Origin of the sequence: Rhodococcus sp. DK176, assembly GCF_038447315.2 — a bacterium.
Taxonomy (GTDB): domain Bacteria; phylum Actinomycetota; class Actinomycetes; order Mycobacteriales; family Mycobacteriaceae; genus Rhodococcus_F; species Rhodococcus_F jostii_A.
In genome coordinates this window covers 7152948-7210618 of record NZ_CP118321.2, presented here as the reverse complement: position 1 = coordinate 7210618, position 57671 = coordinate 7152948, and the positions used below count along the sequence as shown (strand labels likewise).

Genomic DNA, 57671 nt, shown 5'->3' with positions numbered 1-57671 from the left:
CAGGCACCGCGTCCCCCACCTCGAGCTCGGTGAGGATCGACTCGAGTTCGGTGCGGACCCGGTAGTACTTGGGGACGTTCGGCGTTGCCGTCATCGCGTGACGGTGCCGATCAGCACGGACTCTCCGGACGCGCTGCCGTCGTCGTTCATGCGGCCGAGCGTACCCGAAAAATGGTCTATACCAATTGTTCACCTGCCGTTCCCTTCGCAGTGGGCCACTGGTCTAGACCAAACGGCAAGCTCCGTTTCACAGTCTCCCTCATCGTTAGGAACCCGTCATGCGTCTTCGCCCCCGGATCGCCGCGGCCGCCCTGGCCGCGACCGTCCTCACCCTCGGAACCGCCTGCGGCGGAACCGGTACCGCCGCCGATTCAGGCACCGACACCGTCACCGTCTACAGCGCCGACGGGCTCTCCGGTTGGTACCAATCGCGTTTCGACGCCTTCACCGCACGGACCGGGATCGCGGTGAACCTCGTCGAGGCCGGATCCGGCGAAGTCGTCTCTCGTCTCGAGAAGGAACAGTCGAACCCGCAGGCCGACGTCGTCGTCACGCTGCCGCCGTTCATCCAGAAGGCCGACTCCCAGGGGCTGCTCGTTCCGAGCGGTGTCGACACCTCCGCGGTTCCCGCGGCGGAGAAGGACGCGGCCGGTCACCACGTTCCCGTCGTCGAGAACTACCTGTCCTTCATCGCCAACCCGGCGGCCTCGCCTGCTCCCCGCACCTGGGACGACCTGCTGTCCGACCAGTTCAAGGGCAAGATCCAGTACTCGACCCCCGGCCAGGCCGGCGACGGCACCGCGGTGCTGTTGCTCCTGCAGCACCTGATGGGCAAGGACGGCGCACTCGACTATCTCACCAAGCTGCAGGTCAACAACGTGGGACCGTCGTCCTCGACCGGCAAGCTACAGCCGAAGGTCAGCAACGGCGAACTGCTCGCGGCCAACGGTGACGTCCAGATGAACCTCACGTCCATCGCCGAGGACGGCTCGACATTCGACCTCTTCTTTCCCGCTGCCGCCGACGGCACCCGAACCACCGTTGCCCTGCCGTACGTGATGGGTCTGGCCAAGGGGGCGCCGCGCAGCGAGCAGGGCAAGCAATTGATGGAGTTCCTGCTCTCCGAGGAGTCGCAGAAGACCGTCGCCGACGATGCGCTCGGCATGTCGGTCCGCGAGGACGTGCGCGCCGCCGCGGGCGAGAGCGCCCCGGCGCGGGCACTGCAGGGGGTGCAGGTGTGGTCGCCGAACTGGAACGACGTACTCACCGAACTCGATTCGGACGTCGCCGCGTACCAGAAGGCCACCGGGAGCTGATCGTGTCGGGACTCCAGCCAGGCGGGCAGACCCGTCGTACACCACCGCGGTTCGCGGAGCCACCGATTTCTCCGCGCCGGCCATCACGTTCGACCGCGTCACCGTCGGCTACGGCCGCGGCAAGGGCGTCACCCACGCCCTGATCGACTTCAACCTGCGCGTCGGCCGCGGTGAGACGGTGGCCCTCCTCGGCCCCAGCGGGTCCGGGAAGTCGACCGCGCTCAAGGCGCTCGCGGGATTCGTCCGCCCCACTTCGGGTTCCGTGCGGCTCGGATCCCGCGACGTCACCGACCTACCGCCCGCGAAACGGGGAATCGGCGTCGTGGTGCAGTCGTACGCGCTGTTCCCGCACATGCGGGTGGCCGACAACGTCGCGTTCGGCCTCCGCTCCCATCGGGTGCCGCGCGCGGAGATCGGCGCGCGGGTGGCCGAGGCCCTCGACATGGTCGGCATGGCCGCCTATGGCAACCGCCTGCCCCGCGAGTTGTCGGGCGGACAGCAGCAGCGGATCGCGATCGCGCGAGCCCTGGCGATCCGGCCTTCGGTTCTGCTGCTCGACGAACCACTCGCCGCACTCGACGCGCAACTGCGCGAGAGCATGCTCGGTGAGCTCTCGCGGCTGCGGGCGGCGCTGCCCGACACCGCGATGCTCTACGTCACGCACGATCAGAGCGAAGCGCTGGCGCTGGCCGACCGGATCGCCGTCATGCGGAACTCCCGGCTCGCCGACATCGACACCGCCGAGAACCTCTGGAAGCGGCCGCCGAGCAGTTTCACCGCGGAATTCCTCGGCGGCGCGAACCTGCTGCCGTGCACCGTCACCCGGGTGATCGGGACGTCGGCGCTCGTGTCGATGGGCGGCGTGCCCGTCACCGCCACCGCCCCGCAACCCGACATCGGACACGTGGAGTGGGAGTCGGACCTGCCCGCGTTCCTGTGTGTCCGCCCGCACGCGGTGACACTGACGGCGCCCGGCACGCGGGGTTCGTTCTCGGCGCGGATCGTCTCGACGGTGTGGCGGGGATCGACCACGCGGATCACGCTCGCCGTCGACGACTTCGAGGGAGTGCAGGTGCACGCGGACGTGTCCGGTCACGACCAGCGTGGTCCGGGCACCGTCGTCGGCGTGCAGTTCCCGTCCGACGGCAGCGTCCTGGTGCCGGCGACGTGACCGCGACTCTCGAGCGTCCGCCCGCCGCGACGGCACCGCTCTCCCGCGAACGGTTCCGGTGGCGAGGCATCGCGTGGACGCTCCCACCCCTGCTGCTCGTACTCGGATTCGCCGTCTACCCGATGGCCCGGGTACTCACCGAATCCCTCGCCTCCGAGACCGGGTCCGGTCTGGACAACTGGTCCGCGGTGCTCGGCTCGGAACTGTTCCGCACAGCCCTGTGGCGGACGGTGCAGATCGCCGCCCTCTCCACCCTCGGCTGCCTGATCCTCGGCACGTTCCTCGCGCTCGTCCTGGCGTTCGTCCCGTTCACGGGATCGAAGGTCGTGGGACGGCTGATCGACGCGGTGCTGTCGCTTCCGTCGTTCCTGATCACGCTGGCGTTCACGTTCCTTTACGGCACCGCCGGGGCAGTGAACGCGCTGATCGCACGGATCACCGGCGCCGCCGACGGACCGCTGAACTTCCTCGGCACCCCACTCGGGGTGATCGCCGCGGAGGTCACGTTCTTCACCCCGTTCGTCGTCCGCCCCCTGCTCGCCGCGTTCACCCAGATCCCCCGCGAACAACTCGACGTCGCCGCCAGTCTCGGGGCGTCGCCGCTGCGGGTGCTCCGGACCGTGGTGATGCCCGAGGCGTGGCCCGCACTGCTGGCGGGTGGATCGCTGGTGCTGCTGCTCACCCTCAACGAGTTCGGCATCGCCCTGTTCACGGGCGCCAAGGACGTGGTGACGTTGCCCGTCCTGATCTACACGCGCGGCATCGTCACCTTCGACCTGCCGGGCGCCGCCGTGATCGCCACCGTCCAGGTGGCGCTGTCGCTGACCCTGTACTGCACATACCGATTCGTGTTCGCCACGCTGACGGGAGGCAGCCGTGCTGCTGTGGACGAGAAGGTCTAGAGCCCTGATCGTGGGCGTGTTCGCGGTCGTCGTGACCGTCGTGTTCGTGGCACCGATCGCCACCGTGGTCGCGGCCGCGCTGGCCGGGTCCTGGACGGGCCCGCTGCCGTCGGACCTCGGCGGCCGGAACTTCACGACGGCACTGTCCGACGAGAATTTCGCCAGTCTCACTGTCAGCCTGCAGACGGCGTTCGTCGCGGGTGCACTGGCACTGGTGGTCGGGACGTGGGCGGCACTGGCAGCGCGTGAGGCGCCGGCGTGGTTGCGCCGCATCACCGACGCGGCCTTTCACCTGCCGATCGCGATCCCGTCCGTGGCGATCGGTCTGGGTCTGCTGATCGCGTTCAACTCGCGGCCGCTCCTACTCGGCGGAACCAAGTGGATCGTCCTCCTGGCGCACACGATCCTCGTCCTGGCGTTCACGTTCAGTGCCGTCTCGGCGGCACTGGACCGGCTCGATCCGGCCTACCGGCAGGCCGCCGAATCCCTCGGCGCCGGTCCCACCCGGGTCCTGCTTCGGATCACGCTGCCGCTCCTGCTGCCTGCACTCGGCGCCGCCGCGGGCCTGTCGATCGCGCTGTCGATGGGCGAACTGGGCGCCACCGTGATGGTGTATCCAGCAACCTGGAAGACGTTGCCGGTGAGCATCTTCGGGCTCACCGACCGCGGTCGGGTCTTCCTCGCCGCGGCCGACACCACCCTCCTGCTGGCGGTCACCCTCCTCGCCCTGCTGGTCGTCGGCCGCATCCGCAGGCGCTGACGCACCCGTGCGTGGTTGACGAGTCCTGACACTCCTCAACCACGCACGGGCGGCGGAGCCGCCTACTTCTGGCGGAGCAGGTACCGCTGCACCTTGCCGCTGGGGGTCTTCGGCAGGTTGGGGACGAAGTGCACGGTGCGCGGGTAGGCGTGCGCCGCGAACTTCTTCTTCACCAGCGTCTGCAGTTCGACCTCCAGTTCGTCGGTCCCGTCGACGCCGTCGCGCAGGACGACGAACGCCTCGAGCACCTCACCGCGCAACTCGTCGGGCATCCCGACGACCGCAGCCTCGACGACCTCGTCGTGCATGACGAGCACACTCTCGACGTCGAAGGGCCCGATCCGGTAGCCGGCCATGATGATCACGTCGTCGTCGCGGGCGGAGAAGAAGAAGAAACCGTCCTCGTCGGTCTGCCCCGCGTCGCCGGTGAGGTACCAGCGACCGTCGGCGGTGAACCGCTGCGCGGTCTTCTCCGGAGCGTCGACGTAGCCGGTGAACCACATCAGCGGGCTGCTGTGCGTGTCGATCGCGACGCGACCCGGGGTGCGCGGCGGCGCGATCGCGTCGGAGTCGTCCTCGAGAACGGCGCACGCCCACCCCGGCAGCGGTTTGCCCATGGACCCGTCGCGCACCTCGTTCCGCAGTCCGTCGGCCCAGGAGTTGGCGATGAACATGCCGTGCTCGGTCTGGCCGTAGTGGTCGCGGACGAACACGTCCAGGTTGGCCTCGGCCCACGAGATCACGTCGGGGGTGAGCGGTTCACCCGCAGACGACGCGCGCCGCAGTTTCACCGTCTCGGGGATCGGCGTGGGGTCGGCCCGTAGGCTGCGGTAGACCGTGGGCGCGGCGGCGAAGTTGGTGACGCCGAAACGCTCCATCACCTGCCAGGTGAGGGGCGCGGAGAACCCGGCGTGCAGCAGGATGCTGCGAGTGCCCGCGGCGAGGGGCCCGAGCAGCGCGTAGTACAGGCCGTACGCCCAGCCGGGGTCGGCGGCGTTCCAGAACACGTCGTCCTTGCGGACGTCGAGGCCGAACTCCTGGTAGGCGTGGAACGACGCGAGCGCCCGCAGCGGCACCGGCACCCCCTTCGGTGTTCCGGTCGTGCCGCTGGTGAACAACTGGACGAGGGGGCCGTCGCCGCCGACCGTGACGGCCGCGCCCTTCACATCCGCGGCGTCGTGCGACTCCACGAGCGCCCCGAAGTCGAGAGCACCGGAGTCGGCCCCGCCCACGACGACGACCTGCCAGGACGCGTCCGCGGGGAGGTCCTCGCCGGGGGTCAGCTTGTCGAGCTGGCTGGCGTCGGAGACGACGACCTTGGCTCCGCTGGCACCCAGCCGGAACGCGATCGCCGGCGGCGCGAACGCGGTGAACAGGGGAACGTGGACGGCGCCCCGGCGCCAGATGCCGAGCAGCGCGACGACCAGTTCGGCCGACTTGCCCATCAGCGTCGCGACGTGATCGCCCGGCTCGACGCCGAGGTCGGCGAGTGCGGCGGCGAATCGGGTCGACTGCTCGCGCAGGTAGCCGTAGGTCAGGTCGGTCGACGACAGGTCCGATTCGACGACGGTGAACGCCACGTCGTCTGCGGGGTGTCGATCACACAGCAGTTCCGCGGCGGACGCCGTCGGCGTGTCGTACTGGTCCAGCAGCTCACGCACGCGTGCGGTGGGATCGGTGGTCATGCGGTACTCCTTGTGCTCTCATGGCCCGTGACAGATAGTCGGGCCGTCGCCCGAACTCACTACGGTTATGATCTAGCTCACAGACCGCTGTGACTACCCCCGGAAAGGGGTGACCGACTTGGTTGCTCGTGCACCGTCGCTGCTGCGCCCTCGGGACGGGGACGCGCTTCGCGGTGAGCTGCGCTCCATCGCAGCTCACGGCGTTGCGCCGGTCCTGTTCGGCGGCGAGGTCCAGGACGGCACACTGCACCTGAGCGAGTTCGTCGGCACCCGAACCAACAACCTCAAGGGCCTCGCGATCCCGCCGCGTTCCGGTCTCGGCGGCCGCGTCGTCGCCCAGCGCACGCCCGTGGCGGTCAACGACTACGGCCGCTCCTCGACCATCACGCACCACTACGACCGGCCCGTCCTCAGTGAGGGGCTCCGGTCCATCCTCGCGGTGCCGGTCATGGTGCGCGGCAGCTCGCGCGCCGTGCTCTACGCCGCCATCCGCGACTGCGCACCGATCGGCGACCGCACCGCCGACATCGTCGTCGCAGCGTCCCGGCGCCTCGGCACCGAGATCGCCATCCGGGACGAGGTCGATCGCCGCCTCGAGATGATGAAGACGCTCGACGTGAGCGGTGCCGGCGGCGCGACCACCGAGGAACTCCGCGACATCCACGCGGAGCTGCGGAGTGTCGCGCAGACCGTCACCGACACGTCGTTGCAGGCCCGCCTCCGCGGGCTGTCGCAGCGACTGGCGGGCATTCTGCGGCCGGACGCCGACAGTGCCGACGAGGACCCCGGCGTCCACCTCACCCCACGCGAGATCGACGTCCTGTCCCACGTGGCCCTGGGATGCACCAACAGTGAAGCAGCACAGCGCCTCTCGGTGGGACCCGAGACGGTGAAGAGTTACCTGCGCAGTGCCATGAGCAAGCTCGACGCACGGTCGCGGCACGAGGCGGTGGTCACCGCGCGCAGGCTCGGGCTGCTCCCCTAGCGAACACAGTCCTCTCGAACGAGGGACGCAGGCGGTAGCGAAAGGCGGTGGATCATGGGATCGACAGCGGACGCCACGAGTTCGAACGCACCGGATTCGAATTCGCCCGAACAGCCGAGCCTCAAGCGGGTGATGGGCCCGGGGCTGCTCCTGCTGTTCATCGTCGGAGACATCCTCGGCACCGGCATCTACGCGCTCACCGGAAAGGTGGCCAATCAGGTCGGGGGCGCGGTGTGGCTGCCGTTCCTGGTGGCGTTCGTCGTCGCGATCATCACCGCATTCAGTTATCTGGAGCTGGTCACCAAGTTCCCGAAGGCCGCAGGCGCCGCGCTGTACACGCACAAGGCGTTCGGGGTGCACTTCCTCACCTACATGGTCGCGTTCGCGGTGATGTGCTCGGGAATCACGTCCGCATCGACGGCGTCGCGGGCGTTCGCCGCCAATTTCGTCGAGGCGTTCGACCTCGACTTCTCCACCGGGATCGGCATCACCCTGCTCGGTCTCGGCTTCATGACGCTGGTGGGTCTCGTCAATTTCCGCGGCGTCAGCGAGAGCGTCAAGACCAACGTCGTGCTCACCTGCGTCGAGCTGTCCGGTCTCCTGATCATCATCATGATCGGGCTGTGGGCCCTCGGCGTCGGAGACGGCGACTTCTCCCGGGTGGCCACGTTCGACACCGGCGACCGATCCGCTCTCGGCGCGGTCGTCGCGGGCACCGCCCTCGCCTTCTTCGCGATGGTCGGGTTCGAGGACTCGGTCAACATGGCCGAGGAATGCAAGGAACCGAGCCGCATCTTCCCCAAGGTCCTGCTGACCGGACTGATCATCACCGGCTGCATCTACGTGTTCGTGTCGATCACCGCGATCGCTCTCGTGCCCGTGAGCGAACTCGGCGAGGGTGACACCCCGCTGCTGAAGGTCGTTGAGGCCGGGGCGCCCGGATTCCCGATCGGGATCTTCGCATTCATCACCATGTTCGCTGTCGCCAACACGGCGCTGATCAACATGCTGATGGCGAGCCGGTTGCTGTACGGCATGAGCCGCGAGGGCGTCCTGCCTCCCCCGCTCGGCAAGGTTCACGCCACGCGGCGCACACCGTACGTTGCCATCGTCTTCACCACGATCCTCGCCTTCGGCCTCATCACGTTCGTCGGCGAAGTCCCCGAACTCGGCGGTACCACCGCGCTGCTCCTGCTGGGCGTGTTCACCATCGTCAACATCACCGTGCTCGTCCTGCGCAAGCAACCGGTGGAGCACAAGCATTTCCGGGTACCGACCATCCTGCCGATCATCGGCGCACTCACGTGCGGCTTCCTCGTCACTCCTTTCGCCGACCGCCCCGCGGTGCAATACCAGATCGCGGGCGTACTCCTCGGAATCGGTGTCGTGCTGTGGGCCGGGACCGTCCTCGTGAACAAGAGGCTCGGCAAGGGCGGGCCCCAGATCGACCCCGAGAAACTCGCCGAGCACGAGTGACCCGCCCGGTCGCCGCTCAGCACAGCGAGAGGAACAGTTCGACGGACCCGTCCGGATGATGCACCTCGAGGTCTTCCGCGAAGGCGCGTTCGATCCGGCCGCGCGCCGCCGCGTAGTCGGCGACGCTCCACGTCTCGGCGAGCGCGTCCGGTTCCGATTCGTCCTCGCAACAGAATCGGGCGAAATAGCCGGAACGCACGCCGACCAGGACGTCGCCGGGCTCCATCTTGTCGGTCGAATCGCACGGGTATCCGACGACGACCGTGAACGTGCGCGGCGGCGGGGACGCCGCGTAGACGACGAAGATCTCGGAGCTCCCCCGATCCCTGATCCGCTCCAGCGTGTAGTCGACGAGTTCCCGGCCCGGCCCGGGACGTCCGGGTTTGCCTTCGGGAATGGTCAGGCCCACAAATGATTCGGCCTGCCTCTTGACGATCTCGATCATCGCTTCTCACCCATCGCACTCGACCCCATTACGCTCGACGGCGCCCCGGACTCGTACACGTGGATCGGAATGTACAGATCCACGGCATAGGCGTGGGGATACGCTTCGAGGTCGCCGGTGTACGTCCGCTCGATGTCGCCGTTCGTCTCCGCCTCGCTGACCTGCGCCCACAGCCGCAGCATCACGTCGGGAAACATTCCCCGCGAAGAGAACTTGGCGTACGTGCCGGGCGGTATCCGCGAAATGACGTGACCCCGTGTGGCGTCGTCCACCGTCGCGCACTCGTAGCCGACGATCTGGGTGTAATAGGACTCGACGTCGGGAGCGAAGTCGATGTAGGTGGACGCGAGCGGTCCCCGGATCTCGTGGTGGAGCACCCGCGTCCATGCGCGGTCCAGGCGAGGGTCGCTCAATTTCCCCAACGCCCGCTGGGGGCTTCGCACGGGCAGACCGGCCACCAGGGTCTCGCCGCGTTCGATGATCTCGAACCCCATGTCAGATCGCATCCTCGAGAACGTGTGCGTCGCGAACGCCGACGCAGGGCACCCCTCGAGCCCGCGCCAGCTGCATCGCCATCGCATCGGATGGCGAACAGAGTCCGTCCAGGACGTCCTCGGTCGCGATCGCGCAGACGACGTCGCCCTCACATTCGCTGATCGATTCCATTCCGCGGTCGGAAGCCCACTGCCGCAATGCAACCCACCGCGTCAGCTCGGTGCCGGCGCCCGGGCGCCCGACGAACAACACCCTCCGGGCGCCGTTCGCTGTCTCCACGCGGTTCATTTCCGCACTGATGGTCATGGTCCGACTTCCTGTCCACGTTGGCTTTTCGATCCCGGCTGTGCGGGTTCTTTCGTCTGCAACCAACTATGGACCGCCCCGGCGGCAGCGTCTGTCCACCGATCAGCCCCTGAACAGGATGAATTCCGCGTCCCCCGATCGGTGGACAGCGTCGGTGTCAGTACCCCTCGGGCAGCGCGGCGAACATGTCGCGGGTGACGGCGACGGCGTTGTCGGAACTGCCACCGCGCACCACCAGCGTCGCGAACGCGAGGTCGCCGCGGTAACCGACGAACCAGGCGTGCGAACCGCCCTCGACCTCCGCCTCACCCGTCTTGCCGTACACCTCGCCCTGGTCTTCGATCCGCTCCGCCGTACCGCTCGTCACCACGAGACGCATCATGCCGCGCAGCCCGTCGACCATCTCCGGGCTGATCTGGGGATGCTCGCCGTCGATCGTGGTTTCCCGTCCGGCGATCAACCGCGGCACGGGCGTCGAACCGTGTGCGATGGTCGCGGCGGCCAACGCCATCCCGAACGGGCTGACCACCACCTTGCCCTGCCCGAACCCGTCCTCGGTTCGCTGCACCAGGTCCTCCGCCGGCGGCACCGAACCCGAGTCGGTCGGCAGGCCCACCACTTCGTAGTCGGGCCCGATTCCGTACTGCGACGCCGCGACCGTCAGTGCGTCGGGCCGCATCTCGCTGGCGAGTTTCGCGAACGACGTGTTGCACGATCGGGCGAACGCCGTCGCCATCGGCACGGTGCCGAGCGCGAATTCGTTGTAGTTCGGGACGCTGCGCTCACCGATCTCGATGCGTCCCGGACACGGCACCATCGTGTCGGGGGTCGCGATGCCCGAGGAGATCGCGGCGCCTGCGGTGATGATCTTGAACGTCGAACCGGGCGGATACAGGCCGGTGAGCGCGACCGGTCCGTCCCTGTCCGCGGCCTTGTTCTGCGCTACGGCCAGGACGTCGCCGGTCGACGGCTGGATGACGACCATCATCGTCTGATCGGTGCGAGCATTGACGGCGTTCTGCGCCGCGATCTGAATGGGACGGTCGAGGCTGATCGAGAACGACGGGGAGGTCTGCGGCGCCGTCTCGGTGAGCACGTCCGTGTCCACCCCGTTCTGGTTGACCGTCACCACACTCCAGCCGGCCTTGCCGTCGACCTCGTCGATCACGGTCTTCTTCACCTGACCGACCAGATCGGGTGCGAAGTTCCGGTCGGTGGCCACGAGATCCGCCTCGTCGGACACGCTCACCCCGGGAATGGCGCCGAGCACGCCGGCGACCTGTTCGTAGTCGTCCGACCGCAGCCTCGTGACGAGGTAGTCGCCCTTCACCGCCGTCGCCGATTCGGCGATCGACTGCGCAGTGAGCGTGTTGTCGAACGTGGCGAGCGCCGACGCCAGGGACTGGGCACTGCCGATCACGTTGCCCGACTGCGCCGCATCGAGCTTCACGCGGTACACCACTCCGGGCACCAGGACGTCCGACCCGGAATGCTCGTTGACCCGCGCCCGCGGCGCGGCAGTGGACCGCAGCGACATCGTCTGCCGATCACCCAGCCGGGGATGGACGTTGGTGGAACTCCACCGCACGGCCCAGTCGCCGCCGCGCCGCCCCATCTGGAGTTCACCCGAATACGTCCATACCCGGTCCTTCGGCAGATGCCATTCGTACGTGTACCCGACGGTGGCCGTGTCACCGCTGACGTGGACGTCCGTCGTCCGGGCGTCGAGAGACTCGGCCTGCAGCGACGTCCACGCGGACTCGAGGGCCTGGCGGGCGACGTCGGGGCGGTCCGACAGATCGGCGGCCTGCTCCGAGTCCTGCTCGGCGAAGGCCGTCAGAAACGCCTGCGCGGCCGGTTCCGGACCGTCCGGTCTCGGCGTACACGCCGTGAGACCCACCGTCAGCACCGCGGCGCCGCACAGGGCGATCGACTGGACGACGCGTAAGCGAGAATATGGCCGCAGGTTCATCGCCGCCCATGGTATGTCGGCGGACACCGCCGACACGGTAGGCGGACAGCGAGTCAGTCCAGGAGAATTGTGGCGAACGTCGCGACCTGGCTGAAGCCGATGCGCGCGTACGCGCTGCGGGCCACCGTGTTGAAGCTGTTGACGTAGAGGCTGGCGATGCGGCCCTCGGCGATGACGGCCTCCGCGACCGTCGCGGTACCCGCCGCCCCGAACCCGTGCCCGCGATACATCGGATGCACCCAGACGCCCTGGATCTGCCCCACCCGCGAGGACACCGATCCGACCTCGGCCTTGAACACCACCTGACCGTCGTCGAATCTGGCCCACGCCCGGCCGGCGGCGATGAGATTGGCGACGCGGCGCCGGTACCCTCGTCCGCCGTCGTTGGCGCGGGGGTCGATGCCGACCTCTTCGATGAACATCGCGACCGCGGCAGGCAGGTACTGCTCGAGTTCGTGCATCCGCACCTGCCGGACCAACGGATCCGGGCGGCACTGCGGGGTACTCGCCAGCGCCAGCAGCGGCTGGTCGGGCCGGACCTCGCGGGCAGGCCCCCAATCCATCTCGAGCATCTCCCACAGCGGCAACGTCAGTTCGGCCCGGCCGACCAGCGACGAACACATGCGCGGGGTGCGACAGGCTCGGTCGGCGAACGCCCGCATGTCGTCGATGCTGCCGCGCAGCGGCACGAAATTCGCGCCCGAGAAGCACAACGATTCGAGCGGCCCGCCCCGACTCCACAACTCTCCGTGGATCATCCGGGGATCGACGCCGCCCTCTTCTACGCGAGCGGCAACCATGCAGGCGGCGACAGGATCGGCGTCGAGAACGCGGAGCACGTGTGCTGCGTCCCGACTGCTCAACTGTTTGGCACCGAGGAGCTTGAGCATCTACCCAACCTTGTCAGCTAGTGGACCTGCCCACCAGATTGCCATGAACTCGCCGGAAACGGGAGACGTTTCGTTGCCCGCTGCCTGCGCCGACTCAGCTGACCGTCACGACGGGTGATCCGGACGTCGCATCACCCTCCATCTCCTCGGCGATCCGCATCGCTTCCTCGATGAGGGTTTCGACGATCTGCGCCTCCGGCACGGTCTTGATGACCTTGCCCTTGACGAAGATCTGCCCCTTGCCGTTGCCGGACGCGACACCCAGGTCGGCCTCGCGGGCCTCACCGGGACCGTTGACGACGCACCCCATGACGGCCACGCGCAGCGGGATCTCCATGCCCTCGAGACCGGCGGTGACCTCGTCGGCGAGCGTGTACACGTCGACCTGCGCGCGCCCGCACGACGGGCAGGACACGATCTCGAGCTTCCGGGGCCGCAGGTTCAGCGACTGCAGGATCTGCGTGCCGACCTTGATCTCCTCGGCGGGCGGGGCGGACAGCGACACCCGGATGGTGTCGCCGATGCCGTCGGCCAGCAGCGCGCCGAATGCCACCGCCGACTTGATCGTGCCCTGGAACGCCGGACCGGCCTCGGTCACCCCGAGGTGCAGCGGGTAGTTGCACTGCGCCGCCAGCTGCCGATAGGCCTCGACCATGATCACCGGGTCGTTGTGCTTCACCGAAATCTTGATGTCGCCGAACCCGTGTTCCTCGAACAGTCCCGCCTCCCACAGGGCGGACTCGACGAGCGCCTCCGGCGTGGCCTTGCCGTACTTCTGCATCAGCCGCGGGTCGAGGGAACCGGCGTTGACGCCGATGCGGATCGGGATACCGGCGTCGCCCGCGGCCTTCGCGACCTCCTTGACGCGTCCGTCGAACTCCTTGATGTTGCCGGGGTTCACGCGCACGGCGGCGCAACCCGCCTCGATGGCGGCGAAGATGTACCGGGGCTGGAAGTGGATGTCGGCGATGACCGGGATCTGGCTCTTCTTCGCGATGGTCGCGAGCGCGTCGGCGTCCTCCTGCCGCGGGCAGGCGACGCGGACGATGTCGCAACCGGACGCCGTGAGTTCGGCGATCTGCTGCAGGGTGGCGTTGACGTCGTGGGTCTTGGTGGTGCACATCGACTGCACGGATACCGGGAAGTCGCTGCCGACACCGACAGTTCCGACCTGGAGCTGGCGAGTCTTGCGGCGGGGTGCGAGAACGGCGGCCGGGCCTTCGGGCATACCCAATCCGACAGGGCTGGTCACGTGGGTGCCTTCTTTCGTAGCTTCAAGTCCGAGTTTAGCGATCACTGGAAGAGCTTGATCGGGTTGACGATGTCGGCGGTCAGGGTGAGGAGCATGTATGCGCCGCCTATGACGATCACCACATAGGTGACGGGCAGAAGTTTCATGTAGTCGACGGGTCCCCCGCTGGGCAGTCCGCGCCTGCTGCGGAACCAGTCCCGGACCCGCTCGTACACGGTGACCGCCATGTGCCCGCCGTCGAGCGGCAGCAGGGGCAGGAGGTTGAACATCCCGAGGAAGAAGTTCAGGCTCGCGAGCAGCAGCACGAACGCTTCCCAGATGCCTTGTTCGGCGATCTGGCCGCCGATGACGCTGGCGCCGTACACGGAGATCGGGGTCTCCGGGTCGCGTTCTCCGCCCGTCACCGCGTGCCACAGGTCGACGGCCTTGCTCGGCATCTGCACCAGCCGCTCGGCGGTCATCACGAACATGTCACCGGTGAACTCGAGCGAAGCGGGCACCGCCGAGAGGGCCGAGTGCTCGACGACGCTCGGTGTCGCGCCGACGCCGATCGCGCCGACGGTCGCCTCGTGAGGTTCGGTCTCCCCCTCCTCCTGGACCCAGCGCTGCACCTGCTGGACCGGGACGACGATCGTCTGCTCTTCGCCGTCCCGCTCGATCGTGAAGTCCACCGGACCGGACAGCGAGCGCGTGGCGGCGGCCACGTCGGCGAACGTGGGCGTGTCCTTGCCGTCGACCGCGGTGATGACGTCGCCGGTCCGGATGCCCGCCTGCTCGGCGGGGCCCGGACCGGTGCACTCGGACAGGGCGTAGTCGGGGCCGGGCCCCTGGGTGGGCGCCGCGCACCCGACCGAGCCGACGACCGCATCGGTGGACCGGTTGAGGTCGGGCAGCCCCCACCCGACGGCGAGGACGTAGACCAGCACGAGCCCGAGGACGAAGTTCATGCCGATGCCGCCGGACATCACCGCGAGGCGCTTCCACGTCGGCTTCTTGTACATGGCCCGGTCTTCTTCGTCCGGTTCGAGTTCGTCCAGCGCCGTCATCCCGGCGATGTCGCAGAACCCGCCGAGCGGGAGCGCCTTGAGCCCGTACTCGGTCTCACCGCGCCGGAAGGAGAAGACCTTGGGTCCGAAACCGATGAAGTATCGGCGGACCTTCATGCCGGTGGCCTGCGCCACCCACATGTGCCCCGCTTCGTGAAGTGCGATCGACAGCGCGATCCCGAGGGCGAAGAGAACAACGCCCACTGCGAACACCATGCAGTTCTAGCCTTCCTGCTTCACGAGCTGACGTGCTCGCTCACGTGCCCAGCCGTCGGCGGCCAGTACGTCTTCCACGGTAGCCGGTGGCGCCGACCACTCGTCCGCCTCGGACAGCACGGAGGCGACGGTGCGGACGATGCGCGGGAACCGGATGATCCCGTCCAAGAATGCCTGAGCCGCGACTTCGTTCGCAGCGTTGTAGACCGCGGTGAGGCATCCCCCACCCTTGCCTGCCTCGCGGGCGAGGTCGACGGCGGGGAAAACCTGCGAGTCGAGAGGCTCGAAGTCCCAGGTGGACGCCGTGCTGAAGTCGCAGGCCGCGGCGGCGCCTGCGATGCGGTGCGGCCAGCCCAGCGCCAGGGCGATCGGAAGTTTCATGTCGGGTGGGCTGGCCTGCGCCAGCGTCGACCCGTCGGTGAACGTGACCATCGAGTGCACGATGGACTGCGGGTGAACGGTGACGTCGATCCGGTCGTAGTCGACGCCGAACAGCAGGTGGGTCTCGATCAGTTCGAGCCCCTTGTTGACGAGTGTCGCGGAGTTCAGCGTGTTCATCGGCCCCATCGACCACGTCGGGTGGGCACCGGCCTGCTCGGGTGTCACCGATTCGAGCCGATCGGCCGTCCAGCCGCGGAACGGTCCACCCGAGGCGGTGAGAACCAGCCGGTCCACCTCGTCCGCGCTGCCGCCCCGCAGACACTGGGCCAGCGCGGAGTGCTCGGAGTCCACCGGCACGATCTGCCCCGGAGCCGCCGCTGCTGTCACGAGGGGCCCGCCGGCGACGAGCGACTCCTTGTTGGCGAGGGCGAGCCGCGCACCGGACTCGAGCGCGGCCAGGGTCGGCTCCAGTCCCAGCGAACCGACGAGAGCGTTGAGCACGACGTCCGCTTCGGTGGTCCGCACCAGTTCGGTGACGGCGTCCGGTCCGCTCAGCACGCCGGGCCGAGCCAGCGATGCGGCCGCCGACGGATCCGCGACTGCGACGGAGGACACACCCGTCTCACGAATCTGCCGGTCCAGCAGTTCGACGTTTGCGCCACCGGCCGCGAGTCCCACCACCGTGAACTTGTCCGGGTTGGCGGCCACCACCTCCAACGCCTGGGTACCGATCGAACCTGTGCTGCCGAGCAGCAGGACGCGAGTGGGCCTGTTTTCATCCACCCACCCATTCTTCCTGATGAAATGCGGACCGCCCGCCATGGATGGCCCCGCTACATACGACGGGCGGTCGTATGTCACGATATGTCGAGTAGCGCAACCGAATCTGCAGGAGGATCGATCGTGGCCGGTACCCAGTTGGAGCCCTCGTCCAGCGACCCCATCGTGGCCGCACACGTCGACACCGCGGAGGTCCCGTCGGCAGCATGGGGCTGGAGCGGTGAGGCGCCGAAGACGTTCCGGTTCTTCGGATGGTTCTTCGCCGTGTTCCTGCTGCTCATGATCATCGGCAACCACACCGGCCTGGTCGAAGACCTGTGGCTGATCGGCTGCGCGGCCCTGATGGTCGCGATCCTCGTTCGCGACATCGTCCTGCGGCGTAAGCCCCGGTAACACCGAACCACGAACGAACCCCTCGCCCCGATCACTCGGGAACGAGGGGTTTCGTCGTTTCGGCCTGTTCGGTGGGAGCTCAGTTCTCGGCGGCGAGCTGCCCGCAGGCGGCGGCGATCTCCTGGCCGCGGGTGTCCCGGACGGTGCAGGACACACCCTGCGCCAGCACGCGCCGGACGAATTCCTTCTCCACCGGCTTCGGGCTCGCATCCCATTCACTGCCCGGCGTGGGGTTCAGCGGGATCAGATTCACGTGCACCAGCGGCCCGAGCGCCTTGCGCAGCTTCTTGCCCAGCAGGTCGGCGCGCCACGGCTGATCGTTCACGTCCCGGATCAGCGCGTACTCGATCGAGACGCGGCGGCCGGACTTGTCCGCGTAGTAGCGGGCGGCGTCGAGGACCTCCGCGACCGACCAGCGGTTGTTCACGGGGACCAGGGTGTCGCGCAGTTCGTCGTCGGGGGTGTGCAGAGACACGGCCAGCGTGACGCTGAGGTCCTCGTCGGCGAGCTTGCGGATCGCGGGCGCCAGACCCACCGTCGACACCGTCACGGAGCGCTGCGACAACCCGAGGCCGTCGGGGGCGGGTGAGGTGATGCGACGGACGGCGGCGACCACTCGCTTGTAGTTGGCGAGCGGCTCCCCCATCCCCATGAAGACGACGTTCGACAACCTGCCCGGACCGCCGTGGACGTCGCCGTCGCGCAGAGCGGCCGCGGCGGCACGCACCTGGTCGACGATCTCGGCAGTCGACAGGTTGCGTTGCAAACCGCCCTGACCGGTCGCGCAGAACGGGCACGCCATTCCGCACCCCGCCTGGCTGGAGATGCATAGCGTCGCGCGGTCGGGGTAGCGCATGAGGACGCTTTCGAGCAGCGTCCCGTCGTTCGCCTTCCAGAGCGTCTTGCGGGTGTCGCCGCCGTCGCAAGCCAGGTGCTTGACCGGGGTCAGCAGCGTCGGGAACAGGGCCGCGCCCACCTGCTCGCGCACGGCGGCGGGAAGATCGGTCATCTTCTCCGGATCCGCCTCGAGCCGCGCGTAGTACTGCCGGGCCAGCTGGTCGGCCCGGAACCCGGGCAGACCCAGCTCCTTGACGGCCTCCCGCCGCTCGGCGGAGTCGAGGTCCGCGAGATGCTTGGGCGGCATCCCACGCCGGGGCGCGGTGAAAACGAGGGGAAGCGAGACAGCCATAGTTTCTCCATTGTCCCATTGATTCGAGGGTCGTTGTCGTGCGGATGCCTGATCGACGTCGTTTCGCCGCCCGATGCGCATGCAGATCCCGCCCAGGTGGGTGAAGATCAACTTATGTCGACAACACCGGACGACCCCACGAACTTCCCTCCGGACGTCCCCGTCGGCCGCGGCCCCGGCACCGGTCCGGCGCCCACCGACCCGCCGCACCCCGACACCGCACCGGAGGGCACCGAGCATCCCGACGTCGCACGCCGCAAGGGCATCAAGCACACGCGGGTGGGCGCCACGTGGACCGGTCTGGTGATCGGAATCGTCGTTCTGGTACTGCTTCTCGTGTTCATCCTGCAGAACCTCGACAGCGTGACCCTCGAAATGTTCGTCTGGGAATTCACCCTCCCACTGGGGGTCACACTGTTGTTCGCGGCGATCGCCGGCGCGGTGATCATGGCCCTCGCGGGCGGTGTCCGCATCATCCAGATCCGCCGGGCCGCGAACCGGCAGCGGCGCCTGAACAGTAATTTCTAACTGAACAATAGTTACGCAAGTGGATTGCGCAGACGCTGAGCGAGCAGAATTACTGTCGTGGATATCACCGGAACGGCACGACTGTGAAGGCCGACATGGAGACGACTGTGGCACCGCGTATCACGGCTGAACAAGCACGATCCTGGCTGCTGGTTCCCGCCGGCAAACCCGAGGGTTTCGAGGCGGCCCGTGCCAGCGCCGCCGACGCCGTGATTCTCGACCTCGAGGACGCCGTCACCCCCGACCTCAAACCCCGGGCCCGCGCTGACGTCGTCGCCTGGCTCGGCGAGCACCGGCGCGCGTGGGTGCGGATCAACGACGCGACCACCCCCTACTGGGCGGACGACCTGGCAGCCCTGAACGGTGTTCCCGGGCTCGAGGGCGTCATGCTCGCCAAGACCGAGAGTGGAATGCAGGTCGACGCCACCGCCGAGCGGCTCCCCGAGGGCACGAAGGTGCTCGCCCTCGTCGAATCCGCGATGGGACTCGAGGCCGCGCCCGAGATCGCCCGGACGGAGGCCACGTTCCGGCTCGCGTTCGGCAGCGGCGACTTCCGCCGCGACACCGGGATGGACGACTCGCCGCTGGCGATGGCCTACCCCCGCTCCCGGCTGACGGTCGCCAGCCGGGCGGCCCGGATCGCACCGCCGATCGACGGCCCCACCCTCGGCACCGACGTCGACGCCCTGGTCCGGGCGTCGGCGCTGACCTTGTCGATGGGCATGACCGGGAAGCTGTGCATGACCATCGCGCAGACGGCGCCGGTCAACGACGCACTGAGCCCGTCCCCGGCCGACGCCGAATGGGCGCTCGACGTGATCGCGGACCTCGGCGAGGACGGCTCCCGTGTCCGGGACGGCAGCGACCTCCCCAAGCTGGCGAAAGCCAAGAAGATCAACGCGCTCGCGAAGCTGTTCCACATCGCGCCGCGGTAGACAACGCCGGTCAGAGAATCTGCAGCCCGGCGGGCTTTCGGCGGACGTGCACGCGGTAACGCACGTCGAGAGCCACGCCGGGTGTCTGCGCGAACGCCTTCGACGCCGTCTTCTCGGTGAACTCGATACCGAGGACTCCGCGCAGCGATTCCCGATCCGGGAATCGCCATTGCGTCTCCACGCGCACCATGTCGAACCCCTGCGCCGCGAAGAAGGCCTCGACGGTCGCCGGGTTGTACTGCGGCAGGTCTGCCCGCATCCATTCGCCGTAGGGATGGGCCGTGGCGTCGAGATCGACCACCACGAGCGCGCCGCCCGGGCGCAGCACCCGCATCGCCTCACAGATTCCGCGGCCGCAGCCGGGACCGAAGAAATAGGCGGTCCGCGCGTGCACGACGTCCACGCTCGCGTCGCCCAGGGGTATGCCCTCGGCCGAGCCCTCGATCACGCGGACGTTCGGCAGGTGCCCCACGCGGGTGCGGGCACGCTCCAGCAGCGGCGGATGCGGTTCGATTCCGTAGACCGCGGACGCGGATTCGGCGAAGACCGGGAGATGGAAGCCGGACCCGCAGCCCACGTCGGCGACGGTGCCGCCCGCCCAGTCCACGGCCCCACGCAGGTGACGGAAGATCGCACCGTCCACGTCCTGGGCGCGATTCTCGACCTCGTACCACTCCGGCCAGTGCCAGATGTTCGGGCTGGGGATGGTCACGGCAGGGCGGTCAGACGAGGACCGTGAGCACCAGCCACGTCACGAACGCCGACGGCAGCAGGGAATCGAGACGGTCCATGATCCCACCGTGCCCGGGGAGCAGGGTGCCCATGTCCTTGATGCGAAGCTCTCGCTTGACCTGGGATTCGATCAGATCGCCGAGCGTGGCGGTGACCACAAGGACCACACCGAGGAGCACGCCGATCATCGAGTTCTCGTCGAGGATCAGGGTGACCGTGAGCAGGCTGCCGATGACGCAGAACAGCAGCGAACCGAAGAACCCTTCCCACGACTTCTTGGGGCTGATCGCCGGCACCATCGGATGCTTGCCGAACAGCACACCCGCCGCGTAGCCGCCCACATCGGAGCAGACCACACCGATCATCAGGCACAACACGCGCCCGGCGCCGTCGTCCTGCAACACCATCAGCACGGCGAACGACGCCAGCAGCGGAATCCAGGAGGCGACGAACACGGTGATCGCGGTGTCCCGGAGGAAATTCTGGGGTGTCGCCTTCAGCCCGTGGTCGAACAGGCGCCAGACCATGCAGACCAGCACCGTCCCCGCGAAGGCGCTGAGCACCCCGACCGGGCCGAACGGCCACCCCAGCCACAGGATCGCCTGGCCGCCGGCGAGCAGCGGGATCCGGGGGGCGCTGATCCCGGTCTCACGCAGGCGCTTGGTGACCTCCCACGTGGCGACTGCCATCGCGACGGCCACCACGCCGATCCATACCAGCGGCACGTAGACGAGGATCAGGATCAGCGCGACGCCGAGACCGACGCCCACGCCGATCGCGGCAGGAAGGTTACGCCCGGCCTTCGACTTCGCGGCCGGGGCCGCCTCCGGCGCACCCTCGGAGACCGGTTCCGAGGGGTCGCCCTCGGAGATGGGTCCCCCTGGGGTCCCGTGTTCTGCTGGCACGGTCACTGTCCCCGATCCACTCCTCGTCTCGTGACTAAACTTCCAGTAACTCGGCTTCCTTGTGCTTCACCAGTTCGTCGACCTGCGCGACGTACCGGGCGGTCGTCTTGTCGAGTTCCTTCTCGGCCCGACCGACCTCGTCCTCGCCGGCCTCGCCGTCCTTCTGGATCCGGGACAGCTCGTCCATCGCCTTGCGCCGCACGTTGCGCACGGACACCTTCGCGTCCTCGCCCTTGGACTTGGCCTGCTTGACCAGTTCGCGGCGGCGTTCCTCGGTGAGCTGGGGAACGGAGATGCGGATCAGGTTTCCGTCGTTGGACGGGTTCACGCCCAGGTCGGAGTTCCGGATCGCCGTCTCGATGGCGCCGAGCTGCGAGGCCTCGTACGGCTTGACGACGACCAGTCGCGCTTCCGGCACGTTGATGCTGGCGAGCTGCGTGATCGGGGTGAACGCGCCGTAGTAGTCGATTCCGATGCGATTGAACATGCCAGGATTCGCGCGACCCGTGCGGATCGATTGGAGATCGTCCTTGGCCACCGTGACAGCCTTCTCCATCTTCTCCTCGGCTTCGAAGAGAGCTTCATCAATCACGGCTGTTCCTCCATGTCGTTCTGCATCGATTCGTCACTGCCTCTATTTCGAGAAAACCCGGTGTCGAGCGTGTCACTCGCGTCATGACTTGACGAGCGTTCCGATCTTCTCACCGGACACTGCCCGAGCGATATTCCCCTCGGTCAGCAGATTGAACACCATGATCGGCATCTCGTTGTCCATACAGAGACTGAACGCCGTCGCGTCGGCGACCTTGAGTCCCTGTTCGATGACCTCACGGTGCGTGATCTGCGCGTACATCGTCGCGGTCGGGTCGAGGTTCGGGTCCGCGGTGAACACGCCGTCGACGGCCTTGGCCATCAAGACGACCTCGGCGCCGATCTCGAGTGCGCGCTGCGCGGCGGTCGTGTCGGTCGAGAAGTAGGGCATGCCCATGCCGGCGCCGAAGATCACGACGCGGCCCTTCTCGAGGTGCCGCTGGGCGCGCAGCGGAATGTAGGGCTCCGCCACCTGCCCCATCGTGATCGCCGTCTGCACGCGGCTGTCGATGCCCTCTTTCTCCAGGAAGTCCTGCAGAGCAAGGCAATTCATCACGGTGCCGAGCATGCCCATGTAGTCGGACCGCGCGCGGTCCAAACCTCGCTGCTGCAGTTCCGCACCACGGAAGAAGTTGCCGCCGCCGATGACGACCGCCACCTGCACCCCGGACCGTACGACCTCGGCGATCTGTTCCGCGACCTTGGTCACGACGTCGGGGTCGAGGCCGACCTTGCCACCACCGAACATTTCTCCGCCGAGTTTGAGAAGGACTCGATGGAATCCCGTACGTTCGTTGGCTGGTTCGGACATTGCTCTCCTCAGTTCCACAGCACTCGTCGATTTCGACAGCGGCCGAGCGCACCCACGCGCCTACTCGACCCATTCAGACGGCCATCTTCATCCTGCCTCATCAGGACGGTGGCGGTATACGTAGGCCCCGCCGGGCGAGCGCACTCGTCCGACGGGGCCATACGACTCACACGACTAGCTCGAAGCACCGACCTCGAAGCGAACGAAGCGCTTGATGGTGACGCCGGCCTCGTCGAGGATCGCCTTGACGGACTTCTTGGAGTCCTGCACCGAGGACTGCTCGGTCAGCACGACGTCCTTGAAGTAGCCGTTGACGCGGCCTTCGATGATCTTCGGCAGAGCCTGTTCCGGCTTGCCCTCGGCGCGAGCGGTCTCCTCGGCGATGTGACGCTCGTTGGCGACGATGTCCTCGGGGACCTCTTCGCGCGTGACGTACTTGGCCTTGAGCGCCGCGACCTGCATGGCGGCACCGCGAGCGGCCTCCGCAGCAGCGTCACCCTCACCGGTGTACTCGACGAGGACGCCGACGGCGGGCGGCAGGTCGGCGCTGCGCTTGTGCAGGTAGACCGCGACCGGTCCGTCGAACGAGGCGATCTTGCTCAGGACGAGCTTCTCGCCGATCTTCGCGGACTGCTCCTGGATGACGGTATCGACCGTCTTGCCGTCGAGGTCGAGCGCCTTGAGCGCGTCGACGTCGGCGGGCTTCGCTGCCGCGGCGACCGTGACGATCGACTCGGCGAGCTTCAGGAAGTCCTCGTTCTTCGCGACGAAGTCCGTCTCGCAGTCGAGCTCGAGCAGGACGCCGTCCTTGGAAACGACCAGGCCCTCGGCCGTGGTGCGCTCGGCACGCTTGCCCACGTCCTTGGCGCCCTTGATGCGCAGCTGCTCCACAGCCTTGTCGAAGTCACCCTCGGCCTCAGCGAGAGCGTTCTTGCAGGCCATCATTCCGGAGCCGGTGAGCTCGCGGAGCCGCTTGACGTCAGCGGCGGTGTAGTTCGCCATGGTGAGCGAGCCTCCTCATATGTCTGTCGGGACGTAAGTCAGGGTAGTACTCGGACCAGACCGTGAAACGGCCCTGACCAAAAGATCTCTGGTCAGGGCCGTGTGCATCGGATCAGGCCTCGGTGGAGGGTGCCTCTGCTGCGGGGGCCTCGGCAGCCGGAGCCGCCTGTGCCTCAGCTGCGGGAGCGGCCTCTGCGGCGGGCGCTGCCTCAGCGGCGGGCGCGGCCTCAGCGGCGGGCGCGGCCTGCGAGAGCAGTTCCTGCTCCCACTCGGCGAGGGGTTCGCCGGCGCCGGCCTCGGGCTTCGCGTCCTTGTCGGCGCTCAGTCCGGCACGGGCCTGCACGCCCTCGGCCACTGCGGATGCGACGACCTTGGTGAGCAGGGCGGCGCTGCGGATGGCGTCGTCGTTGCCCGGGATCGGGTAGTCGACGAGGTCGGGGTCGCAGTTGGTGTCCAGGATCGCGATGACCGGGATGTTCAGCTTGCGAGCCTCGGCAACGGCCAGGTGCTCCTTGTTGGTGTCGACGACCCACACCGCGGAGGGGACCTTGGCCATGTCGCGGATACCACCGAGAGTGCGGTCCAGCTTGGTCATCTCACGCGTGAGCATGAGGATCTCCTTCTTGGTGCGACCCTCGAAGCCACCGGTCTGCTCCATTGCCTCGAGCTCCTTGAGGCGGAGAAGACGCTTGTGGACGGTGGTGAAGTTGGTGAGCATGCCGCCGAGCCAACGCTGGTTGACGTAGGGCATCCCGACGCGAGTGGCCTCGGCCGCGATGGATTCCTGGGCCTGCTTCTTGGTGCCGACGAAGAGGACGGTGCCGCCGTGGGCAACGGTCTCCTTGACGAACTCGTACGCCTTGTCGATGTACGTCAGCGTCTGCTGCAAGTCGATGATGTAGATGCCGTTGCGGTCGGTGAAGATGAAACGCTTCATCTTCGGGTTCCAACGACGGGTCTGGTGACCGAAGTGCGTGCCGCTGTCGAGCAGCTGCTTCATTGTTACGACAGCCATGGCTGTGTATCTCTCTTTCATTGCCGGTTGATGCAGAGCATCTCGAGACGCTCCACCCTGGCGCCCGCAGACCATCGGACTCACACCGAGGTGCGAGACCAGCCGATGGCCGATAACCTGCGCGGGCGCGCGAAGTCGGACTGTGGGAGCACAGACCGCTCGATCAGTGTACGGCCTCCACGCCGAACGCCCTAACCGCCCTGCCACACCGCGGCCGCGCGTGCAAGGGTTTCGCAGGATCTGTGGACAAAACGTAGTCGATCCACATTCTCGTCCGCTGCCCGTTCACCGGCCCGGACGTACGGGATCGTCCATCCATGACGACATTCGGGGCGATCGTGCGGGCACTCACGGCGTCCACGCTGCTGACCGCCGCTGCGCTCTTCGCCCCGCCCGCCGACGCCGCGCCGACCGGTGAATTCGACTGGCCGCTGCACCCACGACCCCGGGTGGTCCGGGCGTTCGACAACCCCGAGCGCGACTGGCTTCCCGGCCATCGCGGCGTGGATCTGGGCGGCGTGCCCGACGAGGCCGTCCTGTCCGCAGGTACGGGTGTGGTGGTGTTCGCCGGCACGGTGGCGGGCAAACCCGTCGTCTCCGTCGACCACCCGGGTGGGCTCCGCACAACGTACGAGCCGGTGACCGCCCGGGTCACCCCCGGGCAGCGCGTGGGCCGTGGCACCGTCCTCGGCACGCTCGAACCCGGGCACCCGCGCTGCATCACCTTGGTCGCCGCGTGCCTGCACTGGGGTCTTCGCCGCGACCGTGAGTACCTCGACCCGCTCGGGCTCGTCCGCGTGGCGCCGGTGCGGCGCTACCCGTCGGGGCCCCCGACCGCGGTGGCTCGCGCCACTCCGCGACGGCGTGCCTGCCTGCCGACTCCGGGAAGTCGTCCGCGACCATCGCCGCGAGTTCGACGAATGCCTTCCGCGTCGCCGGACGCAGCAGGTCCAGATCCACCACCGACCCCTCGGCGAGGTGCCCGTCGAACGGCACCACCTTCACGGCGCGGCACCGGAGCAGGAAGTGATTGGTCAGTTCCGTCATGTCGATCGTGCCCGAGCCGGGCCGGGCGGCGCTGATCTTGACGACCGTCCGCGAGACCAGGTGCCCGTAACCGTGGTGCTGCAACCAGTCCAGCGGAGCGGCGGCACTGCGGGCTCCGTCGACGGCCGGCGAGCTCACCAGCACCATAGGGAATTGGCGAGTTGCAGAACGCCGTTCATCGCCGAATGCATGATGCCGGTGCCGCAGTCGGTGAGGATGATGTTGTAGTGCACCTGCAGTGTCGATCACCCGCCGGTAGTCGTCGTCGGAGATCGCCGGGTCCTGTTCGCTCGCGAGCACCTCGAGACGGCTCGGCGCCTACGACGTGTGGGCCCCGCACATCTGAGTAACGCCGGATGGTCGACTGCGCCGCGATGGGATCACGGACGGTCGAATGCGTCTGCAGGAGCACACATTGCGAGAGCGTCCCGAAGTCGGGGTTGGCGTCGACGGCGATCACGCAGTCGCCGCGCAATGACGCGAACGTCGATCCCAGCCCGATCGTGGTCGTCATCTTGCCGATGCCGCCCTTCAAGGACAGGAAGGCAATTCGATAGTCCCCCTGGATCGGCTGCCGGATGCGGTCGAGCAGTACCGCTTCGCCCGTCTCACCTGCCGACGCTCCCGGATTCACCGATCCCCTGGTGAGCCGGTGCAGTCCGCGCCGCCACCCTCGGCTCGGCGCCTTGCGTGCCCGTTCGAGGAGCGCATCCGCCACCAGATCCTGACTGGTCACCTGATGCCGGTTGGCTCCAGGGCGGGACCGTCCCAGGATTGCTGCCCCACTGATCGGCCGCGGTGTCGCTCGCGGCCACGGCCCAGACATTCTCTAAGCAGGAGTCCACGCCTACCGGCCGGCTCCCAGTTCCCGAACAAGGACACCACTCGACCAGACACCGAGCCCGCAGACGACCACTCAAAAAGCCAGGGATCACCAGGTGTCCCGGTCGGACGTTCAGCCCGCCTGCGGACTCCCCCCGAGGCTAAATGTCGGAGGCCGGCGTTACTGTCGAGGTCTTACGCACCCGGTTGCCACATGTACTGGTGGGAGGGTTGATGGATGACGTAACGGCGGTGCCGGCATCGTTGTCCGGCGTGGTTTCTGGGCGCTCTGGTCGCCACGGAATCAACGACGGGGTCTCCACGACGCCGCGGCAGTTCTCGTTCACCACCCGCGCCCACGTGGCGGTCGACGACGCGACCGGTGAGCGGATCGGCCTCGATGACGTCGACACCCGGGTGGGGTGGCTGCTCGATCTGATTGCAGGTGCTGGCGCCGAGTTGGTGTCGCGGCTGTGGCGGCCGGCGACGTTCGACGTGCTCGCCGCCGGCCGTGACCGCCAGGACCGCAGGCTGCCCGCACAGGGTCATGTCGCCGCGGCGCGGCTCGGCTGGGATCCGACCTTTCCGGACGGGGTCTATGTGCCGTCGCGGGTGAGCCGGGTGGTGACCGCGCAGGTGCTGGCAACCCTGCGGACCCTGGCCTACCGGGACACCGCGATCGCGGCACTGTCGACCCGATTCGACCCGGCCACCGGTCGTCTGACCGCACCCACCGAGCCGGGCGACTCTGTGCCCTCGGGTTTCGCTCGGGGTGTGCGGCGCCAGCTCGCCGCACGCGCCCGCTCCAGTGGCGGGGCACCGGCCGGCCGGTTGCGGATCACCGACCTGCAGGGACCACCGCAGATCGCGGCCATGGCCCGACTGTCGGCCGCCGATCGGCAGCTCGCGCAGCTTGCCGTCACCGTCGCAGAGCATGAGCTGGTGTTGACGGTGAAGCTGCCGACCTGTCCCGCGCCGGTGGGGCGGGCGCAGTGGCGGCGGGTGCGGCTGACCGCGGCCATCCCCGCGCACCTGTGCGGCCGGCCTGTCATCGATTGGCATCTGCCGATCCTGGTCCTCGACCACCGGGGTCTGTTGTGGCGGTGCGCCGCCACCGAACTCGTCCCGGCAGATGACCTGGACTCGGCCGCCGTGGCGGTGGGCGTGGATTGGTCCCCGTCCACGCTCGGTGCCGCCGCCATCACCACCGACAGCCCGGAGGGGCTGGTGTCGGATTACCGGGGCTTCACCTACGACGACCGCGGCCTCGGAATCAAACTGGCGCGCCTGCAGGCCGAGGGGCAGCTGCTGCACGCCAAGGCCGCCCGGCTGACCCGGCTGGCCGCCACCGCCCCACCGGAGGTCCGCGCCCAGCTGGAGGCGAAGATCGCCGTCCTCGACGAACACCGCACCGCGGTGGGTGCCAAGCGGGGGAAGATCAACCGGGAACTCGCCTTCCACTTCGCCCGCCAGGTCACCGACTACGCCACCACCGCGGGAGCGCAGGTGATCGCGGTGGAAGATCTCAGCACCCTCGAGACCCGCGGACACGGGCGGGTCAACAACAACCGGGCCGCGCAGTCCGCCCGCCGCCAAGCGGTCGCCGCCCTCGCGCACACCGCCACCGGTGCCGGCATCACGGTGGTCTCGGTGCCCGCCCGAGGATCGTCCGCATGGTGTCCGGGCTGCGACGAACCACTTGCCCGTCCCGGCGGGTACCACACCGCGTGGTGCCCGGGCTGCCGGGTCGGCGGCAACCGCGACCACCTCGCCGGGGTGAACCTGGCCAAACGCGCACTGCTCGGCAAAGGCAAGGTCACCCGTCGACGCGGGCAGCTGCCCGCGGTCCGGGTCGCCGAGCACGCGCCGATACGCAGGTGCCGCGACAAAACCGGTCCGACCCCGAGCAGGCCCCGGCATCGCCGGGTCCGCCGCAGCCTGCCCACCGCACCACGGCGGTTGGGGGTGAATCCGAAACAGCATGTTCCTGCACCACAAGCGTCGGTGTGGGACACGGTCCAACCCACACCACCGCACGGTGACGCGGGTAGCCGTGACACACGTCCATCTCAGGCGCCCGCCACACCAGTGGCAGACAGTCCGAGATCTACGTAGACGCTGTGAAGTTGCGCACCTCCGGGGCGATGCTGGCCGCAGCCTGCCCGCGAGCCACGACCGCAGCACCTGGATGTCGAGCTCGCCGAGGTGTGCCTCCGGTGACGTCGACAACCAGTACCGCAGTAGCGACTCGCGTCCGCGACGTACGCCTTCACGGTGTGCTGCGATCGGCCGCGTTCGAGCCCGAGATGCGCGCGTACTCCTCGAGTACCAGCTCCAACGGTGCCGGTAGGTCGCTGCTCATGGTGGCAACAGTCGACTCGGGCGGGAGATAAATCAAGCAGCCGCGCCGCTAGAGTTCTTTTGTGCAGCGAACGATCTCCATTCCCATGTTGTGTGTCCTGGCGTTACTGTCCGCGATCGCGCCGCTGGCTACCGACATGTATCTCCCCGGTCTCCCCCTGATGACTGAGAGCCTGAACACGTCGGCGCCGAGCGTGCAGTTGACATTGACCACGTTCATGGCAGGGCTCGGAATCGGGCAGCTCGTCGTCGGACCGCTGTCGGACGGCCTCGGACGCCGTCGTCTGCTGATCGGCGCCACCGTCGTGACGACCCTCGCCGCGATGGCGTGCGCTCTCGCGCCCACCGTGGAAACCCTCATCGCTGCAAGACTTTTCCAGGGGCTGAGTGGTGGCGCGGCGATCGTGCTCGCACGCGCCTGCATCGCCGACCGGGCCCGTGGAGACAACGCCGCCCGGCTCTTCAGCATCATGATGATCATCGGCGGGGTTGCGCCGGTCGTCGCACCGTTGATGGGCGGCGCACTGCTCGGACCGGTCGGCTGGCGAGGGATCTTCTGGGTGCTCACCGTCGCCGGTGTGGTGATGTTCGCGGGAGTGCTGATCCTCGTCCCGGAGACGCTTCCCGAGGAGAACCGGCACGGCGGCGGGCTCACTGCACTGGTCCGGAATCTGCGTTACGTCGTCGGCAACCGTGTCTACCTGGGTTACGCGTTCACGTTCATGTTCGGGTTCGTCGCGCTCTTCTCGTACATCTCCGCATCCCCTTTCGTTGTGCAGAACGTCCTCGGGCTCAGCCCGGTGCAGTTCTCCATGGTGTTCGCGGTGAACGCGGCGGGCATGGTGAGCGCCGCGATCGTGAACACGCGGCTCGTGGGCACATTCCATGCCCGGCAACTGCTGGGGTTCGGGGTCACGCTGCTCCTGGCAGCGGGCGTCGTGCTGCTTCTCGCCGCGGTGCTGATCGATTCGCCGCCGTGGTGGGCGATCCTGATTCCGTTGTTCGTCTCGGTGTCGAGCATCGGGTTCGTGATGGGCAATGCGACGGCGCTGGCCCAGGGCGAGGTGACCAAGGCGTCCGGCACCGGGTCAGCGCTCCTCGGCGCCGGCCAGTTCGGCCTCGCCGCGGTGGTCTCGCCGCTCGTCGGCATCGCCGGCCCCGACACCGCAGTGCCGATGGCCGTCGCGATCCCGACCGCGGGCGCCGTGGCGATGCTGTCGCTGGTGGTGCTGACGCGGCGGACGCACCTCTCGTAGCGCGTCCACCGCACCGGGTCAGCGGGAGGCACCCTCGCTCGCGGCGAGCTCGGACTTCCACACGCGGAAGCCCTCCTCGGTGCGACCGCGACGCCAGTAGCCGGAGATGGACGCGGCCGACGCGGGGACGCCTCGTTCCTTACGCACGTAGGAGCGCAGGTTGTGCATGACGGCCTGCGCCTCACCGTGAATGAAGACCTGCGCCGTTCCGGGCAGCCATGCGGTATCGCGCACTGCCGCGACGAGGGGTGCGTTGTCCCCGGACGCCTCTTCACCGATCCGGTCCGACGTGTCGCCGCGGTGAATCCAGGTGACGTCGACGCCGGCGGGCGAGTCGAAGACGATTTCGTCCTCCGGGCCGGCGACCTCGATGATGACCCGTCCGACAGCCGACGCGTCCAGCTTCTCGACGGACGCCGAGATGGCGGGAATTGCGGTCTCGTCGCCGGCGAGCAGGTACCAGTCGGCTGCCGGGTCCGGCGCGAACGCGCCGCTGGGGCCGCGCAACCGGAGGACGTCACCGGCCGCCGCGGATGCCGCCCACGGTCCAGCGACGCCGGCGTCGCCGTGCACCACGAAATCGATGGCGATCTCTCGCTTCACCGAATCCACCGACCGGATCGTGTACGTGCGCAGGACGGGCTCGTCGGGGCTCCCGAATTCGAGTTTCGCGTACGCATCGGTGTAGGAATTTGGAACGAAGCTGTCGAATCCCGGGTCGCCGAGGAATACCCGCACCATGTGCGGGGTCAGCCATTCGGTCCGGAGCACGGTCAGTGTCGCAGTCGGCTTTGCCACAGGCATCTCTCCAATGAACTCAAGTTGGTTAGTGTTACCTAACTACGGTACAGGAGTGACTGGCGACGGCGGTCAGAGCGGAATCAGGTGGTGCTTCTGCTCGCCGCGGGCGGAGCGCTTGTCGCGGAGCAACGTCAACGCCCGCCGGATCTCGAGCCGGGTGGCGGACGGTTCGATCACCGCGTCGATGTAGCCGCGCTCGGCGGCCGAATACGGTGTCGCGACGTTCTCGTTGTAGGCGTCGACGAGTTGCTGCCGCATCGCCTCCTGTTCCTCGCCGGCAGCTTCGAGTTCGCGGTGGTAGAGGAGACTGATCGCGGCCTCGGCGCCCATGACCGCGATGCGTGCGGTCGGCCAGGCGAAGTTCACGTCGGCACCGAGTTGCTTGCACCCCATCACCGCGTATCCGCCGCCGTAGGACTTACGGACCACAACAGTCACTTTCGGCACCGTGGCCGCCGCGAACGCCTGCAGGAAGCGGCCGCCGCTGCGGAGCACGCCGTTCCGCTCCTGTTCCAGCCCGGGTAGGAAGCCCGGCGTGTCGACGACGAACACGAGCGGAATCTCGTAGGCGTCGCAGATCCGCACGAAGCGGGCTGCCTTGTCGGCACCGACCTGATCCAGTGCTCCACTGAGGAATTGCGGCTGGTTGGCCACCACTCCGACGGATCGTCCGTCCACCCGGGAGAATCCGGTGATCACGTTCGGTGCCGTTTGCGCGGCGAGTTCGTGGAAGTCTCCGTCGTCGAAGATGTTCAGCAGCAGGTCGTGCATGTCGTAGGCGGCATTGTCGGCGTCCGGCATGAACTCGTTCAACGCCAGATCGTTGTCGGTGATCTCGGGTTCGAGTCCCGGGTTCACGATGGGCGCCTCTTCGTGCCTGCTGGACGGGAGGAAGCCGAGATAATCACGCACCCAGGCGAACGCCGCTTCCTCGCTTGGCGCGACGTGGTGGACGTTCCCGTTCTCGGCCTGGGCGCGGGCGCCGCCGAGTTCGTCGAGGGTGACGTCCTCGCCGGTGACGGATTTGATGACTCCGGGACCGGTGACGAACATGTACGCCTGCTCGTCCACGGCGACAACGAGGTCTGTGTTGATCGGCGCGTACGCCGCGCCGCCCGCGCATTTGCCGAGGAGGATCGAGACCTGCGGGCACACTCCCGACAGCGGGATCTGGCGGCGGCCCATTTCGGCGTACCAGGCGAGCGACGTGACGGCGTCCTGTACGCGTGCGCCGCCGGAGTCGTTGATGCCCACGCAGGGGCAGCCGATCCGTCCGGCGAATTCGATGATCGATGCGACCTTGCGACCGAACATCTCCCCCACGCTGCCACCGAACACGGTGTGGTCGTGCGAGAACACCGCCACCGGACGTCCGTCGACGGTTCCGTGGCCGGTGACGACGCCGTCACCGTAGGGGTTGTCGGGGGCTCCCGGGTTCTTCGCCATCTGTCCGACCTCGATGAAGCTGCCGGAATCGAGCAGCATCCGGATCCGTTCGCGGGGTCCGGGCAGACCTTTCTGCTTGCGCCGCGCGATCGCCCTCGGGCTCCCCGCATTCAGCGACTGCTCGAGCCGATCCTCGAGATCGGCGAGCAGTTCCGCCGTGGTCCTGGTCATGTGAGATTCCTCCTCGAGACGCACCCGCGAGCGGACTGCACTCCCGGACCGCCGGTAGTTGCCTCATCGGACACCGTATGTGCACCGACCGGACGCTGTGGGTGAGCCGACTGGACTCCAAGTACCCACGACGGGCGCAACTACCCCTCCGGCACAACGCTGGGTGGAGTGGAAACCGTCGACCGGAGCGCTGCGAGGACTTCACAGACTCGATCGCCCCGGGGCGCGATGTCGGCCCGGGGCGTGCCCTCAGGCAACCGGCAGCTAGCTCCGCTACGAGCCGGAGGCGATCAACAGGCTCAACACCTGCGCGACGAAGTTCCGCCACAAGTCCTCGGCTGACCCCATATCTCACTCCTTCGTGCGGTTGTGAGGTGCGATATGAAAGTTTCTACCCCAACGTGACGTCGATCAGTCGCTTCGACTCGCATTAGGGGCAACCGAGCACGATGAAGTGCGCGCCGAGCGGACTCCCGACTGGCTCGTCACCCCTCACCTCTGCCGCGACCACCCCGTGTCGTCGGAGCCGACGAAGCCCTCCATCTCCAGAAGCGGCAGCACAGCCCGAACCTGCTCCACCGCGACCCCGGACAGTTCGGACAACTCCCGGACCCCACGCGGCCCGACCGCGGGCAACGACTCGTACACCAGCAGGGCGTCCCCCGACAGCGCATCCAGATCGCGGACCACGTCGGGGCCGTCCCGCAGCCCGATCGGCCCGGCCTCCTCCACCACGTCACCGGCATTCGCGACCAACCGCGCCTCCCCCTCCCGAATCATCCGATTGCACCCCGTCGACGACGCCGACGTCACCGGACCCGGCACGGCCATCACGGGACGCCCCAGCTTGCGCGCCCAACTCGCCGTGTTCCGCGCACCGCTGCGCCACCCTGCCTCCACCACGACCACCCCGTCGGACAGGCTCGCCACCAACCGATTCCGCGCCAGGAACCGATGCTTCGCCGGTGTCGTGCCCGGTGCGTACTCACTGATCACCGCACCGTTCTGCGCGATCTGCCGCAACATGCGCGCATGCCCCGCCGGATACGCACGATCCACACCACACGCGAGCACCGCCACCGTCAGGCCCCCGACACCCAGCGCTGCCCGATGCGCGGCACCATCGACCCCGAACGCCGCACCCGACACGATCGTCCACCCGTCGACGGCGAGATCACCGGAAATCTCGGCAGTCACGTGCTCGCCGTAGGCACTCGCCGCCCGCGTCCCCACGATCGAGATCGCCCGATCGGTCAGTTCGGCCACCGGCCGCGAACCGAGCACCCACAGCGCCAACGGCGGGCCCTCGTCCCGCGATCGGGACAGATTCCCGAAGCCGAGGAGCCGCCACTGCGGCCACTCGTCGTCGTCCGGCGTCACGAGCCGGCCACCCATCCCCGCCACCAGTGCGAGATCGTGCGCGGCGGTATCCACATGCGCCCGGGCAACGGTCCGCTCCCCCAGAATCTCCGACAGGTCCCGCTCCCGCACGGCCCGCGCCGCCTCCTCCGGACCCACCTCCTCCACGAGCCGCGACAGCGCCGGGCTCGGCCCCTGCACCACCTTCGACAGATACGCCCACGCCAACCGCCGCGGATCCTGGACCACATTCAGACCGCTTGCACCACTTCGACTTTCCACTGTCACTGAAAGCTCCGATCACGAAACCCCAACGCGGTGACCACCTGCTCCGGGCCCGGCATGTCGAGTCCCGCCAGATCGCTCACGGTCCAGGCCACTCGCAACGCCCGATCGGCGCCCCGGGCCGTGATCAGTCCCTTCCGTAGCGCACGCTCCACCGGCGCCAGCGCGGGCCGTGCCAACCGGAACTTCTGCCGCAGGGCCGGTCCGGGCACCTCCGCGTTGGTGCGCCAGCCGTAGTCGCTCCACCGCTCGCCGGCGGCCGCCCGCGCCTCCGCCACCCGCTGGCGGACGTCCTCGGTGCTCTCCCCGACCTCGTCGATGAACGCTCCGGTCGCGACGGCCTGCATCCGCACCCGCAGATCCACCCGATCCATCAGCGGTCCCGACAGCTTCCCGAGGTAACGTCGCCGGGCAGTCGGTGCGCACACGCAGTCGGCTTCCCGCGCGGGCGCGCACGGGCACGGATTGGCCGCGAGGATCAGCTGGAAGCGCGCCGGATAGCGGGCGACCCCGTCCCGGCGCGCGATTCGCACCTCCCCGTCCTCGAGCGGGGTCCGCAGAGCTTCGAGTACCTTGGTTCCGATCTCGGCGCACTCGTCGAGAAACAGCACCCCTCGGTGGGCGCGACTGACCGCGCCGGGCTTCGCGACCCCGCTTCCCCCGCCGACGAGTGCGCTCACGGACGCGGTGTGGTGGGGTGCGATGAACGGCGGCACGTCGATGAGGGGACGCTCGGGCGGCAGGAGCCCGGCCACGGAGTGGATTGCTGTCACCTCGAGCGATTCACTCTCGGTGAGCGGGGGCAGAACCCCGGGAAGTCGTTGCGCCAGCATCGTCTTCCCCACGCCGGGTGGGCCGGTGAGCATCAGGTGGTGCGCTCCCGCCGCCGCCACCTCGATGGCCCAGCGCGCCTCTGCCTGACCCACCACCTCGCTCAGATCGGCGCGCACCGGTTGCGCAACCCACTGCGCCGGCTCCGGATACTCGAGATCCCGCTCCTCCCGCAGCCACGCGATCGCCGCCCGCAGGTCGTGCGCGCCGAGCACCTCGACACCACCGACCAGCCCTGCCTCGGGCAGCGACTGCACCGGGACGACCACCGTCGCCCACCCCGCATTCTTCGCCGCGAGCACCGCAGGCAGAATCCCGCGCACCGACCGGAGCCGCCCGTCCAGCGCGAGTTCTCCGAGCAGAACGGTCTCGCGCAGCCGCTGCCGCTTCACCTGCTTGGCCGCGTCCAGCACGGCAGCGACGAGGGCGAGATCGTAGACCGAGCCGACCTTCGGCAGCGTCGCCGGCGACAGCGCGAGGATCACCTTCGAATCCGGCCACTCCTCGCCCGAGTTCGCCACCGCGGCCCTGATCCGGTCCCGAGCCTCCTGCAGCGCGGTGTCCGGCAGCCCGACCAGATGCACCGCGGGGAGTCCGCGGCCGATATCGGCCTCGATCTCGACCAGTTGACCGTCGACCCCGGTCACGGCCACCGAGTGTGCTCGCCCCAGTGCCATCAGAACGCATCCCGGACGTGTTCGATCTGGGGCTGCGGACCGTGCCCGATCATGATCGCGACCACGTCGAACCGCACCCGCGACCAGTGCCGGCCCGAGTCCCGCAGCCACTCCACGGCCAACAGGCGGATCCTGCGCTGTTTCGAGAACGTCACCGCCTCGGCCGGACTGCCGTATCCCAGGCCGCGCCGTGTCTTCACCTCCACGAACACGAGCCAGTCTCCCTCTGCCGCAATGAGATCGACTTCCCCGTATCGGGATCGCCAGTTCCGGTCGACGATCTCCATGCCCGCCTCGGTGAGATACCGGGCGGCCAGATCCTCCCCATGTGCACCAAGCGCGAGATTGTGCGCCACAGCAGCCTCCACCCCGTCCCCCGGCGGCCCACCGATGCAAACCGCGTCTCTCGCACCACCGTGCCCGACCCGCATTCCGGGAAGAGGTGCCCGAACTGGGCGAACGAATTGGGCTGTGTATGAAGTGCACGTTGTGGACAACTCGGCACTGCGCGGCAAGTGTTCACCCCAAAGGCCCAGGCCAGGGCTGTCAAGCCGGTAATCGAACGGTCAGCCGAGCGCGGGCATCCATCGGCGCGCGAGCGATGCCACCCAGTCGGCGGCCGCGCCGGGATCCCCGGGTGGCGACTCGACGAGGACGAGTTCGTCGACTCCCGCCTCGGCCAGCGCATCGACGTCGGAGGGGTCCACTTCCCGCAAGGCTACGGCCAGGCGCAACTCCTCGGCGTCGCGCCCTGCGTCCCGGCACAGTGCGTGGATCGTCCGGATTCGTTCGGTGACGGCGTCGACGCCGTCCAGGCTGAACCCGTACCAGCCGTCACCCCACGCCGCGACCCGGCGGAGTGCCGCGTCACTGTTGCCGCCGAGCACGACCGGAATCCGGCGATCACGCACGGGTTTCGGATTGACCCGCACCGAATCGACGCGGACGAACGCACCCTCGAACGTCGCGACGTCGTCACGCCACAGCGTGCGCATCGCCGCAACGTATTCGGCGGCGCGCTCGCCACGTCCCTCGAACGGAATGCCGAGCGCAGCGAATTCTTCCCGGGACCATCCGATGCCCACGCCGAGCGTCAGCCGGCCCCCACTCATCAGATCCAACGTCGCGGCCTGCTTGGCCATGAGGACGGGATTGTGTTCGGGCAGTAGCAACACTCCGGTGGCAACGCCGATCGTGTGGGTGGCAGCGGCGGCGAAGCTCAGCCCGATCATCGGGTCGAGCCAATCCGCGACGGCGGGGACCGCGATCCGGCCGTCGTCCGCGTACGGATACCGCGACTCCGACCGGTCCACCATCACGACGTGCTCGCCTGCCCACAGCGTGGCGAATCCGCTGTTCTCGGCGGCAACCGCGACCGAGTCGATCACCGCGCGACGAGCGCCGGTGCCGATCCCGAGTGCGTGCAACCCGAGGCGCATCGGCCGATCGTCTCACAGTTACCCGGCCGAAGTGACTCGCTTCCGGGACGCTTCTATCCGCGGACGTCGAGGCTACGGGCGTAGTGCTCCTTGAACACCTCGAGATGCGTCCAGGTCTCCAGGGCCATCACACCGTCGATCGTCCGGATGTGTTCGGCAAGGGCGTAGAGGTCACCCGACGAGTCGGCGGCGACCGTGCCGATCAGGTCGAATCTGCCGAGTGTCCGCGCCAGGAACTCGATACCCGGCAGGTCCTCGATCTGCGCGCACGCCTCCCGGTCCCGCGATCCGAGGCTGACACCGATGCCCATGGCGAGGGTTCTGCCGCCACCGCGGCGCCTCACGACGGCTCCGACGCGCAACGCGGTGCTGTCGATCAGATGGTTCACGCGATTCCGCGCCGCACTCGGTGAGAGCCCGGTGCGTTCGGCCAGTTCCAGAAACGGCATACGCCCGTTCCGTTCCAGTAACTCGATGAGCGCGACGTCTTTTGCGTCCAGTCGGACGTCGGCCCGTAATGCGCTCTTGGGCATGAAGATTCCCTTGATGACATCGGCGTAGAACAGCGTGTTGACGGTGCGGACACCGGGTTCCGCACGGATCGCGGCGATGGCGTCGTAGAGGTCCCGCTGGTTGGGGACGCGCAGTTCGGCGATGATGTTGTACTGCCCGCTCACAGCGGAAATGTAGACGGCCGCCTCCGACGCGCAGAGTGCCTCGGCGACGGGACCCACCGGCCCCGACACGGCGACGGACACGTGTGCCATCGCCTTGAGGCCCAGCAACTCGGGGTGTGCGACGGCAACGACACTCACCGTGCCCGTATCGAGCAGCGTCTGGACGCGCGTGGACACCGCGGCGCGGGGTGCGCCCACGGTCGCGGCGAGCTCCCGATAGGTTGCGCGACCGTTCGACTGCAACGCCGCGATGAGCTTGGAATCCAGTTCGACAGTCATGATGCCCCGAGATTTCTCGATTTCTTTCTGCATTCCCGACAGACAAGAAGAATCGCACAGATCCCAATATTCTGCGAATCGGTGCAAATCTGCTCCAAATACTGAACACATTCGTCGTCGAACGATCGCTCCGAAACTTTGATGTATTGCGTAGCCGCTGGTCAGGGCGTAATTTCCCTCCCAACCGGAACGTGACCCACACCACCATCTCGAAGGATCACCATGCGCAAGCTGTTTCACCACGAGGCGTCCCCCCTCGACGCCACCGCCACCGTCTTCACCGGTGGCACGCTCCGCACCGTGGACGCAGACACCGAGGGCGCCGAGGCCTTCCTCGTCTACGGCAATCGCTTCGCCGCGGTCGGCACCGCTGCGGAATGTCGTGAGGAAGCGCGGAGGATCGGCACCCGGACGACGGACGTCATCGATCTCGCCGGGGCGACCGTCGTACCCGGGTTCGTCGATCCGCACGCCCACCCCCTGATGTACGGCCAGATGCTCAGCTGGGTGGACTGCGGCCCCGAGAAGGCACGCACCATTCCCGAGATCGTCGCACTGCTCCGGGAGGCGGCGGGGAACCAGCCTGCCGGGATCCCGGTGCGTGGGTACGGCTACGAGCACCGCAACCTCGTCGAGGGCCGTCATCCCACGAAGGAGGAACTCGATCAGGTCGGTACCGACCGCGAGGTCTACCTGATGAACGCCAGCGGCCACGGCGGCGTCGTCAACACGTTCACCCTCGAACTCCACGGCGTCACCCGTGACACCCCGAATCCGCCCGGCGGCGAGTTCTTCCGCGACGCGGACGGCGAGCTGACCGGCGAACTGTCCGATGCCGCCTGCAACATCCTCACCGGCGTGAACGGCGTCAAGGTCGGTCATCACGGCCCGAACTTCCACCTCGAGGACGAACCCGAGGAGCATCTGCGGCAGCTCTCCGTGGCGCAGGAGAAGTTCCTCGAGGGCGGCGTCACCACGATCGGCGACTGCCAGGTGACGCGGCGCGAGTTCGACATGTACCTACGACTGGCGGAGCAGGGCCGGCTCGAGACCCGGGTGAGCATGTACCTGCTCAGCCACCTGCTCGATCACGCGCTCGACACCGGGCTGCACGGTGCGTTCGGCAACTCACGTCTCGCGTTCGGCGGGATCAAGTTCTACGCCGACGGCACTCTCGGCGGTTGGACCGCCTACTTCCCTGATGGGTACGTGGGCGACCCGTGCCGGACCGGACAGCTCTATCACGAGCCCGCCGACTATGCGGCGCTGATCGCGAAGGCACACGCCGTCGGCCTGCAGACTGCGACGCATGCGCAGTCGCCGACCGCGATCGACATGGTCCTCGACGCGATCGAGGCCGCGCAGAAGGCGCATCCCGACGCCGATGCCCGTCACCGCATCGAGCACTGCGGGTTGCCGACCCCCGAGCAGATCACGCGGATGCACGCACTCGGTGCGTACCCCGTCAACCAGCCGCAGCACTACTACAACTGGGGCGAGGGCGTGACCGCGGCCATCGGCACCCCGGGTGAGCGTTTCAATCCCCTGGGCGAATTCGTCGAAGCCGACGTACCGGTCACGATCAGTTCCGACGCACCCGTCGCCGAGCCCAAACCACTCGAGGCGATCCAGGCCGCCGTCACCCGCATCACCCGGCAGGGACATCAACTCGGCTCGAACGCATTGCGACTGACCGCCGCCCAGGCCCTCACCGCGCACACGCTGAACGGGGCCCGCGCGCTCGGACGGGAATCCGAACTCGGCAGCATCTCCCCCGGCAAGCGCGCCGATTTCGTGGTCCTCGGCGCCGACCCTCTCACCGTCGACCCGCACACCATTGCCGACATCGAGGTCCGTGAAACGTGGATCGACGGCGAATTGGCGCATTCCACCCGCAGCGACCTACTCTCGACCACTGCAACCACCGAGGATCAGCCATGAGTCACGACACTCAGATCGCCAAGGCCCGCAAGGCGGGTTTCGCGGCCTTCGTCGGCACCACCATCGAGTGGTACGACTTCTACGTGTACGCCACGGCGGCGGCCCTGGTGTTCGGTGAGATCTTCTTCCCCTCCGACACCGACCGCCTGACCGGCATCGCCGCCGCGTTCGCCACCTATGCGGTGGGCTTCTTCGCCCGCCCGCTCGGCGGCATCGTCTTCGGACACGTCGGCGACCGGGTCGGCCGGCGGACGGCGCTCGTCGTGACACTCACCCTGATGGGCGCGGGCACGTTCCTGATCGGTGCGCTGCCGACATACGCGCAGATCGGGTTCTGGGCGCCGCTGCTGCTCGTGATGCTGCGTTTCGTGCAGGGTTTCGCGGTGGGCGGCGAATGGGGTGGCGCCGTGCTGATGGCCGTCGAACACGCGCCCGAGGACAAGAAGACGTTCTACGGCGGATTCGCACAGCTGGGCAACCCCGCAGGCGCGCTGCTCGCCACCGGGTTCTTCAGTGTCCTCTCGACCTTCGGCGACGACGCCCTGCGGGACTGGGCGTGGCGGCTGCCGTTCCTGTGCTCGGCGCTCCTGATCGGCGTGGGGTTGCTGGTGCGACTGAAGGTGGAGGAATCCCCCGTCTTCGAGTCCGAGATGCAGACGGCGACCGAACCCGAAGCGCTGCCGCTGAAGTACGCCATCGTCACCAACTGGCGCCCGATCCTGCTCGGCATGGGCATCCTGCCCGTCGCGGTGGGCGGCTACTACCTCGTGACGACGTTCATCACGGCGTACGCCACCGACCCGGACGTCGGGCTGTCCGAGACACTCGTCCTCAACGCGCTCAGCGTTGCCGCGGTGGTGGAATTGATCGCCACGCTCGGAGTGGCGTGGCTCGGCGACAAGGTCGGCCGGATCCGCGTGGTGATCTACGGACTGCTGGCCGTCGCGGTGCTCGCCGCGCCACAGTTCCTGGTCCTGACGTCCGGGTCGGTGGTCCTGATCTTCCTGACCTTCGCCGTCATGCGGCTCGTCCTGGCCGCGACGTACGGTCCGATCGCGGCGGTGCTGTCGCAGATGTTCCGGCCGCAGGCCCGGTACACCAGCATCTCGCTCGCCTACCAGGGCGCCGGCGCGATCTTCGGTGGACTGTCGCCGTTGGTGTCCACGCTCATGTACCAGGCCACCGGCAGCGTGTGGCCGGTGATCGGCCTCCTGATCGGAATGTGCGCAGTCAGCATTCTCTGCCTGCTCGTGGCGCCGCAGCACGTCGATCACGTCGACGGCGAGTCCGACGAATCGGTGGGCGACCTCGGCGCCGCCCGGGCTGGGGCCTCGAGCTGACATCGCCGTGAGTGGCAGGGCCGGTGCTGCGTGCGCAGCAACGGCCCTGCCACCTGTCAGGTGGGCTCGCCGTCCGAATCTGCCGGAGACACAGCGGCTGCCGGCGAGACGAGACCGGCGTCGTCGAGCGCACGCCCGGTGAGAACCCGACCCAGTTCGATCATCTCGGCGGCACGATGGTAATCGAGACTGCGGCACGCGTTCCGGGGCACCCGAACGTGCACGTCCGGTGGGTACGCGGCGAGCTGATAGCGAGCCAACGTTGCCTGCATCACGTCGAGCGAACGGTTCATCACCGCGAACCGGCTGAACTTCGGGACGGCCACGGCGTCGCCCTCGACCACAGTCTGATCGCCGATCACCTGGCCGTCCTGCTCGTCCGTCGGATCCGGGTCGGTGTGCGCAGCGCCGAATCGCCCCACGACCGACCGCACGATGTCCAGGTCACGCAGCTGCGCGGCGCTCCGGCGGAAGCGCGCCACCCATTCGTCCACCGGCCGCGAATCCGCGCTGACGTTCTCCGGGGCCAGCGAGCGCCCGTCCCGGTCCTCGGCGCTCAGGCTGATCCCGACGGTCAGGTCGGCGCTCACGGAGACGAGCGGCGCCATCGGCAAAGGGTCGAGCACCCCACCGTCGGCGAGCACCCGGCCGTTGAGCACATACGGCGTGATGACGCCGGGGATGGCGATCGACGCACGGATCGCCGCGTCGACGGGCCCTCGCTGGAACCACACCGACCGGCCCGCAGCGAGATCGGTGGCCACGGCCGTATACGGAATCGGAAGGTCTTCGATGCGGATCTCGCCGAGTATCTCCCTGACCCGTTGCAGGATCTTCTCGGCGTGGATGGCTCCGGGGGCGGACACCGACAGGTCGAGAAGACGCACGACGTCGAGCTGGGTCAGGCCGATCGCCCACCGGGTGAAGTCGTCGAGCGTGCCCGCTGCGTGGAGTCCTCCCACCAGGGCCCCCATCGACGAGCCCGCGACACCGACGATCTCGAATCCGCGCTCCTCGAGCACCTGGATCGCTCCGATGTGGGCGTACCCCCGCGCACCGCCGCTCCCCAGAGCCAGCGCGACACGCCTCGGTCCGGTCATCGGACGATCGTACGCGGACGAGAACTCCGGATCGTCAGGACAGACCGTTGTCGGGGAGCCGCAGGTCCGGCTTGTCGAGTTCCTCGATGTTCACGTCCTTGAACGTGATGACGCGGACATACTTCACGAAACGCGCGGGACGGTACATGTCCCACACCCACGCATCGGACATCCGCAGCTCGAAGTAGATCTCTCCGTCCGCGTTGTGCGGCAGCAACTCCACCGAGTTCGCCAGATAGAACCGGCGCTCGGTCTCCACGACATAGGAGAACTGACCGACGATGTCCCGGTACTCGCGGTAGAGCGACAGCTCCATCTCGGTTTCGTACTTCTCGAGATCCTCGGCACTCATCGGTCTCGGAGTCCTCCTGCTCTGGTGTGAATTGTCATCATCTCGCACTTCCGGAACTGTTATCCACTCGGTGTATCAGCGCGGCGACGTTCGACCACGAGCGGCGGTGCTCCGGGCACGGGCCCAGCTTCTCGAGAGCCGTCAGGTGCGCGGGCGTGTTGTACCCCTTGTGGATCGCGAAACCGTAACCGGGATGTGTCTCGTCCATTGCGACCATCACCCGGTCGCGAGAGACCTTGGCCAGCACACTCGCCGCCGCGATGCATGCCGCCGCGGCGTCGCCGCCGATCACCGGCAGCGACGGGGCCGGCAGGCCCGGGACGCGGAAGCCGTCGGTGAGAACGTAACCCGGGGTGGTCGAGAGCCCGGCAACGGCACGTCGCATGCCCTCGATGTTGGCTACGTGCACACCCATCCGGTCGACTTCCTCGGCCGGAAAAGACACGACGCTCCACGCCACCGCGAGCCGGGTGATGGCCGGGAACAACTCTTCGCGCGTGCGTTCGGTGAGCTTCTTCGAATCGTCGAGGCGCGCCAGCGCCGGATACGGCTTCGGTGCGAGCACGCAGGCCGCCACGACGAGCGGCCCCGCACACGCGCCCCGGCCTGCTTCGTCGACACCGGCCACCGGACCGAGGCCGCTACGGACCAGCGCCGACTCCATCGTCCGCAGACCGGACGACCTGCGAATGACGATGCGTGGAGGCCAGGAAGTCACTTGCCCTGGATATCGGGTGAACTGATCGTGCCCATCCGCGACGGCGGCAACGCGATGAAGACGGCCTTACCGATCACGTTGTCGAGCGGGATGGTGCCTTGTATGTCGTCGCCCACGTGGTACCGCGAGTCCGCGGAGTTGCTGCGATTGTCACCCATCACCCACAGGTGTCCGTCGGGCACGGTGACCGGGCCGAAGCAGCGCGCCGACTTCAGTGCCGTGTCGCAGGTCTGGGAGCCGGGGACGAACGGGAAATCCATTACGACGTAGGGCTCGTCGAGCGGCTTGCCGTCGACCAGGATCCGGCCCTGGTCGTCGCAGCATTCGACGGTCTGACCGCCGGTGGCGATCACACGCTTGACGAGGTCGTTCTCGTCCGGGGGGACGAGTCCGACGAGGGAACCGAGTTCCTGCGCACCGCGGATCACCACGTTGGAGGACCGGGTGGAGACGAAATCCTGCGACCACGAATCGGGGCCACGGAACACGATGACGTCACCCGGTTGCGGTTCACCGAAGCGGTAACCGATCTTCTCGACCACGATGCGGTCGCCGGTGCAGCCCGCGCACCCGTGCAGCGTCGGTTCCATCGATTCGGACGGAATGAGATACACCCGGGCGACGAACGTCTGCAACAGGAAACTCAGAACGAGCGCGACCAGAATCAGGATCGGCAACTCACGGAGGAAGGAGCGGGGCTTCTTCTCGGGCTCCGCCGTTCCGCCGTTCACGGCGGAGGTGGCGGCCGAATCGCCGGTGGTCTCGGATTCCGACGACAATGCCCGCTCCTTCGAAGAATCTGTCACGAAATCAGATTAGCCCGGCACTGCGACTACGCAGTGCCGGGCTCATCGGAAAGGTCAGCGCTTTTCCTTGATCTTGGCGGCCTTGCCACGCAGATCGCGGAGGTAGTACAGCTTGGCGCGGCGGACGTCACCGCGGGTGACGACCTCGATCTGCGCCAGGTTGGGGCTGTGGACCGGGAAGGTGCGCTCGACGCCGACACCGAAGGAGACCTTGCGGACGGTGAAGGTCTCGCGGACGCCGCCGCCCTGACGGCGGATCACGACGCCCTTGAAGACCTGCACGCGCTCCTTCGAGCCTTCGATGACCTTGACGTGCACGTTGAGGGTGTCGCCGGGACGGAACTCGGGAATGTCGTCGCGGAGGGACTTCTTGTCCAGGAAATCGAGAGTGTTCATCGGTGTTCCATCCTTGCGTTTTCGCAGGAGCAGAGGAACCGAGCGGCACCCGGACGTTCGAAGAACACCGGTGCTCGTCTGGTTCGTGCCCAGATCAAGTACTGCTGCCTGGTCCAGGCAACCCGTCCATTGTGCCAGACGCCACCGGGTGAAGAGAAATCGGCGGCGGCGCCGCATGCACCACGTGGTCGAGTTCGACCTCCGCCGCCACCCTGGCATGTTCCGCGGCTTCCTTCACGTGCACTGCGCTGGGAGTCCCGGCGATGAAATCCTGCACGAAGATCTTGGCCCGGATGACCGGCCGACGCCACTTCCGCTCCCGCTCGAGGGCCCGGAGCATCCGCTTCGGCTTGGAGGTGTAGCGCCACCGGGCCCACGGTGCGCTCGGCCGGCTCAATCGGAGCGCCCCGATCAGCAGGATCGGGAAGATGAACAGGCCGAGCAACCCCGTCCAGATCTTCCCCTTCAGCAGCACCACCGCCGCGATGAGCAGGTTGATCACGGACGAGAACGCGATCGCGATCCGCACCCAGGGATCCGGCGAGTCCCGGAAGTCGGTGACGTTGATCAGTTCGAGCGGCCGGAGACCGAGGAGCAGCAGACCCGTCACCGCGATCGCCACGAACACGGCATCGACCGACGTCCGGCCCTCATCCGCCCAATACACGTCCTGCAGGTAGAAGATCAGCGCGAACTCGTCCAGCACGAGCGCGGCGCCGACCCCGAAGAACGTGGCGAGGACGGCGCCGGTGGTCTGGGTGCCGTCCTCGTACACGGCGATGAGGGAGACCCCCGAGACGAGCATCGTCACGACGCCGAACACCACGTGGTGGACGTGATGCCCGCCGGGTTTCACGTTGCCCGGCCACCACGACACCTCGGCACGGATCATCCGCACGCTCAACCGGATGAACAGGAAAGCCGCGAGAAACCCGAGCAGGAAAAAGAGCAGAGGCAGGCGCCCGTGCCCGACGATTTCCCGATCCAGCCATTCGTACATCGGCATCCACTATCCCAGTAAAGAACTAGTCACTCCATCGAAAAGTGGAGGCTCGTGTCGGGATGGTGACCTCTTTACTTGCCGAATCCCGCCTTCCGCAGCGCGTCGGCCATCGAACCGCCGGGCGCCGGGCGGGAGTCACGCCCGCGATCGCGTCCACCCTGCTGCTGCTGCGGCTTGCCGCCGCGCCGGTCCTGTGGCTGACCGCCGCCCCGCCGGTCCTGCCGCTGCCCACCGCCGCGGGGACCGTCGTTCTTGCGGCCGGCCCCGACCTCGTCGTCGAGCCGCAAAGTCAGTCCGATGCGCTGACGGGCCTCGTCCACCTCGAGGACCTTCACCTTCACGACGTCACCCGACTTCACGACGTCCCGCGGGTCCTTGACGAAGTTGTGGGACATCGCGGACACGTGAACGAGGCCGTCCTGGTGAACGCCGATGTCGACGAACGCGCCGAACGCCGCCACGTTCGTGACGACGCCCTCGAGCGTCATCCCCGGCTTCAGGTGCGACACCTTCTCGATGCCGGCGGCGAACGTGGCCGTCTTGAACTCCGGGCGGGGGTCGCGGCCGGGCTTCTCGAGCTCACCGATGATGTCGGTGACCGTGGGCAGACCGAACCGGTCGTCGACAAAGTCTGCCGGGTTCAGGCTGCGGAGCGCGGACGTGTTGCCGATGATCTCGCGCACGCCGGTGCCGCTCGCGCCGACGATCTTGCGCACCACCGGGTAGGCCTCGGGGTGGACGCTGGACGCGTCGAGCGGGTCGTCCCCGTTGGGGATGCGCAGGAAGCCGGCGCACTGCTCGAACGCCTTCGGACCGAGTCGCGCGACGTCCTTGAGCCCCTTGCGGCTGCGGAACGGGCCGTTCTGGTCCCGGTGCGCGACGATGCTCTCCGCGAGCGAACCGGCGATACCCGACACGCGGGACAGCAGCGGCACCGACGCGGTGTTCACGTCGACGCCGACCGCGTTCACCGCGTCCTCGACGACGGCACCGAGCGACCGCGCGAGCAGCGTCTCCGACACATCGTGCTGGTACTGCCCGACGCCGATCGACTTCGGGTCGATCTTCACCAGTTCGGCGAGCGGGTCCTGCAGACGTCGCGCAATGGAGACTGCTCCGCGGATCGACACGTCGAGATCGGGCAGCTCCGCCGAGGCGTACGCGGACGCCGAGTACACGGACGCGCCGGCCTCGGACACCACGATCTTCGTCAGGTTGGTGGTACCCGACTTGGCGATCAGCTCGGTCGCGAGCGCATCCGTCTCGCGGGAGGCCGTGCCGTTCCCGATGGCGATGAGCTCCACGCCGTGCTTGGCGACGAGACCGGCGAGAGTGGCCAGGGAGGCGTCCCACTTGTTCTGGGGCTGATGCGGATAGATCGTGTCGTGGGCCACCACCTTGCCGGTCGCGTCCACGACCGCGACCTTCGTCCCGGTCCGGAAGCCGGGGTCGAGGCCCATCGTGGCGCGGGTCCCGGCAGGCGCTGCCAGCAGCAGGTCCCGCAGGTTGTTGGCGAACACGTCGACGGCGTCCTTCTCCGCCGACTGTCGCAGGCGCATCCTGGTGTCGATGCCCAGCGTCACGATCATCTTGGTGCGCCACGCCCACCGCACGGTGTCGAGCAGCCACCGGTCGGCGGGCCTGCCGCGGTCGGCGATGCCGAACCGGCCTGCGATCCGGCCCTCGTAGACGGTGGGCTCGCCGGGGACGGGCTCCTCCGTGTCGGGTGCCAGCGTGAGCGTGAGTACCTCTTCCTTCTCGCCGCGCAGCACCGCCAGGATCCGGTGCGAAGGAAGCTTGCCGAACGGCTCGGAGAACTCGAAGTAGTCGGCGAACTTCGCGCCCTCGGTCTCCTTGCCCTTGCGGACCGCGGACACCAGCTGCCCGCGGGTCCACATCAGCTCGCGGAGCTCACCCACCAGGTCTGCGTCTTCGGCGAAACGCTCGACGAGGATCGCGCGCGCACCCTCGAGCTGTTCGGCCGTGTAGGACGCCGGATCGGTGGAGGGATCGGTGATCAGTGCGTCGGCGACGGGTTCGTGACCGGCCTCGCGGGCGATCTGCGCCTTGGTGCGCCGCTTCGGCTTGAACGGCAGGTAGATGTCCTCGAGGCGCGCCTTCGTGTCGGCGGTCATGATCTGCCCACGCAGCTGGTCGTCGAGCTTGCCCTGCGAGTCGATCGACTCGAGCACGGCGACCCGGCGATCGTCCAGTTCCCGCAGGTACCGCAGGCGTTCCTCGAGCTGGCGGAGCTGAGCGTCGTCGAGCGTTCCGGTGACTTCCTTGCGGTACCGGGCGATGAAGGGCACGGTGGCTCCACCGTCGAGGAGGTCCACGGCGGCCGCGACCTGTCCCTCCCGGACGTCGAGCTCCTCGGCAATGCGCTGGTTCACGGTCTTGAGAGTCACGGAAATGGACCCTACCGCTACTCTGAGACAATATCGTCGGCGGTGAGGCCGTCACGGAAATCTCGGGAGAATTTCATGTCCAGGCTGATCGTATGCCTGACGGTCATGGTCTTCGTGCTGGTTGCGCCGGCCTGCACCATCCCGACCGGGACGAACTCCTTGGTCGACATCCCGGCGACGTCACCGGCCGTCGCGACCCCCGATCTCCCCCCGGCCGACGACCCGCCGGCGGGTGACGGCGTGACCGTGAGCCCGGAGCCGTTCCCCTCCGCGCGAGTTCCCGTTTCCGCACCCCTCGCCGAACGCATCTCGGCGGCGGTCGCGACGGCGTCCGCCGAACGCGGCGCCGACATGTCGATCGCCGTTCTGGACCGCGCCACCGGCAGCTATCTGGAGGGCGCCGCCGCCGAACCCGTCGAAACGGCGTCGTTGGCCAAGCTGTTCGTCGCCGCCCAGATGTATCACCTCGACGCGCTCGGTGAGCGGCCGCTGTCCGACTTCGACAATGTCCTCCTGAAGCGGATGCTCGAATCGTCCGACGACGACGCGGCCAACACTCTCTGGGACGATCTCGGCGGCTCCGATGTCGTCGTCGACGTCGCCGGGCGGTACGGACTCGCCGCGACCACCCCGCCCTGGGACGGGTTGTGGTGGAACACCGAGACGACCGCCGCCGACCTCGTGACGTTCTATGCCGGGCTCCTCGACGACCGCGACGGCCTGGGCGCGGATCGCATCGCCGAATTCGTCGGCTACCTGCGCTCGTCGACACCCGAGGGGATCGACGGTTACGACCAGCGGTTCGGCATCCCCGACGGGTTGCCCGGCGAGAACGTCGCCGGGGTGAAGCAGGGTTGGATGTGCTGTGTGGGAGATCGGTGGATCCACGTGTCGACCGGCCTGATCGGTGAGGACAACCGCTACATCGTGGCCGTCGCGTCGCGGGAGGACATCCGGTACGAGGACGACGAGGAGTCGTACCCGGACACCGCTGTCACGGATGTCAGCGAGGATTCCAGCGCCCGGCATGCGCGGGACACGATGACCGGGTTCGTGAAGTCCCTGTTCCCGAACGGTGTCGTCGACGACTGGGCGCAGCCTCAGGGTTAGCGCCCGGGCAGGCCCGGAAACCGGTTCAGGGCAACAGGTCCGGGCGGCGTTCGGCGGTGCGTTGCAGCGACTGCTCCCGCCGCCAGGCAGCCACCTTCGCGTGATCACCCGACAGCAGGACCGGCGGGACGTCGAGTCCGCGCCACGTTGCCGGCCGCGTGTAGCTGGGTCCTTCGAGTAGGCCATCGGAGAACGAATCCTCTTGGTGCGACTGCTGATTGCCGAGAACTCCGGGAATCAGGCGCACGAACGCCTCGGTCATCACCAGCACGGCCGCCTCGCCCCCGATGAGGACGTAGTCGCCGATGCTCACTTCTTCGACGCGCACCCGGCGGGCGGCGTCGTCGAACACACGCTGATCGATGCCTTCGTAACGTCCGCAGGCGAAGACGATGCGCTTCTCCCCCGCCCAGCGCTCGGCGGTAGCCTGCGTGAAAGGAACACCGGCCGGGGTGGGGACGACCAGCAGAGTGTCCGTGTCGCCGTCGCCCGCGGCGAGGACGTCGTCGAGGGCGGGACCCCACACGGTGGGTTTCATGACCATCCCCGGCCCGCCGCCGTACGGCGAATCGTCGACGGCCTTGTGGACGTCGTGCGTCCAGTCCCGCAGATCGTGCACCTCGACGGAGATGAGGCCCTTGTCGATGGCCTTGCCGAGCAACGCCGCTCGCAGCGGTTCGAGGTACTCAGGGAAGATGGTGACCACGTCGAGACGCATGGCTACCGACTCACTTCCCGTCGGCGGATTCACCGAAGTCGGGATCGAGCAACCCTTCCGGCGGATCGATCAGGGCGACACCGTCCGCGACGGACACCGACGTGACGATCGCGGCCACGAACGGGACGAGAAGTTCTCCGGACTGGTCGCCGGCCCGGCGGATCGAGAGCAATTCGCCCGCCGCGGAATGCAATACCTCGATGACGGTTCCCACCTCGGTGCCGTCCGCGAGGCGCACCGACAGTCCCTCGAGTTCGTGATCGTAGAACTCGTCGGGGTCGTCGGACGGCTCGAGTTCGGCGCTGTCGATGACGAACAGCGTGCCCCGCAGGGCATCCGCCGCGGTGCGATCCGACACACCCTCGAGGCGCAGCAGAAGCCGCCCGGAATGGTCCCGGGCGGCTTCCACCGTGTATGTGCTCACAGTCTGCTCGCGCGGCTTGTGTCCCCGCAGCACGGCACCCACGGCGAATCGATCCTCGGGTTCGTCGGTGCGAACCTCGACCACGATCTCACCCTTGATGCCGTGCGACTTGGCGACACGGCCGACGACGAGCTCCACTGCTGTAAGGCCTCTACTGATCGGTGTCGACGACGTCGACACGGATCCCGCGGCCACCGATACCGGAGACCAGCGTGCGCAGAGCGGTCGCGGTACGACCACCGCGGCCGATGACCTTGCCGAGATCGTCAGGGTTGACGTGCACCTCGACAGTGCGCCCCCGACGCCCGGTGATCAGCTCGACACGAACGTCGTCGGGGTTGGCGACGATGCCACGAACGAGGTGCTCCACAGCATCGGCGACGACGGCACTCACTTGTCAGCAGCCTCGGACTCTGCAGCAGCCTCGGCGGGAGCGTCGGCAGCAGCCTCGGCGTCCTCGGCCTTCGCCTTCTTCTTCTTGGGCGTGATGGCCTCGCCGACGGGCTCGTTCTCGGCCTGCGCGAGCGCAGCCTGGAACAGCTCCAGCTTGGAGGGCTTGGCTTCCTTGACGCGGAGGGTGCCCTCGGCGCCCGGCAGGCCCTTGAACTTCTGCCAGTCACCGGTGATCTTGAGGATGGCCTCGACGGGCTCGGTGGGCTGGGCGCCGACGCCGAGCCAGTACTGAGCGCGCTCGGAATCGACCTCGATCAGCGAGGGCTCTTCCTTGGGGTGGTACTTGCCGATGGTCTCGATCGCCCGGCCGTTGCGGCGGGTGCGGGAGTCGGCGACGACGATGCGGTACTGCGGGTTCCGGATCTTGCCGAGCCGGGTGAGCTTGATCTTGACAGCCACTGCTGTACTTCTCCTTCAGTGCGCACACGAGTGTGCCCACGTGTCACGTGCAATTCGGCGACGCGCAAGAATAGCGCGCCCGGTTTTGCCTCTAACCTGTGACCGCCGCGCGGTGCGTGACCGGATGCGACGAACAGCGGTTCATTCTGCCAGACGAACACCGTCAGGGGAAAACCAGGTCATCGGGTCTTCACGACGTTGCCCCGCAGCACCACGACATCGGGCGCGGCGAGGGCGTCGCTGCTCGCCCGCGGGTCGTTCCGGAAGACCAGCAGATCCGCGGGCGCACCCGCTTCCACACCCGGATGTCCGAGCCACGTCCGCGCGTCCCAGCACGCGGCGCCGAGAGCCTCCGCCGGGCTCAGTCCGACCGCCTTCAGTTCCTCGACCTCGTCGGCGATGCGTCCGTGGACGATCGATCCGCCCGCGTCGGTGCCGGCGTAGATCGGGATCCCCGCGTCGTGAGCGGCACCGATCGTGTCCTTCACCCGTGAGTGCAGGTCACGCATGTGCGCGGCGTAGATCGGGAACCGCGAGGCGGACTCGGCGATATCGGGGAACGTCGCGATGTTGATCAGCGTCGGGACGAGCGCGGTTCCGTGCGAGACCATCAGCTCGATCGTCTCGTCGGTGAGCCCGGTGCCGTGCTCGATGCAGTCGATTCCGGCGTTGATCAGGCCCGGAAGCGCATCCTCGGCGAAGACGTGCGCGGTGACGCGAGCCCCTTCCCGGTGCGCGGCCGCGATCGCCTCGACGAGGATGTCGTCGCTCCACAACGGCGCGAGGTCACCCGCGGAGCGGTCGATCCAGTCGCCGACGAGCTTGACCCACCCGTCGCCGGCCCGGGCCTGGCGCACCACCTCGTCCGGCAGCTGGGACTCGTCCTCCAGATCGACCGGCAGTCCGCGGATGTAGCGCTTGGGGGCGGCGATGTGCTGTCCGGCGCGGATGATCCTCGGCAGGTCGGGGCGGTCGTCGACGAACCGGGTGTCGACCGGCGAACCGGCGTCCCGAATCAGCAGGACCCCGCAGTCGCGCTCGGTCTCCGCCTGCGCGATCAACCCGTCGACGCTCTCGCCACCGCCGCCGCCGAACCTGATGCCGACGTGGCAGTGGGCATCGACGAGTCCGGGAACGATCCACCCGGATTCGCAGACGGTCTCGGCGCCGGGAACCGGTTCCGTCGAGATCACACCGTTGTCGACCCAGAGTTCGACCGGCTGTTCGTCGGGCAGACCGGTGCCCCGGAAGTGCAGCGCGCCCATCGGCTACTTCTTCGGCAGCTTCAGCTGGGACAGGTCGATGCCCTCGAGTCCGGGCGGCAATTCGTCGAGGCCCTTCGGCATGTTCGACAGGTCGGGCATCCCCGCGGGGAGCCCTCCGGGCGGCATACCCGGGAACCCGCCGGGCAGGCCGCCGGGGAATCCGCCGCGCACCTTCGGCGGCGTCGGCCCCTTGCCGCCCTTCTTGCCCTTCTTGCCCTTCTTGCTGCGCTGCGGCTTCCGCGAACCGGGCATGCCCATACGCCCGGCCATCGCGGCCATCATCTTGCGGGCCTCGAAGAAACGGTCGACGAGCTGGTTGACGTCGGAGACCTTGACACCCGAACCGTTGGCGATCCGCAGCCTGCGGGACGCGTTGATGATCTTGGGATCGTCACGCTCGGCGGGGGTCATGCCGCGGATGATGGCCTGCACTCGGTCGAGCTGCTTCTCGTCGACGTTCGCGAGCGCGTCCTTCATCTGCCCCGCACCCGGGAGCATGCCTAGGAGGTTGCCGATGGGGCCCATCTTGCGGACGGCCATCATCTGCTCGAGGAAGTCCTCCAGCGTGAGCTGTCCCGAACCGATCTTCTGGGCTGTGGCTTCGGCCTGCTCGGCGTCGAAGTGCTGCTCGGCCGCCTCGATCAGGCTGAGGACGTCACCCATGCCGAGAATGCGGCTGGCCATGCGGTCGGGGTGGAAGACGTCGAAGTCCTCGAGCTTCTCACCCGTGGACGCGAACAGGATGGGCTGCCCGGTGACCTCGCGGACGCTGAGCGCCGCACCACCGCGGGCGTCACCGTCGAGCTTCGTGAGCACGACACCGGTGAATCCGACACCCTCACGGAAGGCCTCGGCGGTGCTGACCGCGTCCTGACCGATCATCGCGTCGAGGACGAAGATCGTCTCGTCCGGGTTCACGGCGTCGCGGATACCCGCCGCCTGCGCCATCAGGTCGGCGTCGATACCCAGCCGGCCCGCGGTGTCGACGATCACCACGTCGAACTGCTTGTTGCGGGCTTCCTCCACACCTGCCCGGGCCACCTCGACCGGGTCGGCCGCGGTGACGCCCAGCTCGTTGTCGCCGCCGCCGATGGATGTGCCGGGGTGCGGTGCGAACACCGTGGCTCCCGCGCGCTCGCCGACGATCTGCAGCTGGGTGACGGCGCCGGGACGCTGCAGGTCACAGGCCACGAGCAGCGGCGTGTGTCCCTGGTCGCGCAGCCACTTCGCGAGCTTGCCTGCGAGGGTCGTCTTACCGGAACCTTGGAGACCGGCGAGCATGATGACCGTCGGCGGCGTCTTGGCGAACGCCAGCCGGCGGGTCTCGCCACCGAGGATCTCGACGAGTTCCTCGTTGACGATCTTGACGACCTGCTGCGCCGGGTTCAGCGCCGCCGAGACCTCGACGCCCTTGGCGCGTTCCTTGATCTTGGCGATGAACGAGCGGACGACGGGCAGCGCGACGTCTGCCTCGAGCAGTGCCAACCGGATCTCACGGCAGGTGGCATCGATGTCGGCTCCGGAAAGGCGACCCTTGCCACGCAGATCCTTGAGGGCTCCGGTCAACCTGTCGGAAAGGGATTCGAACACCGAGTGCGCTCCTGAAGTCATGCGAGTGTGCGGTGGATATTCTCGGGCCCCAGCCTAGCCGCTCACGTCCCGTCGTTCATTCTCCCCCGCTGCCCTCCTGCTTCTTCGGCTTCGTGAGCGGAACGACGCCGAGGATCGCGCTCTCGACCTGTTCCCGGCTCGCCCGGGTGTCCCCGCCGCCGAGATCGAGGCAGAATGAGTCGATCACCGACGAACCCAGGGTGGTCACCCGCGCCCAGCGGACGTCCGCGCCGCACGTGTCGAACGCGTCGGCGAGCCGGGACAGCAGCCCCAGCCGGTCCTCGGCCCTCAGTTCCAGGATGACCTCGCCGGGCGGTGCGGTGTCGAACCAGATGACCCGCGGCGGCGCCTGCGCGTACTGCACCGGAACCGCGGCTTCGCCCCGTTCCTCCACCGCGGCGACGCGCTGGCTCTCGCGAGCCTCCTCTTCCTTGGCCGTGAGCATCTCCAGCAGGTTCAGCTCCCCCGCCAGCGCGCGGATCAGCTCCTGCCGCAGCAGACCCGCCTGCGGCGGCGCCCCGAACCTCGGGGACACGACGAACGAGTTGACCGCCGACCCCTCGGCGCTGCCCAGGGACGCGGAGTAGACCCGCAGGGAGTGCAGCGCGAGCACGCCCGCCGCCTTCGACAGCAGACCCCGCTGATCGGGCGCGATCACCGTCACCACATACGTGTGGGGACTGTCGGCGGGGACCAGCGCGACGTGCACGCCACCCGACGCCGCCAGCGCGACGTGTTCCGGATCGAGCGGATCGGGTGCGGGAAGCACCTCTCCCGCCATGACCAGGCGGCAGCGGCGCACGAGTTCGCCGATCAGCGACGACTTCCAGTCGCCCCACACACCGGGACCCGTCGCCAGCGAATCGGCCTCCGCCAGCGCATGCAGCAACTCCAGCAGGACTCCGTCGCCGCCGATCGCTTCCACGACCCGCTCGACCGTCTCGGGATCGTCGAGGTCGCGCCTCGTCGCGGTGTGCGGCAGCAGCAGGTGGTGGCGCACGATCGCCGTCAGCAGCGCAACGTCCGACGGCCACAATCCGAGGCGCCTGCCGATCTGGGTGGCCAGTTCGGCGCCGACCACGCTGTGGTCGCCGCCGCGGCCCTTGCCGATGTCGTGCAGCAACGCACCGAGCATCAGCAGGTCCGGGCGGGCCACGCGGGTGGTGAACCCACTGGCATAGGCAGCGGTCTCGACGAGATGCCGATCCACCGTCCACGTGTGCACCGCGTCCCGCGGCGGCAGGTCCCGGACGGCACCCCACTCGGGAAGAAGCCTGCCCCACAGGCCGGTCCGATCGAGAGCCTCGATCGCCGCGACGGCACGGCTACCCGAGCCCAGCATCACCAGCAGATCGTTCAGCGCCTCCTTCGGCCACGGCTCGCGCAGCTCGGGGGCGTTGTCGGCCAGGCGATTCAGAGTGGACGCCGACATCGGCATTCCCGTCGTCGCCGACGCCGACGCGACCCGCAGCACGAGGCCCGGGTCCTTCGCCGGCCGGGCGTCGCGCGCCAGCACCACTTCACCGGCGTGCTCGACGACACCCTCGTCGAGGGGCCGTCGCACCGGTGGTCGGCGCAGCCGCGCCAGGCCGCGCCGCGGCAGGGCGTGTCCGGCCGTCCGCACACCGACGTCGACGGAATAGCTGATGGTGCGCGCGGCATCACTGAGCATGCGCGCGAGGTCGAATCGATCGCCGATCCGCAGTGCGGCGCCGATCTCGTCGGCATCCTGCGCCCGCAACTGATCGCGGGAGCGGCCCGCGACCCGGTGCAGTTCGGTGCGGACGTCGAGGAGCCGCCGATGTGCGAGTGCCAGTCCTCCGCCGGGCGACTCGGGACCGAGCCCGGGCATGCCGTCGGTGAGCTGCGCGATGGACAGCGCGTTGAGCAACTGTACGTCCCGCAGTCCACCGCGACCGCTCTTCAGGTCGGGCTCTGCGCGGTGGGCGATCTCGCCGCTGCGTTCCCAGCGCGACCGCGTCTGCTCGATGAGTCCGTCGAAACGGTTGCGGATGTCGGTGCGCCACTGCCTGCGGACCCCGCTGATGAGCAGATTGGTCAGCTCGACGTCGCCGACGATGTGACGCGCCTCGAGCATTCCCAGAGCCGCGGTGATGTCCGTGTCCGCCACCTGCAGTGCCTGAGGGATGGTGCGGACGCTGTGGTCGAGCTTGATGTGCGCGTCCCACAACGGATACCAGAGTTGGTCGGCCACCTGCGCGACGACCGCCGGATCCATGTCGTCGTGAAGGAGGAGGAGGTCGAGATCCGAGTACGGCAGGAGTTCCCGCCGTCCGAGCCCACCGACCGCGACGAGCGCAAAACCGCTGTCGGGCTTGATGCCCAGCTCGGCTCCCTTTGTGGTCAACCAGAACTCGTGCAGGTCGACGAGCGCGTGACGGAGCGCGGCGGCGTCGAGCCGGCGCCCGTGACCTGCGGGATTCCTTGCGCCGGGGCCGGTCTCGGAGCCACCGGTGAGCAGTTGCCTACGTGCGCGGGCCAGGTCCGCTGCTTCGTCCGATCCGCCTGACGCAACCGGCCCTGGTTCCGTCGCCTTGGCGACGGGACCAGGGCCGGTCTTACCGGACCCGTTGGGGTCAGAGTGCATCCGCGCCGCGTTCCCCGGTACGCACCCGGATGACCGACTCGACCGGTGAGACCCAGACCTTGCCGTCACCGATCTTGCCCGTGCGTGCCGCCTCGACGATCACCTCGACGACCTTGTCCACAGCAGCGTCGTCCACGACGACCTCGACCCGGACCTTCGGAACGAAATCGACCGAGTACTCGGCACCTCGGTAGACCTCGGTGTGGCCCTTCTGCCGGCCGTACCCCTGGACCTCGCTGACGGTCATCCCCAGGACGCCCGCCTGCTCGAGTCCCGTCTTCACGTCCTCCAGAGTGAACGGCTTGACAATTGCTGTGATCAGCTTCATTTCCTCATCCCTCCTTGCCGGATACACGAGCAGTCGCCGAGTTTCCGCCGAGAGCGGCGAAATCGTAGCCAGTTTCTGCGTGTTCCGACTCGTCCACTCCAAGTGATTCACCCTCGTCGCTGAGCCGCAGACCGATCGTGAACTTCACGATCAACGCGACGACGGCCGTACCGACGAGCGAGTAAAGCAGTACTGCTCCGGCGCCCACTGCCTGACGCCAGAGTTGGTCGAGGCCTCCACCATAGAACAGTCCGACAACACCCGCGGGCGCCTCAGCCGTTGCGACCAGGCCGACCATCAGCGTTCCGACGATGCCGCCGACGAGGTGGACACCGACGACGTCGAGCGAGTCGTCGAACCCGAAGCGGAACTTGAGTCCGACCGCGAGCGCGCAGAGTGCGCCTGCGACGACGCCGATGGCGAGCGCGCCGAGGACGTTCACCGACGAGCAGGAAGGCGTGATGGCAACCAGGCCGGCCACGATTCCGGACGCCGCACCGAGTGTGGTGGCGTGGCCGTCGCGAATCCGCTCGACCAGGAGCCAGGCGAGCATGGCCGCGCACGTTCCGATGACGGTGGTGATGAAGGTTGCTCCGGCGATGCCGTTGGAACCGACGGCCGAACCGGCGTTGAAACCGAACCAGCCGAACCAGAGGAGGCCGGCGCCGAGCATCACGAAGGGCAGGTTGTGCGGACGGAACGGGGTGCCCGGCCATCCCTTGCGCTTGCCGAGGATGATCGCGAGGACGAGGCCGGCGGCGCCGGCGTTGATGTGGACGGCGGTACCACCCGCGAAGTCGACCGCGGCGAGCTTGTTGGCGATCCAGCCACCGGTCTCTGCGGTGACGCCGTCGAAGGCGAAGACCCAGTGCGCCACGGGGAAGTACACGACCGTCGCCCAGAGGCCGGCGAACAGCAGCCAGGAACCGAAGCGCAGGCGATCCGCCACGGCACCCGAGATGAGGGCCACGGTGATGATCGCGAACATGGCCTGGAACGCGACGAAGACCGTCGCGGGGATGGTGCCGACGAGCGGGATCGCGGAATCGGCGATCACCGAA

At 68.0% G+C, this 57671-nt stretch carries 54 protein-coding genes and 2 pseudogenes (2 of these 56 cut by a window edge); 15 read left to right on the top strand and 41 right to left on the bottom strand.

All coding sequences use genetic code 11. The features are described 5' to 3' along the window. On the bottom strand, nucleotides 1–94 hold the beginning of the coding sequence (locus PSR88_RS33545) for a GntR family transcriptional regulator (protein ID WP_016880169.1). Its footprint begins 614 nt before the window's first position; only the first 94 of its 708 coding nucleotides appear in the window; the start codon lies at nucleotides 92–94; the stop codon falls past the left edge of the window. 184 nt (nucleotides 95–278) lie between these two features. Here PSR88_RS33545 and PSR88_RS33540 point away from each other — a divergent pair, with 184 nt between their 5' ends. From PSR88_RS33540 to PSR88_RS33525, 4 genes are read left to right on the top strand one after another with little or no spacing between them, the layout of a single operon-like run. Beyond that, on the top strand, nucleotides 279–1316 hold the full coding sequence (locus PSR88_RS33540; RefSeq protein ID WP_016880168.1) for a 2-aminoethylphosphonate ABC transporter substrate-binding protein: 1038 nt from the start codon (nucleotides 279–281) through the stop codon (nucleotides 1314–1316). Beyond that, nucleotides 1276–2487, top strand: coding sequence for an ABC transporter ATP-binding protein (locus PSR88_RS33535; protein ID WP_051004101.1), 1212 nt, complete (start codon nucleotides 1276–1278; stop codon nucleotides 2485–2487). Before PSR88_RS33540 ends, PSR88_RS33535 begins: the two co-directional genes overlap by 41 nt. After that, a complete protein-coding gene (locus PSR88_RS33530) occupies nucleotides 2484–3389 on the top strand; it encodes a 2-aminoethylphosphonate ABC transporter permease subunit (RefSeq protein ID WP_016880166.1) in 906 nt (301 codons plus the stop codon). The genes PSR88_RS33535 and PSR88_RS33530 overlap by 4 nt, the downstream gene beginning before the upstream one ends. Further along, a complete protein-coding gene (locus tag PSR88_RS33525; RefSeq protein ID WP_037195581.1) occupies nucleotides 3364–4149 on the top strand; it encodes an ABC transporter permease in 786 nt (261 codons plus the stop codon). The genes PSR88_RS33530 and PSR88_RS33525 overlap by 26 nt, the downstream gene beginning before the upstream one ends. A 62-nt stretch (nucleotides 4150–4211) precedes the next feature. Here PSR88_RS33525 and PSR88_RS33520 read toward each other — a convergent pair whose 3' ends face one another. Next, nucleotides 4212–5834: an AMP-binding protein gene (locus PSR88_RS33520; RefSeq protein ID WP_016880165.1), complete on the bottom strand. Its 1623-nt coding sequence runs from the start codon at nucleotides 5832–5834 to the stop codon at nucleotides 4212–4214. A gap of 109 nt (nucleotides 5835–5943) precedes the next feature. Between PSR88_RS33520 and PSR88_RS33515 the strand changes: the two genes are divergently transcribed. Then, nucleotides 5944–6819, top strand: a complete 876-nt coding sequence (locus tag PSR88_RS33515) for a LuxR C-terminal-related transcriptional regulator (protein WP_009479756.1) — start codon at nucleotides 5944–5946, stop codon at nucleotides 6817–6819. A gap of 54 nt (nucleotides 6820–6873) precedes the next feature. Further along, nucleotides 6874–8295, top strand: coding sequence for an APC family permease (locus PSR88_RS33510; RefSeq protein ID WP_009479755.1), 1422 nt, complete (start codon nucleotides 6874–6876; stop codon nucleotides 8293–8295). Between the two features lie 16 nt (nucleotides 8296–8311). On the opposite strand, the gene PSR88_RS33505 is transcribed toward PSR88_RS33510, so the two are convergent. From PSR88_RS33505 to dxr, 8 genes are all read right to left on the bottom strand, one after another. Continuing rightward, on the bottom strand, nucleotides 8312–8740 hold the full coding sequence (locus tag PSR88_RS33505) for a hypothetical protein (RefSeq protein ID WP_011598439.1): 429 nt from the start codon (nucleotides 8738–8740) through the stop codon (nucleotides 8312–8314). Further along, nucleotides 8737–9234: a GyrI-like domain-containing protein gene (locus PSR88_RS33500; protein WP_011598438.1), complete on the bottom strand. Its 498-nt coding sequence runs from the start codon at nucleotides 9232–9234 to the stop codon at nucleotides 8737–8739. The genes PSR88_RS33505 and PSR88_RS33500 overlap by 4 nt, the downstream gene beginning before the upstream one ends. Nucleotide 9235: 1 nt before the next feature. Next, on the bottom strand, nucleotides 9236–9541 hold the full coding sequence (locus PSR88_RS33495) for a hypothetical protein (RefSeq protein WP_009479752.1): 306 nt from the start codon (nucleotides 9539–9541) through the stop codon (nucleotides 9236–9238). Between the two features lie 157 nt (nucleotides 9542–9698). Further along, nucleotides 9699–11513: a penicillin-binding transpeptidase domain-containing protein gene (locus PSR88_RS33490; protein ID WP_011598436.1), complete on the bottom strand. Its 1815-nt coding sequence runs from the start codon at nucleotides 11511–11513 to the stop codon at nucleotides 9699–9701. 53 nt (nucleotides 11514–11566) lie between these two features. Next, a complete protein-coding gene (locus tag PSR88_RS33485; protein WP_009479750.1) occupies nucleotides 11567–12403 on the bottom strand; it encodes a GNAT family N-acetyltransferase in 837 nt (278 codons plus the stop codon). A 94-nt stretch (nucleotides 12404–12497) separates the two neighbouring features. Next, entirely contained in the window at nucleotides 12498–13655 is a 1158-nt protein-coding gene (ispG, locus tag PSR88_RS33480) for a flavodoxin-dependent (E)-4-hydroxy-3-methylbut-2-enyl-diphosphate synthase (protein ID WP_005259330.1), read from the bottom strand. Nucleotides 13656–13696: 41 nt separating this feature from the next. Then, entirely contained in the window at nucleotides 13697–14917 is a 1221-nt protein-coding gene (locus tag PSR88_RS33475) for a M50 family metallopeptidase (protein ID WP_016880164.1), read from the bottom strand. Nucleotides 14918–14923: 6 nt separating this feature from the next. Further along, nucleotides 14924–16120 carry a 1-deoxy-D-xylulose-5-phosphate reductoisomerase gene (gene dxr, locus PSR88_RS33470; protein ID WP_011598434.1) on the bottom strand — a complete coding sequence of 399 codons (1197 nt, stop codon included), beginning with the start codon at nucleotides 16118–16120 and terminating at the stop codon, nucleotides 14924–14926. Nucleotides 16121–16201: 81 nt separating this feature from the next. Here dxr and PSR88_RS33465 point away from each other — a divergent pair, with 81 nt between their 5' ends. Beyond that, nucleotides 16202–16471 (top strand): DUF2631 domain-containing protein, encoded by a 270-nt coding sequence (locus tag PSR88_RS33465; RefSeq protein ID WP_009479745.1) that lies wholly within the window; start codon nucleotides 16202–16204, stop codon nucleotides 16469–16471. 79 nt (nucleotides 16472–16550) lie between these two features. Here the strand turns inward: PSR88_RS33465 and rlmN are convergent, their stop codons facing one another. Continuing rightward, complete coding sequence (gene rlmN, locus PSR88_RS33460; protein WP_005240549.1) at nucleotides 16551–17660, bottom strand: 23S rRNA (adenine(2503)-C(2))-methyltransferase RlmN; 1110 nt, start codon at nucleotides 17658–17660, stop codon at nucleotides 16551–16553. Between the two features lie 114 nt (nucleotides 17661–17774). Between rlmN and PSR88_RS33455 the strand changes: the two genes are divergently transcribed. Beyond that, complete coding sequence (locus tag PSR88_RS33455) at nucleotides 17775–18188, top strand: lipopolysaccharide assembly LapA domain-containing protein (RefSeq protein WP_009479744.1); 414 nt, start codon at nucleotides 17775–17777, stop codon at nucleotides 18186–18188. 83 nt (nucleotides 18189–18271) lie between these two features. After that, a complete protein-coding gene (locus tag PSR88_RS33450; protein ID WP_016880162.1) occupies nucleotides 18272–19123 on the top strand; it encodes an HpcH/HpaI aldolase/citrate lyase family protein in 852 nt (283 codons plus the stop codon). A gap of 10 nt (nucleotides 19124–19133) precedes the next feature. On the opposite strand, the gene PSR88_RS33445 is transcribed toward PSR88_RS33450, so the two are convergent. From PSR88_RS33445 to rpsB, 6 genes are all read right to left on the bottom strand, one after another. Next, the gene (locus tag PSR88_RS33445) at nucleotides 19134–19835 is read right to left on the bottom strand and encodes a class I SAM-dependent methyltransferase (RefSeq protein WP_011598430.1); all 702 of its coding nucleotides are present in this window, start codon (nucleotides 19833–19835) and stop codon (nucleotides 19134–19136) included. Nucleotides 19836–19845: 10 nt separating this feature from the next. Next, entirely contained in the window at nucleotides 19846–20766 is a 921-nt protein-coding gene (locus PSR88_RS33440; RefSeq protein WP_009479741.1) for a phosphatidate cytidylyltransferase, read from the bottom strand. Nucleotides 20767–20794: 28 nt separating this feature from the next. Beyond that, nucleotides 20795–21352 carry a ribosome recycling factor gene (gene frr / locus PSR88_RS33435; RefSeq protein ID WP_016880161.1) on the bottom strand — a complete coding sequence of 186 codons (558 nt, stop codon included), beginning with the start codon at nucleotides 21350–21352 and terminating at the stop codon, nucleotides 20795–20797. 81 nt (nucleotides 21353–21433) lie between these two features. Continuing rightward, nucleotides 21434–22162 (bottom strand): UMP kinase, encoded by a 729-nt coding sequence (gene pyrH, locus PSR88_RS33430; protein ID WP_009479740.1) that lies wholly within the window; start codon nucleotides 22160–22162, stop codon nucleotides 21434–21436. Nucleotides 22163–22336: 174 nt separating this feature from the next. After that, nucleotides 22337–23164, bottom strand: coding sequence for a translation elongation factor Ts (gene tsf / locus PSR88_RS33425; RefSeq protein WP_016880160.1), 828 nt, complete (start codon nucleotides 23162–23164; stop codon nucleotides 22337–22339). A gap of 112 nt (nucleotides 23165–23276) precedes the next feature. Beyond that, nucleotides 23277–24179 carry a 30S ribosomal protein S2 gene (gene rpsB / locus PSR88_RS33420; RefSeq protein ID WP_011598428.1) on the bottom strand — a complete coding sequence of 301 codons (903 nt, stop codon included), beginning with the start codon at nucleotides 24177–24179 and terminating at the stop codon, nucleotides 23277–23279. Nucleotides 24180–24496: 317 nt separating this feature from the next. Between rpsB and PSR88_RS33415 the strand changes: the two are divergent. Next, a pseudogene (locus PSR88_RS33415) lies at nucleotides 24497–25006 on the top strand (M23 family metallopeptidase); the annotation flags it as partial. Between the two features lie 34 nt (nucleotides 25007–25040). On the opposite strand, the pseudogene PSR88_RS33410 reads toward PSR88_RS33415, so the two are convergent. Then, nucleotides 25041–25971: pseudogene (locus PSR88_RS33410) on the bottom strand (MinD/ParA family protein); the annotation flags it as partial. Between the two features lie 311 nt (nucleotides 25972–26282). On the opposite strand from PSR88_RS33410, the gene PSR88_RS33405 reads away from it, so the two are divergent. Further along, on the top strand, nucleotides 26283–28163 hold the full coding sequence (locus PSR88_RS33405; protein WP_342338725.1) for a zinc ribbon domain-containing protein: 1881 nt from the start codon (nucleotides 26283–26285) through the stop codon (nucleotides 28161–28163). 332 nt (nucleotides 28164–28495) lie between these two features. Next, nucleotides 28496–29665: a multidrug effflux MFS transporter gene (locus tag PSR88_RS33400; protein WP_009479736.1), complete on the top strand. Its 1170-nt coding sequence runs from the start codon at nucleotides 28496–28498 to the stop codon at nucleotides 29663–29665. Nucleotides 29666–29683: 18 nt separating this feature from the next. Here the strand turns inward: PSR88_RS33400 and PSR88_RS33395 are convergent, their stop codons facing one another. The 7 genes from PSR88_RS33395 to PSR88_RS33365 all read right to left on the bottom strand — a co-directional run bounded on the left by PSR88_RS33395 (nucleotide 29684) and on the right by PSR88_RS33365 (nucleotide 37630). Continuing rightward, nucleotides 29684–30463 (bottom strand): siderophore-interacting protein, encoded by a 780-nt coding sequence (locus PSR88_RS33395; protein WP_009479735.1) that lies wholly within the window; start codon nucleotides 30461–30463, stop codon nucleotides 29684–29686. Between the two features lie 72 nt (nucleotides 30464–30535). Beyond that, nucleotides 30536–32083, bottom strand: coding sequence for an acyl-CoA carboxylase subunit beta (locus PSR88_RS33390; RefSeq protein ID WP_011598422.1), 1548 nt, complete (start codon nucleotides 32081–32083; stop codon nucleotides 30536–30538). Between the two features lie 492 nt (nucleotides 32084–32575). Further along, nucleotides 32576–33730 carry a DNA-processing protein DprA gene (gene dprA / locus PSR88_RS33385; RefSeq protein WP_237724108.1) on the bottom strand — a complete coding sequence of 385 codons (1155 nt, stop codon included), beginning with the start codon at nucleotides 33728–33730 and terminating at the stop codon, nucleotides 32576–32578. After that, complete coding sequence (locus PSR88_RS33380; protein WP_016883090.1) at nucleotides 33727–35235, bottom strand: YifB family Mg chelatase-like AAA ATPase; 1509 nt, start codon at nucleotides 35233–35235, stop codon at nucleotides 33727–33729. Before PSR88_RS33380 ends, dprA begins: the two co-directional genes overlap by 4 nt. Beyond that, nucleotides 35235–35591, bottom strand: a complete 357-nt coding sequence (locus tag PSR88_RS33375; RefSeq protein WP_005259362.1) for a YraN family protein — start codon at nucleotides 35589–35591, stop codon at nucleotides 35235–35237. The genes PSR88_RS33380 and PSR88_RS33375 overlap by 1 nt, the downstream gene beginning before the upstream one ends. Nucleotides 35592–35801: 210 nt before the next feature. Then, nucleotides 35802–36674, bottom strand: a complete 873-nt coding sequence (locus PSR88_RS33370; RefSeq protein WP_011598403.1) for an LLM class F420-dependent oxidoreductase — start codon at nucleotides 36672–36674, stop codon at nucleotides 35802–35804. Nucleotides 36675–36727: 53 nt separating this feature from the next. Continuing rightward, nucleotides 36728–37630 carry an Lrp/AsnC family transcriptional regulator gene (locus PSR88_RS33365; protein WP_029539446.1) on the bottom strand — a complete coding sequence of 301 codons (903 nt, stop codon included), beginning with the start codon at nucleotides 37628–37630 and terminating at the stop codon, nucleotides 36728–36730. Nucleotides 37631–37852: 222 nt separating this feature from the next. On the opposite strand from PSR88_RS33365, the gene PSR88_RS33360 reads away from it, so the two are divergent. Beyond that, nucleotides 37853–39571 carry an amidohydrolase gene (locus PSR88_RS33360; protein WP_016883091.1) on the top strand — a complete coding sequence of 573 codons (1719 nt, stop codon included), beginning with the start codon at nucleotides 37853–37855 and terminating at the stop codon, nucleotides 39569–39571. Further along, nucleotides 39568–40911, top strand: a complete 1344-nt coding sequence (locus tag PSR88_RS33355; protein ID WP_016883092.1) for an MFS transporter — start codon at nucleotides 39568–39570, stop codon at nucleotides 40909–40911. The genes PSR88_RS33360 and PSR88_RS33355 overlap by 4 nt, the downstream gene beginning before the upstream one ends. A gap of 56 nt (nucleotides 40912–40967) precedes the next feature. On the opposite strand, the gene PSR88_RS33350 is transcribed toward PSR88_RS33355, so the two are convergent. From PSR88_RS33350 to PSR88_RS33320, 7 genes are all read right to left on the bottom strand, one after another. Further along, the gene (locus PSR88_RS33350) at nucleotides 40968–42011 is read right to left on the bottom strand and encodes a patatin-like phospholipase family protein (RefSeq protein ID WP_009479726.1); all 1044 of its coding nucleotides are present in this window, start codon (nucleotides 42009–42011) and stop codon (nucleotides 40968–40970) included. 34 nt (nucleotides 42012–42045) lie between these two features. After that, complete coding sequence (locus tag PSR88_RS33345) at nucleotides 42046–42363, bottom strand: DUF2469 domain-containing protein (RefSeq protein ID WP_005240496.1); 318 nt, start codon at nucleotides 42361–42363, stop codon at nucleotides 42046–42048. Between the two features lie 37 nt (nucleotides 42364–42400). Next, the gene (locus PSR88_RS33340) at nucleotides 42401–43081 is read right to left on the bottom strand and encodes a ribonuclease HII (RefSeq protein WP_005240494.1); all 681 of its coding nucleotides are present in this window, start codon (nucleotides 43079–43081) and stop codon (nucleotides 42401–42403) included. Next, a complete protein-coding gene (lepB, locus tag PSR88_RS33335; protein WP_009479724.1) occupies nucleotides 43078–43860 on the bottom strand; it encodes a signal peptidase I in 783 nt (260 codons plus the stop codon). The genes PSR88_RS33340 and lepB overlap by 4 nt, the downstream gene beginning before the upstream one ends. Before the next feature lie 81 nt (nucleotides 43861–43941). Continuing rightward, nucleotides 43942–44283 carry a 50S ribosomal protein L19 gene (gene rplS, locus PSR88_RS33330; protein WP_005240490.1) on the bottom strand — a complete coding sequence of 114 codons (342 nt, stop codon included), beginning with the start codon at nucleotides 44281–44283 and terminating at the stop codon, nucleotides 43942–43944. Nucleotides 44284–44377: 94 nt separating this feature from the next. Next, nucleotides 44378–45283: a hypothetical protein gene (locus PSR88_RS33325; RefSeq protein ID WP_009479723.1), complete on the bottom strand. Its 906-nt coding sequence runs from the start codon at nucleotides 45281–45283 to the stop codon at nucleotides 44378–44380. Between the two features lie 74 nt (nucleotides 45284–45357). Next, nucleotides 45358–47694: a Tex family protein gene (locus PSR88_RS33320; protein WP_011598397.1), complete on the bottom strand. Its 2337-nt coding sequence runs from the start codon at nucleotides 47692–47694 to the stop codon at nucleotides 45358–45360. A 75-nt stretch (nucleotides 47695–47769) separates the two neighbouring features. On the opposite strand from PSR88_RS33320, the gene PSR88_RS33315 reads away from it, so the two are divergent. After that, nucleotides 47770–48804: a class A beta-lactamase-related serine hydrolase gene (locus PSR88_RS33315; RefSeq protein WP_237724109.1), complete on the top strand. Its 1035-nt coding sequence runs from the start codon at nucleotides 47770–47772 to the stop codon at nucleotides 48802–48804. A 25-nt stretch (nucleotides 48805–48829) separates the two neighbouring features. On the opposite strand, the gene trmD is transcribed toward PSR88_RS33315, so the two are convergent. From trmD to PSR88_RS33270, 9 genes are all read right to left on the bottom strand, one after another. Then, a complete protein-coding gene (gene trmD / locus PSR88_RS33310) occupies nucleotides 48830–49522 on the bottom strand; it encodes a tRNA (guanosine(37)-N1)-methyltransferase TrmD (protein WP_009479720.1) in 693 nt (230 codons plus the stop codon). Between the two features lie 10 nt (nucleotides 49523–49532). Continuing rightward, nucleotides 49533–50084 carry a ribosome maturation factor RimM gene (gene rimM, locus PSR88_RS33305; RefSeq protein ID WP_011598395.1) on the bottom strand — a complete coding sequence of 184 codons (552 nt, stop codon included), beginning with the start codon at nucleotides 50082–50084 and terminating at the stop codon, nucleotides 49533–49535. A 13-nt stretch (nucleotides 50085–50097) separates the two neighbouring features. Continuing rightward, complete coding sequence (locus PSR88_RS33300) at nucleotides 50098–50340, bottom strand: RNA-binding protein (RefSeq protein ID WP_005240479.1); 243 nt, start codon at nucleotides 50338–50340, stop codon at nucleotides 50098–50100. Beyond that, nucleotides 50337–50798: a 30S ribosomal protein S16 gene (gene rpsP / locus PSR88_RS33295; RefSeq protein WP_005240477.1), complete on the bottom strand. Its 462-nt coding sequence runs from the start codon at nucleotides 50796–50798 to the stop codon at nucleotides 50337–50339. Before rpsP ends, PSR88_RS33300 begins: the two co-directional genes overlap by 4 nt. 179 nt (nucleotides 50799–50977) lie before the next feature. Next, nucleotides 50978–52063: an amidohydrolase family protein gene (locus tag PSR88_RS33290; RefSeq protein WP_011598394.1), complete on the bottom strand. Its 1086-nt coding sequence runs from the start codon at nucleotides 52061–52063 to the stop codon at nucleotides 50978–50980. A 3-nt stretch (nucleotides 52064–52066) separates the two neighbouring features. Next, entirely contained in the window at nucleotides 52067–53653 is a 1587-nt protein-coding gene (gene ffh, locus PSR88_RS33285) for a signal recognition particle protein (protein WP_009479717.1), read from the bottom strand. Between the two features lie 76 nt (nucleotides 53654–53729). After that, entirely contained in the window at nucleotides 53730–56282 is a 2553-nt protein-coding gene (locus PSR88_RS33280) for a [protein-PII] uridylyltransferase (protein WP_016883095.1), read from the bottom strand. Then, nucleotides 56272–56610: a P-II family nitrogen regulator gene (locus tag PSR88_RS33275; RefSeq protein WP_005240467.1), complete on the bottom strand. Its 339-nt coding sequence runs from the start codon at nucleotides 56608–56610 to the stop codon at nucleotides 56272–56274. The genes PSR88_RS33280 and PSR88_RS33275 overlap by 11 nt, the downstream gene beginning before the upstream one ends. Before the next feature lie 4 nt (nucleotides 56611–56614). After that, on the bottom strand, nucleotides 56615–57671 hold the 3' portion of the coding sequence (locus tag PSR88_RS33270; RefSeq protein ID WP_371113085.1) for an ammonium transporter. It continues 263 nt past the right edge of the window; 1057 of the gene's 1320 nt are visible here — the last part of the coding sequence; its start codon lies off the right edge, out of view; it ends in the stop codon at nucleotides 56615–56617.

Excerpts from the sequence above, each read along its gene's own strand:
- trmD (WP_009479720.1), bottom strand. The coding sequence starts at position 49,522 with ATGCGTCTCGACGTGGTCACCATCTTCCCTGAGTACCTCGAACCGCTG.
- PSR88_RS33520 (WP_016880165.1), bottom strand. The coding sequence starts at position 5,834 with ATGACCACCGATCCCACCGCACGCGTGCGTGAGCTGCTGGACCAGTAC.
- PSR88_RS33350 (WP_009479726.1), bottom strand. The coding sequence starts at position 42,011 with ATGACCGGACCGAGGCGTGTCGCGCTGGCTCTGGGGAGCGGCGGTGCG.
- rlmN (WP_005240549.1), bottom strand. The coding sequence starts at position 17,660 with ATGGCTGTCTCGCTTCCCCTCGTTTTCACCGCGCCCCGGCGTGGGATG.
- PSR88_RS33475 (WP_016880164.1), bottom strand. The coding sequence starts at position 14,917 with ATGGTGTTCGCAGTGGGCGTTGTTCTCTTCGCCCTCGGGATCGCGCTG.
- PSR88_RS33400 (WP_009479736.1), top strand. The coding sequence starts at position 28,496 with ATGTTGTGTGTCCTGGCGTTACTGTCCGCGATCGCGCCGCTGGCTACC.
- PSR88_RS33505 (WP_011598439.1), bottom strand. The coding sequence starts at position 8,740 with ATGATCGAGATCGTCAAGAGGCAGGCCGAATCATTTGTGGGCCTGACC.
- PSR88_RS33405 (WP_342338725.1), top strand. The coding sequence starts at position 26,283 with ATGGATGACGTAACGGCGGTGCCGGCATCGTTGTCCGGCGTGGTTTCT.
- PSR88_RS33495 (WP_009479752.1), bottom strand. The coding sequence starts at position 9,541 with ATGACCATCAGTGCGGAAATGAACCGCGTGGAGACAGCGAACGGCGCC.
- PSR88_RS33370 (WP_011598403.1), bottom strand. The coding sequence starts at position 36,674 with ATGCGCCTCGGGTTGCACGCACTCGGGATCGGCACCGGCGCTCGTCGC.
- PSR88_RS33540 (WP_016880168.1), top strand. The coding sequence starts at position 279 with ATGCGTCTTCGCCCCCGGATCGCCGCGGCCGCCCTGGCCGCGACCGTC.
- PSR88_RS33390 (WP_011598422.1), bottom strand. The coding sequence starts at position 32,083 with ATGACCAGGACCACGGCGGAACTGCTCGCCGATCTCGAGGATCGGCTC.
- PSR88_RS33500 (WP_011598438.1), bottom strand. The coding sequence starts at position 9,234 with ATGGGGTTCGAGATCATCGAACGCGGCGAGACCCTGGTGGCCGGTCTG.
- PSR88_RS33315 (WP_237724109.1), top strand. The coding sequence starts at position 47,770 with ATGTCCAGGCTGATCGTATGCCTGACGGTCATGGTCTTCGTGCTGGTT.
- rpsB (WP_011598428.1), bottom strand. The coding sequence starts at position 24,179 with ATGGCTGTCGTAACAATGAAGCAGCTGCTCGACAGCGGCACGCACTTC.
- PSR88_RS33345 (WP_005240496.1), bottom strand. The coding sequence starts at position 42,363 with ATGAGTGCCGAGGATCTCGAGAAGTACGAAACCGAGATGGAGCTGTCG.
- PSR88_RS33355 (WP_016883092.1), top strand. The coding sequence starts at position 39,568 with ATGAGTCACGACACTCAGATCGCCAAGGCCCGCAAGGCGGGTTTCGCG.
- PSR88_RS33485 (WP_009479750.1), bottom strand. The coding sequence starts at position 12,403 with ATGCTCAAGCTCCTCGGTGCCAAACAGTTGAGCAGTCGGGACGCAGCA.
- PSR88_RS33455 (WP_009479744.1), top strand. The coding sequence starts at position 17,775 with ATGTCGACAACACCGGACGACCCCACGAACTTCCCTCCGGACGTCCCC.
- tsf (WP_016880160.1), bottom strand. The coding sequence starts at position 23,164 with ATGGCGAACTACACCGCCGCTGACGTCAAGCGGCTCCGCGAGCTCACC.
- PSR88_RS33490 (WP_011598436.1), bottom strand. The coding sequence starts at position 11,513 with ATGAACCTGCGGCCATATTCTCGCTTACGCGTCGTCCAGTCGATCGCC.
- PSR88_RS33280 (WP_016883095.1), bottom strand. The coding sequence starts at position 56,282 with ATGCACTCTGACCCCAACGGGTCCGGTAAGACCGGCCCTGGTCCCGTC.
- PSR88_RS33365 (WP_029539446.1), bottom strand. The coding sequence starts at position 37,630 with ATGACTGTCGAACTGGATTCCAAGCTCATCGCGGCGTTGCAGTCGAAC.
- rplS (WP_005240490.1), bottom strand. The coding sequence starts at position 44,283 with ATGAACACTCTCGATTTCCTGGACAAGAAGTCCCTCCGCGACGACATT.
- PSR88_RS33290 (WP_011598394.1), bottom strand. The coding sequence starts at position 52,063 with ATGGGCGCGCTGCACTTCCGGGGCACCGGTCTGCCCGACGAACAGCCG.
- dxr (WP_011598434.1), bottom strand. The coding sequence starts at position 16,120 with ATGGCGGGCGGTCCGCATTTCATCAGGAAGAATGGGTGGGTGGATGAA.
- pyrH (WP_009479740.1), bottom strand. The coding sequence starts at position 22,162 with ATGTCCGAACCAGCCAACGAACGTACGGGATTCCATCGAGTCCTTCTC.
- PSR88_RS33325 (WP_009479723.1), bottom strand. The coding sequence starts at position 45,283 with ATGTACGAATGGCTGGATCGGGAAATCGTCGGGCACGGGCGCCTGCCT.
- PSR88_RS33275 (WP_005240467.1), bottom strand. The coding sequence starts at position 56,610 with ATGAAGCTGATCACAGCAATTGTCAAGCCGTTCACTCTGGAGGACGTG.
- PSR88_RS33380 (WP_016883090.1), bottom strand. The coding sequence starts at position 35,235 with ATGGCACTGGGGCGAGCACACTCGGTGGCCGTGACCGGGGTCGACGGT.
- PSR88_RS33360 (WP_016883091.1), top strand. The coding sequence starts at position 37,853 with ATGCGCAAGCTGTTTCACCACGAGGCGTCCCCCCTCGACGCCACCGCC.
- PSR88_RS33510 (WP_009479755.1), top strand. The coding sequence starts at position 6,874 with ATGGGATCGACAGCGGACGCCACGAGTTCGAACGCACCGGATTCGAAT.